This window comes from Paenibacillus cucumis (ex Kampfer et al. 2016) (assembly GCF_019748695.1).
GTDB classification, from domain to species: domain Bacteria; phylum Bacillota; class Bacilli; order Paenibacillales; family Paenibacillaceae; genus Paenibacillus; species Paenibacillus polysaccharolyticus.
Genome location: NZ_JACLIC010000047.1, coordinates 1 through 44339, shown reverse-complemented (window position 1 = coordinate 44339; position 44339 = coordinate 1). Strand labels below are relative to the sequence as shown.

Sequence of the window (44339 nt, the reverse complement as noted above, 5' to 3'; positions counted from 1 at the left end):
TTGACTAAAACGTTCATAGCAACGATCACCAGTAACGTTATTTAACCTGAAAGCAGTATTTGATTATAAAAATGGGCTTTTTTCGTAGAATAAGCACTCTGGTGATCGTTAGATTTTTTACAGCTTGCTTGATAAAAGCCTGGAGTTACTCGCTTAAATTGTTTTACTTGCTTGTGCCTTGAATTTGCTGATGAATAACTTGGCCCTCCCTGTTTATTCCCTTTATGCTCTTTACTTTGTGCTCTTTAAGTTCTTTATGTCTTTACTCACTTTCATCTTTTTCCTTACTCCCCCACCGTTTACATTTCTCCTTCCAGCTTCTTTTGCCCGGTACCAACCGATTTTCTAGGACCTTCATCCTGAAATATGCGATATTCGAACTTTCATCTAATTTTCCAATAAAATAGATTCTAGCAAACTTTGTTTACAAGTCGGAAACATTTGGAGAACCTATGGACATAATCCTCCAGTATACTTGGTTTATAGATTAATATATTCCAAGGGGGAATTCCCATCATGTCATCATTTACTCGCAAATCCATCATATCGACACTTCTGGTTGGCTCAGTGCTTGCGAGCACAGCGTTTACTACACTTCCAATCAACCAAATCTTTAACCCGGTTGCCTCTGCGGCAAGCTCAAGCTTCTCTCAATTTCTGAAAGATAACGCACCAAGCCGTACCATTACGACATCTAGCAAAGGCGTTGCTACCGTGACTAATCTATCCAGCACCGTTGTGCTTGTGAATAAAAAAAGAAACTTACCATCCACTTACGAGCCGAAAGATCTGGTCGTTCCTAACATCCCATTCAGCTTCTCCGGCTCAAGTCCGAAGAAACAGATGCGTAAAGTCGCAGCAACAGCAATGGAGAAATTGTTTGCCGCCGCGAAAAAGGATGGTATCGATATCAAAGCTGTATCCGGCTACCGTTCATATGCTACGCAAAAAGCAATCTTTGACCGTAATGCCAGCATCAAAGGCGAAGCTGTTGCTAACAAAACAAGTGCTCGTCCAGGACAGAGCGAACATCAAACCGGACTCGCCATGGACATTTCCAGCGCTTCGGCAGGTTATGATCTTCAGCAAAGTTTTGGCAACACCAAAGAAGGCAAATGGCTGAAAGCCAATGCCCACAAATACGGTTTTATTATCCGTTATGGCAAAGATCAAGAGAAGTTAACCGGATATTCATATGAGCCTTGGCATGTCCGTTATGTTGGTGTCTACATTGCTGGCGAGATTACTAGCCAAAAATTAACTTTGGAGCAATATTTGGAACGTGCAAAATAAGCTCTCGGTCGGCAAGCAGCTTAGTAACTCAACCTCTTCATTTGCAGATCGATACCTGGAGAACGGGGCACACTCGCCCCTTCTCCATATAAATTACAAGATAGCTATAGTTCCAGGAAAGCATCTGTGCACCAATGTATTCTGAGAAAGTGTTCTTGATTGCAGTCACGTATCCCACACGGTTACAGATCAACTATTCAACATTTTTTAGACTCCAGCAATACGCCGAATCAAAACAGGCAACCGTTTTACACCTTCGGTACCCGCCCAGGAACTTGCCCCTGCCAGTAAATCGTTGTGGCTCAGATAAAAGGCTGTTTTGTATACAATGTAACCCAGTATGATCTCCACCACCACAAACTTTTTAAGGGCAGAGGATTCAAAGACATAAACCTGGAACTCACGATGCCGCCAAGCTGATTTTAATCTGAGGATGAATGATCTCATGACTCACCTCTGCTGTTTTCTACTAGCGTATGGCGAGCATATCTTGTCTTATTCAAAAATAATACTTACATAAAGTAATTAAGTATGTTATATTCACTTTATAAGCAAGCAAACTATACATAAGTGAGGTAAACAACATGAGCGAACTGGACCAATTGATTAAAAACCGAAGATCTGCTGTTATTTTTGAAGAGGGAATTGAAATTTCAGAGTCCGAACTGGAAGAAATGTTTGCTTTGAACAAATTTGCGCCATCCGCGTTTAACCTGCAACACACTCATTATCTTGTATTGACCGATGAAGCTCAGAAAGAGAAAGTATATCAGGCTTCTCAGCAGTATAAAGTGAAAACAGCTTCTGCGGTCATCATCGTGTTAGGGGATGTCAACGCACATCATCATATTCGCACGATCAACGAAGGATTGCTTAACTTGGGCGCAATGACACCGTTTCAATACGAGCAGGAATCACAGAGCGTTATTGAATTCTACGAAACTCGCGGCAGATTTTTCCAACGTGAGGATGCCATCCGTAACGCCAGCTTATCAGCGATGCAATTCATGTTAATCGCTCAGGATCGTGGCTGGGACACTTGTCCGATGATTGGATTTAACGCTGAGGAACTGCAGCAAAGTCTGGGCATTCCGGATCATTATGTACCTGCGATGATGATTACCATTGGCAAAAAATCAGAATCCAAACAGCGTCCGCGCGGGTATCGTAAACCCATTCATGAATATGTTAGCTTTAATAAAATGAATGCCGAATAACTGTTACCCGATCTTTTTCCTAAAATAAAAGTGCTTTAAAAGCCACGACTTCGACTTCGTGGCTTTTTCGTGTGTAAAACTTAATCAATTACTGAATGCCTTATTAATAGCCTTCTTAACATTCCGTTGCTTCAATACGTTTCATATATTAACTCATCCGAGATCTGGAGATCGCTATCGAATTCAGCATAGATATAGAGCTGCCCGGCTGGCGTATCGCCAGCATCAAATCCCAACTTTAAAATGCCATCTGCTTGAAATTCTATATCTGCCAGCGCCAAAGTATTTACATCCTCGTCTGGATGAGCGTTACCAATCATATGAAGCGCCCGTTCTCGCAGGACATGCCATTGTTCCCAAGCAGCTTCGAAAGAAGCGGACAATGCATCCATACCGGCCTTCGTTGAAATTTGTGCCGTAACTCGCAGTTCCCTTCCTTCCTCCTGCAAATTCATATGATATATCGTCGTTTCATTATCATATTGAAATGTACCCATGCCTGGGACTTCATGATCCGGTTCAATGATGAGATTATCACCGTACTGCATGCGCTCCATCTTGGAATTACAGCTTACGTCAAGTGATTTTAACTTATTTTCAGAACAATATAGTTCCACAAGTTCGGTATTATTACGTAAATCCAGTTCACGAATATGATTATTGAAACAACGCACACTTTCCAGACGGTAATTGGAACGGAGATCCAGACTTTTAAGTTGATTGTGATGACAGCGAAGCTCCAGTAAAGCAGGACAGCCAGTGACATCAAGCTCAATAAGATCATTGCTCGAACAATCCAAATAAGTTAGGTGCTCATTACTTACCATATCCAGTGAGAAAAGTGTGTTGTAGCTGCATGCGAGTCTTTGCAATTGCTTTAGATGCCCTACTTTCAGTTCAGAGAGCAAATTCCAGTTACATTCAATCGTTATCAGCTTATGATTCTGCGAAAGTTCCAGTTTACGCAAACAATTAAAGCTACAATCTAATGTGTCAAGCTCTGTATTGGAGTTCAACTTCAGCTCAACAATTTGATTTTCTCTGCATAATAACGTTCTCAACTTCAGATTATGTTCAACATTCAGACTGATCAACGCATTATATGTGCAATCGAGCACCTTGAGTTCCGTGAAATATTCAATGCCTTGAAGATTTTTCATACCTACTCTGGGAAGCTCCAGGGTCTCCACTTCACTCACATCCTGTGCCCGAATATAACCCCGTTGATCACAATAATTCGCTAATATGTATTGCTTGAAAAGTTCATCTGTAAAGGCGTTTGTAATATCCATTCCATCCATATTCATCATCCATTCTCCTCCCTAGTCAATTTCACACGTTCACTATGTAAATGTCGTATCATGCCTATTTTATGAGTTCTTTGGGTGGTTTACAATGCTACCAGACTATCATTTCTGTGCTGAGTCCTCTACTGAATCAATGTTATATCAAATTTGCCGAAAAATATTATGTATTTTTTTTTATAACATGTTAGCATACTTCAAGTAAGCAATATATTCAAAAAGGAGATAATGATTATGGAAAAGAAAAACATGTGTCTAGAACATCTTGCCCCCGTCAGTATTGCTTATGTACGTCAAACTGGACCTTATGGCCCCTCGAACATCCAGACAATGGAAAAGCTGAAACAATGGGCCGCGCAGAAAGAACTACTGAAAGAAGACGCCGTTCTGTATGGTATTCCTCAAGATAATCCTGAATCAACACCTCCGGAGCATTGTAGATACGATGCGTGCATTGTAATTAGGGATGATTTTAAACTTGAAAAAGAACCTCATCTCAACATTAGCTTAGGAAGCTTCCAGGGTGGAAACTACCTCATAATCACGATTCCACATACGGCTGAGGATATTCAGAAAGCTTGGAATGAAATAATCTCGCAATTACAATTGCAGGGCTATCGTATGGATACCAAACCTGTTTTCGAAAGATATCGTCCTCAACTGCTGGCTCAACATTTATGCGAGCTATGTATTCCTCTAACAACAGATTAAGGTAATTTACACTTTACATGTTTTATCCCAGACTTAGTCTTATATGCTCCCTAATGACTGAATATAAACAGAAAAGTGACTTCCATTGAAGTCACTTTTCTACGTTGCATCTGTTATTGATTTGACTACACTAGAATTGCACTTATACTTTCATCGTTAACAGACTATGCATTTCATATTAAAATGCCCAGTTTCCTTTGCGGAATACCGGCTCAATCGTACCGTCCTGTAACTCACCGTCGATGTCCAGTTCCGCAGAACCAATCATGAAATCGACATGTGTCAGGCTTACATTGCATTCATGTTTCAACAGTTCTTCATTCGACATCGATGTGCCGCCCTTCATGTTGAACGGATACGCACTTCCGACAGCCAGATGGCAGGATGCATTCTCATCAATGCCCGTATTATAGAAAATACGATTCAGATTCGAGATTGGCGAATCATGCGGCACAAGCGCCACTTCTCCCAAGTAACGAGCCCCATCGTCTGTCGCAAACAGGTTCTTCAGATGCTCTTCGCCAGAAGCCGCTGTATACGCAACAACCTGACCATCTTTAAATGTAATTCGCATCTGATCTACCAGCTGTCCGTTCAGATTCAGCGGCATCGTACTACTAACATAACCGTTCACACCGCTACGCTTCGGCATCGTAAATACCTCTTCTGTCGGCATATTCGCGACGGTGTAGACCCCTTGTTTGTTTTCACTGCCGCCACCGCCCCAGATGTGGTTGTCTACCAGTTCAATTTTCAGATCCGTACCTGGTGCACGATAGTGCAAACTCTTATAATTTTTCTGATTGAGTAACTCACTCATTTTGTTCAACGTCTCAATATGCTCTTTCCAGTTCTGTACAGCATCTCCGCCGTCCACACGATTCATCTTGAAGATGGTATCCCACATCACGTTGATGCGATCTTCCTCAGGAATGTCGGCAAACACTTTATTGGCCCAAGCTTTGGTTGGCGCTTTGATCAGACACCAGCTGATGTCATGGTTACGTGTATATTTGGAATATCCTTTGCGTGCCTCTGCTGCCGCTTTGGTTGCACGGGATACTTTGGTCGCTTCGATTCCGTTGTACAAGTCTGGGTCAGGAACTTTAATTGTCAGTGTTGCTCCTCCAGCTTCGGCGAAACGTTCCATCATGTCGCCCTTCCACTTCGGATAATAGTCAAAGCTATCATACGAACCATGCTCAAACCGGCTACGTGTAATATTATCGTCCTCGAAATCGACTTGTACATAGTTAGCTCCGGCCGCGTAAGCTTTTTGGGCGATTAGACGTGTAAACTCCAATGTTTCAATCGGTGCTGTTACCAGTAGGTCTTGTCCCTTCTGGATATTCACACCAACCTTGACGACCAGTTCAGCGTATTGTTCCAATGATGTTGCAAAAGATTGTTCAAACGAGCTCATGTTAGGTTCACTCCTGCTTCGGTAAGATTTCAAATTGCTGTATTCTCAAACTTCATCAATCAAAAATGTTATTTCATCTTTAGCCTCTATATCACTCTATACATAGTCCGCAAACTAACCGTTGCGTTTTTCCTGTTCACGGAGTTCAATGCGGCGAATTTTACCTGAGTTGGTCTTGGGTAGATCCGTTACAAATTCAATTTTGCGTGGATATTTGTAAGGTGCTGTCCATTCCTTCACATGTCTTTGCAGTTCATGCGCGAGTTCCGATGAAGCCTGGGAAGGGTCTCGGAGCACAACAAAAGCTTTGACAATGTTGCCCCGAATTTCATCCGGACTTGCAACGACAGCACACTCTTTCACACTCGCATGTTTCATGAGCGCTTCTTCCACCTCAAACGGCCCAATGGTATATCCCGAACTGATGATAATATCATCACTGCGGCCTTCAAACCAGAAGTACCCTTCTTCGTCTTTGCTTGCCCGGTCACCTGTGACAAAATACTCCCCGCGCTGGTTCGCTTCCTTGCGACCCTCGTCCTGATAATAAGCACGGAACAGCGCTGGCATGTCTTGATGCACAGCAATATCTCCAACCTCCCCAGCAGGTAGAGGTTGTCCATCTTCACCGATAATCTCGATCAATCCCGGGGTAATGGACTGACCCATCGAACCTATGCGCACAGGCGCATCCTTCAAACTGCCAATTAACAGCGTGCTTTCCGTCTGTCCGTAACCATCACGGATGGTGAGATCGAAATGGCGCTGGAAGATTTCAATGACTTCCTGATTCAGCGGTTCTCCCGCCGATACAGCGCTACGAAGATGGGATAAATCATAATGTCCGAGATCATCCGTTTTTGCCATCAGGCGGTATTCCGTCGGTGTACAGCAGAGCACGTTAATCTGATGCGCCTGCATCAACTCCAGGTAACGCTTTGGCTGGAATGAGCCGTTGTATACCAAACCTGTTGCCCCTCTTCCGAGTACCGACAGGAACGGGCTCCAGATCCATTTTTGCCATCCAGGTGCTGCTGTTGCCCACACCGTATCCGTCGGCTGAATATCCAGCCATAACGTGGATGCAATCCGCAGATGTGCATAACCCCAACCGTGGCTATGTACAACGCCCTTTGGATTACCCGTCGTGCCCGAAGTATACGCAAGAATGGCCATATCATCACGGTGCGTCTGAACAGCAGCCATTTCATCCGGCTGATTCTGCATCAATTGATGTACGTTAACCCAGCCTTCTCCAGGAATAGTATGGTCTTCGTTAGGTGATGCAACGATACGATGAGCAAGCGCTGGCAGGTCGGAATCCATTTTCTCCACTTCTGATGTAGTCTCAGACCATACAATGACTGCCTTCGCCGATGAATGCCGCAGACGGTATTCCAAATCTTTCGCACGTAACATCTCCGAAGATGGAATCACAGCAATGCCAAGTTTCAGACATGCAATATATATCACATAAGCGATAATCCGGCGTGGTACCATGACCAGCACCCGATCTCCTTTCGCCAAACCAAGTTCACGCAGTCCTCCAGCCAGACGGTTCGCCTGCTTTAATAAATCACCGTACGTAATCTCTTCTACTTCTTTCTGATCGCTGAGCCATCTAAGTGCAATCCGATCTGACGGGTGATTCTCCATCTCGGATGTCAGGTTATAGTTTTCAGGCGCAATCCACTGTTCAAAATTCAAATGGAGCCTCTCCTTTATCATTCAAATATATATAAATTGAACAGGTTTACACAGACACTCCGATGACAGAATAACCTTCCAATCGCTGTTATCCCCAGATTTTTTTGATTCCCTTTTCTAAAGGGAATATCCGGTGATAAAGGCAAGCTTATGCTTACGATGTAGCTTTCTTACAGAAAGCTTTAGCTTCGCTTCTCCAGGTTTTTTCTGTCCTCTCCGTTTATGTGTAAAAAATAGTTCATTTATATAACGTCTTTATATTATACATCAAATCCTAAGACCAGGTACTATGAACAGCAACCTTTTTATCATAAGAACGCGACTTTCTCATTCTATTCGTGATTATTTAAAGGTCACTTTCTTGATCAAATCGATAAAACTCCATGATGCATCTCCCTTTCTTGTTCATCTGATAACCTAATAACGAATCATTCCAGTATAAACCTTATGCTACTCTATACGCCAGTTCTTCCCATCACAACACAAAAAGCACCTCTCCCCTATATAGATAGAGAAAAGGTACTCATTGTAAAACATTACTTATAAAAAGCGGTTTACCAAGGAATATTGCCAATGCCGTCCAAAATCGTATCGATCTCACTCAGGTCTGCGGTTGTTAATTCAGGAGCCTTCAGCGCAGCAACATTTTCTTCAATCTGTGATACTCGGCTGGCTCCGATCAATGCAGACGTTACACGGTTACCACGTAATACCCAGTTGAGTGCAAGTTGTGAAATCGTCTGTCCTCTTCGTTCTGCCACGGCTTGCAGCGCTTCAAATTTCGCGATACGTTCGTCGGTATAGGATTCCTTTTTCAAATTACCTGTATGATTCGCCCGTTCCGCTTTGATTTTGTCCACGTATTTGTTCGTCAACTGACCCCGCCCGAGCGGGCAAAACGCGATAGAACCTACACCCTGCTCGTGCAGCACATCTTGCAGACCATCTTCAATCCAGCGATTCAGCATGGAGTAATTCGGCTGGTGAACAAGACAAGGTGTTCCGAGCCGGCGCAGAATCTTCACTGCTTCCTGCGTCTGTTGTGCATTATAGTTGGACAAGCCCACATATAATGCCTTACCTTGCCTTACGATGTGATCCAGCGCTGTCATCGTTTCTTCCAGTGGCGTGTCTGGATCTGGACGATGATGATAGAAAATGTCTACATAGTCCAGTCCCATTCGGCTCAAGCTCTGGTCGAGACTGGCAATCAAATTTTTACGGGAACCCCACTCGCCGTAAGGGCCGCTCCACATATGGTACCCTGCCTTAGAAGAGATCAGCAGCTCATCCCGGTAAGGACGCAGATGTTTGTGGTAGATCACGCCAAAGTTCTCTTCTGCTGACCCTGGAGGTGGCCCATAGTTATTCGCCAGATCAAAATGATTAATACCGAGATCGAACGCGCGTAAAATCATTTCTTCCTGAATATCCAGTGTGCGATTGCCGCCAAAATTCTGCCATAATCCCAGTGCAATCTGTGGAAGCTTAATTCCCGATTTGCCTGAGCGAGAATAGCTCATATCATCATAACGTTGTTCATTTGCAATATAAGGCATCGTGAATTCACTCTTTTCTGTAAAGTAGGTTAAGCCCAGCCGTTAATACTCTTTTATCTTAGTCATTTTTCTGCATAAACGATATGGTTTATCACTACATTGATATGTAAAAATGATCGTTATAGCTAAACTTATACTTCAATTTAAGTACCAATTACAATTCTATATATGTTAAAATGCAAGAATCAATTGATTCTCACAGGGGTGGACGTAATGATTACGTATATGTTCAAAAACACGCATTTTCAGGAGTTGCAGCTCCTTCATTATGGTACTGAAGCCTGCACACCGGGGCACCACTTTGGTCCAGCAATGAGAGATTACTATAAAATTCACTATGTCCTGAACGGCAAAGGCACGTTTGAAGTTGCAGGGAAGACTTATCAACTACGTAAGGGGCAAGGCTTCCTGATCGTGCCACATTCCGTGGTACATTATAAAGCTGATCAAGATGATCCATGGGAGTATAGCTGGGTTGCATTTCAGGGCACGCATAGTGCTTCCTTTTTACAACAAGCCTCTTTATCGGAACAGCACCCCATTTTTGATCTCGGTGAAGAAGACGATGAGATGCGCTCATGTCTGCACCGGATCGTCCATTCTCGCACGGCTCATAAAGGCTGGGAGATTAGTATGACCGGATGGCTCTATCAGTTTTTTGCCATTCTGATTGATCATTCGCATGACGAGAACGTTCAGCCCACTGCAGAATACGGCAAAGAAACATATGTAACCCAAGTGATTGATTTTATCGAGATGAACTATGCCAACGCCATTACAGTGCAGTCCATCGCCTCCCACATCGGCTTGCAGCGAAGTTATCTGTGTTCACTCTTCAAAGATCAGATCGGAAGCAGCATTCAATCTTATCTCGTCCATTATCGTATGCGCAGAGCAGCCGAGCTGACGCTCGATCTTAGCCTGAGTATCGGGGATATTGCCCGTTCCGTCGGATATACAGACCAACTTCTTTTCTCCAAAATGTTCAAAAAAGTGCTGGGTGAAGCTCCCACCTTCTATCGCAAACACAAAACAGCACCTTCCCCATGAACCCATCTTAGGAAGGTGCTTACCTATTAAAAAAATTATACGATTTACACGTTCTCAGGCATGGCAATGCCGACAACCTGCACTTTAACTTCTTTCACGATTACGCCTGCCATCTGCTCCACCGCTTGCTGTACGTTATGTTGCAGTTCCTGGCAGACCTCGTGCATCTTGCGGCCATATTGCACATTAATGCGCAATTGAATGGACGCTTCATCATTCTGAATATGAACGTCAATTCCTTTTTGCAGACTTTTACCGCTGATGCTCTTGGCGAGACCTTCCGTCAGCCCAACAGACATGGAAGACACTCCTGGAGTGGTTTGCGCGGCCATGCCCACAATTTTGGACACGACATCGTTAGAAATATGAATGGTTCCAAGCTGAATCGCTGGAGGTGCAATATATTCCGCTTCGGTTACAGTTTTTTCAATGATTTCAGACATAAGTTCCTCTCCTTATGATCTTTTTTTGTTGTTCTAAGTATGAATGTTATCCCTTCTATTCTACCACGGTTTACGCACAGTTACATTTCTGCCCTCTAGGCGTGCTCACACAGGATAATAAATAGATATTAACCAAAATCAGGGCCAGTGCAATGCTGAACCGGACAAATGCATTACCTTTAAACAATAGATTTATCGCCGTTCTTCAGCTTTGAATTATTCTTTTCTCTATATATTAATATTTACTATATATCAAATCCCTTCATTCCTGCTAATTCCTCTATCTTAAATCTTTCTTAACTAAAAAAGAAAACCCTGACCTACAGGCCAAGGCTGATAAAATGCAGTGAAATGTATAAGGTGCACTGCTAATTTACACGAGCTTCGAATACATATGACGCAGATAGCGCCAGCGTACTATGGCAAAGAAGATAAGTTGCATCGTGACAAACACCATAAATACGCCAAGGCTATGATCTAGAATCGAAAACTGAACCATCTGATACAGCGCCGTAAATGCAACTGTACTGTGAATCAAAGCCACGAGAAGCGGCAGGAAAAACATCAGCACGAGCTGTCTTGTTACAATTTTGCGTAGCTCCGGGCGGCTAAGCCCCATTTTACCAATCATGCGATACTGTGCCTCATCTCGCTCCAGATCTGCATACAGCCTGAAATAGGTGAAGCTCGCCGCGAAGGTGAAGAACACAATACCGATCAATCCGCTTACGATGAGAATGATGCCATTGGTTTGTTTATTATTTAGCCAGTCTACGACTAGAGAATTGAAATCAACATACCCCTTCTCCGGACGGTCTTTCTCAATCGTATCCAGCAATTCCGAAGCAAAACTGCGTGTCGACATCCAGTCTTTTACCACAAAAAATGTCGTCTGATCAGAGTAAAAATCAACATCCATCTTAATCTCTGCAATGTATGCTTCTCGAATCTTGGAATACAGGTCATCAGAAACAACGTAGACGCCCGCCTCACCCTCCATCGGAATCACGATATCGGTTGCCGGTGGCAACATCTGCATTTGTAAATGCTGCTGTTCACCAACATACAAGTCGGCGGAGTATGGGTAACTGTCCTTTTTCGTATCTAACAGTTTATTGCGTGCAGTAATATTGGGTGCTGTATTAAACGCCAGATCATTGCGATCCAGCACCCGTTCTTCATAACCAAGTGCTTTGGCAAGACGGTTATATGAACTCAGTTTTACGATGTAGTTGTTATTGTTCTCATAGAGAGGCTGGTAACTACCTTTTACATATGGAACTTCGCGATTAACCAGCGTCTCTTCAATTTTTTGGATCTGACGATCAACGACCGCAGAATCCGTAAAGCCTGAATTTGTATACGTAAAAGCATATGGATTCGTCATGGAAGACAGCCTTGGATCACCTATAGTCAGCATGCTGCCAATGCCCGTAAACGCAGAAGCCGAGATAACACTGACCATAAAAAACATCACGGCGTTATCTTTCATGCGATAGGTAAGCTCGGACAGAAAGAGCAGATTGGTCTTGCGGTAAAACAATCCTTCTTTCTTTTTCAATGCCCGAATGACATATACACTCAGCTGAGTGAACAGAAGATACGTACCTGCAATTACGCTGAGCACACTGCCAAACAATAAAGGGAAAATATATGATCCCCACGCGAAGATAAATACACCTGTATACCCTCCACCAATCAGTACAACCGAGAGCAGCGAGAGCAGCGGGGATGCCTTAGGTTCAGGTTTTGGTTTTTCCTCTGACTTCACGAGCTCAATCAACGTTCCCTTACGAATAAGCAATGAGGAAGACAGAGCAATCACCACAAAAAGCACCAGAAACGCTCCGGCTGTCAGCAGAATGCCTTTGAGCGGAAAATAAAATCTCAGACTGTTCTCCACCGCAAGCATGGAACCGCAAATGAGCAAAACTAATTTACCGAAGATCAGTCCAAGTCCTATCCCCGCCACGATGGAAGCTACGCCGATACACATATTTTCCATAAATAAAAGTCGGTTCATCTGCTTACGAGTCATGCCGATGATCAGGAAGATACCAAACTCCTTCTTCCGAGTCTTCAGAAATGAACCGACCGAATACAGCAGAAACAGGAAAGAGAATATGAAAATGATGATTTCAGCAATCATCAGGCCTTGGTTGGCAAGCACCGTCACCGTCTGGGAAGAACCTTTCAAACCATCTTGTAAATCCGGGTGGAACAGCAGCAACGCATAGATAAAAAAGATCATAACCGAGAACGTACTGCTTAGAAAATGAGCCAGATAAATTCGTTTGTTTCGAACAACGTTATTAATGGCGAACTGGCGAAAATTCATGTCCAGAGCCTCCCATCAGGGATAATACGTTTATAATCTTTTGATAGAAGGCCGCGCGGTTATCACCGTAATGAATTTCGTTATATAACTGACCATCCTTAATGAAGACCACTCGGCTACAGTAACTAGCTGCCACAGCATCGTGGGTTACGAGCAACATCGTCGCCTGATCCTCTCGATTGCGCTGTTCAAGAATCTCCATCACATCCTTGGCAGCCTTGGAATCCAGATTACCCGTCGGCTCATCCGCCAGAATCAGCTTGGGAGAATGGATTAACGCTCGAGCGATCGCTGTCCGCTGTGCCTGTCCGCCCGATATTTCATACGTGCGTTTGTTTAAAATGCCTTCAATGCCTAATTTGTTAGCAAGCTCCACAACTCGCGCATTCATCTCCCGAACGGAAATACCGTCTAGTGTTAATGGGAGCACGATATTTTCCTTCACCGTCAGTGTGTTAAGCAGGTTGAAGGATTGAAAGACAAAGCCTAATTCTCTACGCCGGAACAAAGCCAGCTGATCTGCTCCCAGATCAAATGGATTCTGACCCGCAATTCGCAATTCTCCTGATGTCGGATGATCAATGGTTGAAATCATGTTCAGCAATGTTGTTTTGCCACTACCGGACGGCCCCATAATACCCACAAACTCTCCCTCTTGGATACTAAGATCAATCCCTGACAAGGCTTCATAGGATACAATCCCTTTATAAATTTTACTGATCTGTTTGACAGAACATATCTCCATACGTACAACTCCTTTAACGATTAACGTCTAATTTTAACTTCTAAGTACTTATCTTCTTCGCTAACCTTCTGACTACAGTCTACCCGAAACTTCACTCATTCTCCTATGGGTTAACCTTTCACCAACATGACAATATTGTAAGGTTCCGTCCCCCTCAGAAATCGCAAGAAAAAGACGCCTTCCTCCCAGCACGGCAAAAGGCGTCGTTATTTCACATGTAATTCATATTCAACTTCATATATAAAATCAGGTCTAATTATTCATTATCTTGCGTTCAAACCGAAAAGGTAATTCGGACTGTCGTTCCTTCCCCATATACCGATTCAAGCTCAATCTGATGATTCATACGTGTCAGCACTTCTTTTGAGATGTAAAGCCCCATGCCAGTAGATTCCTTAAAATGCCTTCCGTTCTCCCCAGTGAAAAAGGGTCTAAACACCCGGTTTAGGTCTGATTTGGGTATGCCAATCCCATGATCCTGAACTTCCAGTATGACGTTCTGCTCCGCTTCGTAGGCGCGAAGATGCACTTTCTGTCCACTGCCTGCAGCATACTTGATGGCATTGGATAACAGCTGTACTAGCACAAATCGAACCCACTTTGCATCAGATTGCACCACCAGCGAAGCATCAATCTGCATCTCGGGATACACATGGTTACGAATGAAAAATCGTTTCAACTCATGAATCGCTTCTTCACCTACCGCTCGCAGTTCAACCGGTTCCACGCTGAAGTCCTGCTCGAAGGTATCCAGCCTTGCGACATATAGGACCGTTTCCAATCCACGTCGCATCTGATCTGCTTCCTCACGAATACTGCGAAAACGAGCATCATCGTCCTCTTCTTCTTCCACGGTCAGCTCAATGACCGATAACGGTGTTTTCATCTGATGTACCCATTGGTTCATAAACGTAAGATATTCCTGTTGCTTTTGTTCGAGCCGGCTCAGATGTGCGTGATATTGGCCGTACTGGGAATCCAGCAGTTTTTCCAAAGAGGCTGATAACGGCGCCGTTTCATGTAATGCTACCAATTCATTCAGCGAATTCACGGGCTGTGTCATACGGGTGTAAAAGGCTCGATGTGACATGTAACGATACACCAGATAACCGACATACAAAAACAAGCCCAGCCCTACGGCATATAGCGCCGTCTTCCAATGATCGTATCCATCGTACCAAAATACAGCGACCACGGTGAACATCATCGCAAACACCCAGCACGTCAGAGCGATATGTTCTCGAATAAACAACTTCATAACGATGATGTCGCTTTCCAGTTATTAATCAGCCTGTATCCGGAGCCTCTCACCGTTTCCAGCGCATCGGTAATGCCTAGTTCGGCAAGACGTTTCCGTACCCGGGTAATATTAACGCTAAGGGTATTATCATCCACAAACGAGTCATCCCATAACTTCTCCAAAATGGTTTCCCGACTGACCAGCTTTGGACTGCGACGCATCAGCGTTTCCAGTAGAATCGTTTCCTTTTTGGTGAGTTGCACTTTCCGATCGCCGAGTTCAATCTCAAGCCTTTCCAAGTACACCACGAGTCCGTTCAGTTCGACCTTACGTTCTTCATCTCGGGCAGCATAATCTCCATACACCCGGCGCAGCTGACTACGTATTTTAGCCATAACAATCTCATGTTCAAACGGCTTGGTAATATAATCATCAGCCCCGTTCTCCAGCGCCATAACCTGATCCATCTTGCCACTTCTCGCGGAAATAAACAGGATCGGACATGTCGATATCGTTCGGATCTGCCTGCACCAGTAAAACCCGTCATAGCTCGGCAAGTTGATATCCAGTAATACAACATGAGGCTGAAGCTGTTTGAATTGTTCCGTCACATTCTCAAAATCCTCAACGGATACAGCTCGGTCCCCATAACGCTCGATATGTGATTTCAGCAGTCCCGCAATTTTGGGATCATCTTCAATAATCATAATGGTATACATGAAAAGCTCTCTCCTCTAACCTGTTATGATGGCAAATGTCTCTCTATTTATAGCCAAATCATAACACAGGATAGATCAGCGGGCATCGACTTGCTTGCGCCAGCTTCGAATATCTGCGTTTAACTGCTTCACATCTCCAGTAGCCTTTTGGTCGTCAGACAACTTGAAATGCTGTTTCAATGCAAGAATACGATACACACTCTCGTCAATACGAGACTCCTTGATTTTGCCTGACTTCACTGCGCTAATTAAAGTATCAAAAATCGTTCTGGCACTTTCATAACTATGAGCCACCAGCAAAATATCACTTCCGGCCTGAACCGTTGCGATTGCAGCCTTGTTCAATGGGTAGTTTTTCGAGATCGCTCCCATGCTCAGATCATCAGTGATCACTACACCGTCATACTTGAACTTTCCGCGCAGATGATCCCCGATAATCACTTCTGATAGGGATGCCGGGTAATTCGGGTCCAGCTTGGGAAACAAAATATGAGCAACCATTACCGCCTCGGCCTGTTGTTTTACCGCCGCCTGAAATGGAATCCACTCCAGCTCTGCAAGCTGTTTCTCCGATTTGTTCACCACAGGCAAGTCTAGATGAGAATCGACGGAAGTATCACCGTGGCCTGGAAAATGTTTCACCACCGGGATGACCCCTTCACTACGAAGTCCTTTCATCTCGGCGATCCCCATACGTGTAACCAGGTCAGCAGTAGTGCCGAAGGAACGATCTCCAATGACTGGATTTTTGGGATTACTGTTAATATCCAGCACGGGTGCAAAATCAACATTAAAACCGGCAAGCTTGATCTGTCTCGCCAGCAATGCGCCCATCTCCTCAGCAAGCTTCGTATCATTGGTTTTGCCTACTTTTCGATTGGACGGGATCGACTCAACCGCCTCTGGCATGCGACTTACCTTACCGCCCTCTTGATCCACACTCATTAGAATGGGAACCGGGTTTTGCTGATTCGCCTCTTTAATCGATTGCACAAAAGCAGCCGTTCCCTGAAGCGTTGTTACGTTGCTGGCATAAAAAATAATGCCTCCGATCTTCTGGTCAGCAATCATTCGTTTCGCCTGTTCATCCAATGCTGTTCCTTGCACACCAGCAAGAATCATCTGGCCTACTTTTTCCTCCAGCGTTAGTTGCTGAAGCTGTTCCTTTACCGGATCAATCTCTTCCTGTGTTTCATCCTGAGGTTCTTCATGTACTTCATCTTGAGGTGCAGCGGCGTTATTCCCAGATGGTAATTGATTTTGGCCCGATGCTGTTCCATTATTGTTACCTGTTGCAGTTGAAGGCTTTGGAGCTTGTCCGCATGCGGCCAGTACAAGGCTCAGAGTTGCAATCACAGACAGCACCAGCACAAATCTGAAATTCCGCTTCAAACGCAGGTTTCTATTCATGTTCAAGGATGTTCTTCCTCCTTATGTCTTATCGGTTCTGAAAATTTTGGAATTCGTTCAGGCTAACCTTACCATAAGGTAAATGATTTTCAAAATAGGTCTTAGATGTGAAAAGTATTCTTGCTTTTTGTAGCTGAATGTGGCATGAATAGCTGTTTTAACAGTGGGCGGGAGTAAGCATAGTGGATACGTTCTGTGTATATGCGGATTTCCGTTTTCTATTGTGAATTTTTCATATGATGAATTATTTATTTCTGGCGAATGGTAGGTATTAAGTTCGTTGTTTAAGAGAATGATTGTTGGGGAAAAAAATTATTAACAAAAAAGCCGCCTTGCGGCGGCTCTGCTGTTGATTTTAAACACCTTTTTATCCCGTTGTTATGGATGTAATCACATGTTAAGTATTACTATTTTGAATTTTTCATATAATGAAATTCTCAGTGCAACTTGGACAATACTTCACTTGTAAAAGGAATGATATCAGCATTATGTCCCTCTTGCACTTTAAGCGGCCATTCGGGATCACTTAGTAGCACACGTCCAAGTGCAATTAGATCGAATTCCCCATTCTTCATCTTATCATCCAGCAAGTCAAGATGAGCATCTCCTGTTTCTTGCTTTTCACTGCCACGTTCAACAAACTCTGCCTCTAAACCTACTGAACCAACCGAAATCGCAGGTTTGCCTGTTATTTTCTGAGTCCAGCCGGCAAGATTGAGATCAGAACCTTCAAACTCCGGGAGCCAGAAACGGCGTGTGGAACAATGGAAAATATCTACCCCCGCTGCACTGAGCGGTTCCAAAAACTGTTTCAGCTCCTCTGGCGATTCGACCAGTTTTGCCTCGTAACTGCCCATTTTCCATTGCGAGAAGCGAAGTACAATTGGAAAATCAGGCCCCACCGCAGCACGGCATGCTTCGATCACTTCGACTGCAAACTGTGTCCGGCGTACTAAATCTCCGCCATACTTGTCAGATCTACGATTCGTCTGCGCCCAGAAAAATTGATCAATTAAATATCCATGCGCACCATGTAACTCAATTCCATCAAAACCGATACGCTTCGCATCAGCCGCTGCTTCTGCATAGGCTTGTATAAGCTCTTGGATCTCCTCTTCCGTTAATGGTTCGTAAGCCGCTTCACCAGCCATGCTTATTCCGGACGGACTAACCGGGTGAGCCTCTGCATTAGGTAAATCTCCAGAGCGCCGTGCAGTGCCAACATGCCAGAGCTGAGGCATTATTTTCCCGCCGGCATCGTGAACAGCCTTGACCACATTCGCCCATCCTTGCAGCGCTTCTTCTCCATAAAAAAGTGGAATGTTCTCACCACTTACTGAGGATGGATGGTTGATCCCTGTGCCTTCTGTAATAATAAGTCCCACGCCGCCAGCCGCTCTAAGGCGGTAATAGTCAGCCACATCGGGCCCTGGCACACCGCTCGGTGAAAATCCCCGCGTCATCGGTGCCATAACAATTCGATTGGGCAAGGTAAGTTTGTCAGATGTGAACGGTTTAAACAATGATGAAGGTACGTTCATGATTTAGTCTCCTTTGCAATGGGAAGTTTACATTTCGCACTTACCTTGAGATGTGACATGCTTTGGATACATCAAGCAGTGGTCATACGCCTGTGGACTGTCATGAATATTTCTCTTTATCCATTTTATAGATTCTTATTTTTATTTTCAAACAAATTTCTCACACGAAACTGAACCACAAAAAAAAGAACAGCTTCGGAAGAGCCGCTGTCCGTTGACTCGGGTGCTGCAGATTGTTCTGCACGATGAATATCATCAGCACATCGCCGGGTCACCAACAATGTGGATGCAGCATAGTATATAATCCATAATCTTCCTTATATTTTAATTTGAATTCACAGGAATATCCACTCGATTCACTCGTAATATTTTTCCAGATGAGGGCGATAGGACGTCCGGGTCTGTACCCAATCCAAAATAAAAATCACCATCAAGCTCCTCAAATGACTTGGCATAAGTGTCCTGTGTAAAGCGCAAAATTTCATTCCATGTTGTCAGATCATTGGTTTGATAGACCCTGCTCACGTAGACATTGGCCTGCTTGCGAGTATACGTTAACACATAAACTTTATCATCACGCACAAGCAGGTCTGTTGGTAACGCATTCGCATCTGCCAGACTGACACGTCTCGCCTGATTGATATCCGTCATCACACTCAATGACTTAGGCAACAGTTGACTATCATTGAAGACACCACCAGCAATATACACCAGCTTATTGTTAAAATTAATATTTTTACCGATTTTATTGTACGGAACCGTACCTTGTTGATAGGTCAACCCGGGTAACATTTTGTTACCGTAGATAGCTACGTCTCTCTTTTCCAAACGTTCATTAATCTCCAGTATATTCGTTTTGTCATTCCATATTTTATTGGCGGGGTACATCATTCCGGAGGCATACAATTTCCCCTGGATTTCGAATAGCGTATATGCTCTAAAGCCAAATGTGTTGATTGTTGCAAACTGCTGCCAACTTTGCCCATCATTATGTGAGATTAAGACGGTGGGTTTGGTTTCTGTGCCAAGTGCAGCAAACAGCTTGCCTTGATAATATGCGAGATCATAGACATGAACGCCCTTGGGCAGATTGCGATATTTGGTCCACGTCCCTTCGTCCAAGCGGTAGAAGTTGCCAAAGTCCCAGCTTTCACCATCGGAATCATGACCAGGAATATACAGTTTTCCATTTAACACCTTATAGAGATCAATCTGCTCTTCATCCACGTACATTTTTGTTGAGGGTATAATGCTCGGATTACTGTTTGTCACCGCCTGTGTCTGAAACTCGGCATTCGTTGCATCATAGTACACGACAGGAATTGGCCCCGCATTTTGTGCAGGCCCCGTATTGCTGCTATTTCCATGACCCAGATAGATTTTACCGTTGTATTGTTGCATGTCCCATACGTTGTTGGCATAAGGGGATTTGTTAAAAGCCCTCCCCAACAATTCCAGTTTGCTTGTCACATCAACGGATTGAATCGGGGCATTTGACACTTGCACACCCCCACGCTCTGTAGCCACAGGTCTTATGGCCGGAGTGTTCGTCTTGGGTTTGGCGTTTCCCATCAGCATCCAGCCTGCTCCGGCGACAAGAGCCAGCCCAATTGCTGCCCAGGTTACTTTCCTTTGCATATCCGCATCCTCCTTCAACATAATCACTTTTCATACGTCCAAAAAAGATACAAATTGTATCTTTTTATAGTATGTAAAAGGTGCGTACACTGCAACAAATTTCGCCCTTTTCAGCAAAAAAAGTAGACGCTCGTATCCGTGGATAAGAGGTCTACTATAAGGTTTCAAGAACTATTCTGCTTTAACCAAAATTTTCACCTGATTTTTTTCTTTAAGCAACGCTTCAAAACCGTGTTCTACAACCTCATCCAGCACAATTCGTTTGGTCACCAGCTTGTCGGCCGGGAAAAATCCTTTCTCCATCAAACGGATGACCGCCGGGAACACATCGCGATAACCGATGATTCCGTTTACTGTGCGCTCTTTCATCACAATGGAGTTCGGTTGCATTGGCGCTTCTTGTTCAAAAATGCTTACAATCATCAGTTCGCCACCAATACGCGTTGAGTCAATCGCTTGTTGCAGCACACGAGGTACACCTGTTACTTCGTAGGCTACATCGACTCCCCCTTGCGTACGCTGGTGAATCTCTTCAACCACTTGAACCTCGGTCGGATCAATCACAATTGCACCCAGTTCTTTCGCTTTTGCTTTACGCTCCGGCGACAGTTCCACAACATAAATATCCGATGCTCCGGATGCCTTGAGCGCTTCAATCACCAGCAGTCCAATCGGCCCTGCACCAAATACCGCTGCCGTATCCCCGACGTTCAGTTTACTCTGGCGTACAGCGTGCAGAGCTACTGCAGAAGGTTCAACCAGAGCACCTTGCTCATAGGAGATGGAATCAGGAATGGCATGAACCATCTTCTCATCTGCTGTTACATACTCGGAGAATCCCCCTCCGCCCCCGGCCAGACCTAGAAATCCCATCTTGTCACATAAATTGTATCTGCCCTGTTTACAAGCTTCGCAATGACCGCATGCATAAATGGGCTCTACAACCACACGATCACCTGCCTGAAAACGAGTCACCCCTTCGCCCACTTCAACCACTTGTCCAGAAAACTCATGTCCCATAACCACAGGTGCTTTTTCCCCTGTTAGCGGATGCGGAGCCTGAACTGGTATAAAAATCGGTCCAGCTGTGTATTCATGTAGATCGCTACCACAGATCCCGCACCATTCCACTTTTATTTTCACTTTACCCTGTTCAATCTGAGGTTCAGAAATATGTTCCAGACGAAGATCTTTGACACCATGCCAACGCAATGCTTTCATTTCATTCATCTCCCAAATGATTAATTCATATAATATCGGAAACGTTTCCGTAAATTAAATATGTCACATTAGAGATAACCTGTCAAACCTCTTTCTCCATAAATATGTCGATCTCGTGAGTAAATTCGTCGATTAATCTGTAATTTTATGCTGATAAAGAAAATAAACGCGATGATCAGTCTAAGATTTCGTTTGTTTTTAATCATGAATTAGAAAATTAAACATAAAGATGCATAAATTTACATCCATTTCTGTTTGTTTACGGGATACTATAATGTTGCAATGGTATAATCAAGTTATATGCATACTTTGCAATACATACATAAGCCTAAAATACGGAATCGTTTCCGATGAAGTGAGGTCAATGATAAAGTGAGTAAAGAGCAGAAAATCACGATTAAGGATGTCGCTGAACGCGCTGGTGTAGGGATTGCTACCGTATCGCGGGCTATTAACAATTCGGATGGAATCAGCAGTGCAACACGAGAAAAGGTTATGCGTGCCATAGAAGATTTAGGATTTGTGCCCAACACTTCTGCACAGAGTCTCAAAATCAGGCAAACGTATCAGATTGCACTTGTTGTTCCGGATATCCGCAACGCCATCATTCCCGAAATCTCCTGGTCCGTTGAGCAGACCGCGAAGCAGCACGGGTACCATGTTGTGCAGATTAACACAGCTGGCAATGCCAGAACAGAACTTGAAACAATACGTAATGTGAAGAAATTACACGTTGATGGTCTCATTTTCATGCCACTTGCCTATCCAAAAACACTGCCCGGGCTCATTGACAAAGCCCCTCTTCCCATCTCGATTATTAACTACGGAAAAAAATTGGAGCCTGGCATTCAAGCAGACATCGTCTCCTTGTCGCAACCTGAGGGAAAACTGGTTATGGAGCATCTGTTTAAGATTGGAAGAACCCGGATTGCTTATGCCGGAGCCCCCAAAGATATTATCGAGGAGCGTTATCGTGCTTACGAGCAGGCTGTCGGACATGTGGATATTTCCCTCGTTTACTTCGGTGAGGACTTCTCACTTGCTACGGGAGCAAGTGCAGCGGATTACTTCTACGGTTTGACCCATATGCCGGATGCAGTCTATGCAATCAATGATATGGTTGCCATCGGACTTGTGAACCGCTTTAAAGAGCTCGGCGTACGGGTACCCGAGGATGTTGCTGTGGTGGGCGTGGATAACAATCAATGGACAACCGTGTCGTCGCCTCAGATCAGTTCCGTCTCCATCATGGGTGAGGAGGTCGCTCGGCTCGCAACGGAGTTATTGCTTAAACGGATTCGTGAGATGAGTACTTCAGAGTACGAACATATCCAGTTCGAACCGCGGTTGATTGTCCGCGAGTCCAGTGTAGCTATGATTCGCTCGTCAAACCCGATAAACAATACCCATTCCTAAAAATGAGGATAAACGGATTTGTACACAATTATCGCCGTATCCATTCAAAAAACGAGCTTCTTATTTTAAAATAAGAGGCTCGTTTCTATGATCGCTGTTATTCAATACAGATAGCGTCGCCTCAATGCTTTGCTCGATGAACGAACGATCCGGTGCCGCCTTCATTAGCACAGTTAACCCAATCATCGAAACAACTAAACTTTGTGCCACAAGTCCGGCGTTTAACTCCTCTGGTAACTCTCCATTCTGTTGACCTTTTTCGAGTGTTTCTCTGAAAATAACCGCCAGATACATCTGATGCTCACGTGTTAACACTGCAAATTTGGGATCATGGGGAGCCAGTTCAACCATGGTGTTGATACAAAAACAACCGTGACTGGCATTAACTTTCTTCTTCCCAGATGTAATCCAGTCAAAAACAGCGCGAAAAGCTTCTCTGACGGACTCCCCATGCCCTAGCATAGATCTGATCTGCGCGGCATGTGAATTGGTGTATCTACGAAGCACATGTTCAAACAGCTCCATTTTATCTCCAAAGGCTGCATACAAACTGGGACGCTGAATCCCCATTGCCGTTGTTAAATCCGTTAGTGAGGTTGCCTCGAACCCTTTAAGCCAAAATACATGCATAGCAGCATCCAGTGCTTCTTCTGTGTTAAACTCTCGTTTTCTAACCACAATACCCCTCCATTATTTATCGAACAGTATAGTTATATACTAACGCAGTGATTCGAAATGTCAAAATGTATTTAAATCATCAATCCTCCATCCCCCACAATAAACATAGCATCTCAATCAATTAATAACCATTTCCTCTTTTTCTAATCAGGAGCCCTATTGACATTCAGAAAGATAAAATATATGGTTAATCCCATCAATAATATACCAACCAGTACAAAATAGAAAACAAGAAAGGAATGCGTCATAAATGCAACATTCTATTCAAAAAGTAAACAAGGAATCTTCTACAAAACAGAGCATGACAGGAGCATTAGCATGGGTATTTGCTGTGTGTAGCGGTCTATCCGTAGCGAATATTTACTATGCGCAACCCTTATTGGATTCCATCGCACTCGAATTTCATCTATCCACTGCAACCATTGGTCTCGTGATTACCATTACTCAGATTTGTTACGCGCTTGGCCTCTTACTGCTTGTTCCACTGGGAGACCTCGTCAACCGCCGAAAACTGATCCTGATCCAGATGATTTTATCCGCATCCGCTCTAATCGTTGTAGGAACTTCTGCTTCATCATCCATTTTATTCGCAGCTATTGCAATGGTTGGGTTATTAGCCGTTATCACACAAACCTTTGTTGCTTATGCGGCTCATTTGTCAGCCGATTCCCAGCGAGGGAGCATCGTAGGCCGGGTAACCAGCGGAATTGTCATCGGCATCTTGCTTGCGCGATCTGTGGCCGGCTTGATGAATGACTGGTTGGGCTGGAGATCTGTATATTTATTTTCAGCCAGTCTCACTCTGATTAGTGTATTTGTGCTGGGGCGTATGCTCCCTCAAGGATCGTTCAAACAATCCAAGCTTGGCTACTTGCAACTGCTTGCTTCCACCCTGCGACTATATAAAGAGTTACATGTACTTCGAATCCGCGGGATACTAGCCATGTTCATTTTTATGGCCTTCAGCATATTGTGGACTGCCATTGTGTTACCACTCAGTGCACCCCCAATATCGTTATCCCACGCTGCTATAGGCGCTTTTGGCTTGGCAGGCCTTGCTGGAGCACTTGCTGCCGCCAAAGCAGGCAAACTGGCCGATCATGGTTCTGGACAGAAAACAACCGGCATTTCTCTCATCATTTTAGTGTTGTCCTGGATTCCTACCAGCCTGTTACATACTTCATTATGGTTTCTGGTTGTGGGTGTGATCCTGCTTGATCTTGCCGTGCAAGCTGTACATGTGACCAATCAAAGTCTGATTTATCAAGTCCGTCCGGAAGCTCAGAGCCGATTAACTGCATCGTATATGATCTTCTATTCCATCGGCAGCGCAGTTGGTTCCATTATTTCTACACAAGTGTACGCCTGGTCAGGCTGGAGGGGAGTATGTTTGTTAGGTGCGGGCGTCAGTATCACGGCTTTGCTGGTATGGATCGTGGATCGTCTTTCGGAACGGTTCGTTTCAGCGAGGCGTGATTGATAGCAATGGTTGAGATTGTTTCATTAAAAAAACGAGCTTCTCATCCAATGATAAGAAGCTCGTTTTGCCTGTTTTCTTTTTTACCGCTTAAATCAGCAATTCGTTAATGGAAAGAGTGCGCTCTTTGGACAGATCACGATACTGTTCGGATTCCACTTTAATCAGCGGTTTGAAAATATCGGACGCATTGTTCATGACAATAACACCTTTCTCACCATTGCTGAGAAGTACTTGTTTACCGATAAAGTTAGGCAGCAAATGCTGCATTAACGCTTGAACCGCCTTTTCATTCAATTTACCAAATCCCATGCCATAGATATCTCTGAGATTGTTAATCAGGTTCGGATTGCTCGCTCCATGTTTACCGATCCGCATACCAATGTAGATATCAGCTACAGACACAATCTGAGTATACGGATGAATCTCACCTTTTCCAAGTTGCATTGGATACCCTGATCCATCTTCACGCTCATGATGCTGTAAAGCGACCAGAGCCGTAGCTTCATCTGTCATAGAGTTCTTAATGATTTCATGTCCATAGATCGTATGACGCTGCAATTCGAGTTGCTCTTCTGCCGTCAACGGTTCTGTTTTGTTTCGAATTCGAAGTGAAACCTTACACTTGCCGATATCGTGCAAGTACCCGCCCCGGCTGATTTTGTAACATTCTTCCTGAGAATATCCTAGCCAGCTCGCAATATAGAAGGATAATAGACCTACCTGTATGGAATGGGTGTAGTTGTTAACGTCATCGCGTTCCAGCATCATCAGGAGATGTACAACGTCCTTTTGCTCATCAAGTCCATCCACCATAGGTTGCAGGGCATCATCTACCATCGTTGCATTAAACTTGCCTACCGTCAGCGCTTCCAGAAATGCATTCTGATAATTATGTACAGTCTGAAGGAATTGAGACTTCATCTCTTCTTCAGGAGGTTGTTCACCAGTGCTCGTCCCGCTAGAACTGCTGTTACTTCTGGATTCTGATGCGTGTTTCATCGAAGCTGCGAAAAACTCTGCTTCGGTAATTCCTTCTTCACGCAATTCAATGTCTACGTAATCTACCCGATGTTGCATAAGCAAGGTAATATCCTCGCTTCGAATGACAGTCCCCTTTCCGAGAATGTGCAGTCCTGCGTCACTAAACGTATCCGCTGTCAGACGGTCCCCGTCTTGCAGGTTCATAATATGGATTCTCAATCGGAACTCCCCCTGAACAAATGATTATAGTTAACAACCCCGAATGATCGGGGCCGAGACATACTTATACATCTTATATCGTTTGAATCCAACATTTTCAACATAGTCCAAACGACCTTAATCATATGGACAAAAATGAACGTCTAAGACTTTATCCTCATAGGCAATAAGGTATTATCCCGGTTTTAATTTCGTGTATGCGAGATTTAATAACTTTTTCACGTGTTTCCAAGCGAATGAAACGAAACCAACGTAATGAAAAAGGAGCCCTAACACATGGTTTGGACTCCTGATTCATGAGCAATTCATTACAATGCGACTTAAAGTTTAATGGATTCCAGACTTGCATCTTTTACGAAAAAACGTTCAATGCTCTTCTCCACCGATGCATCAGGAATAAGCGGCGGCGCCTGATGTGGTTTCACCCGCGCATCAATAATCAGCTGGTCACAGCCCCAGTGCTTGTGATTATAACTGCTGTTCACTCCGTACATGTCATGTGAAGGGTTGCTGCGCGTAAACGTAGCCCATAAGAAGTTACTGAGGTTTGCACTCGTGAACGAGCTGTCATCACACACGATAATCAACGGGCATGAATCCAGTCCCCCACGCTCTTGCAGCAGATCTGTGAACTCTCTCATCTCCCGCGCAGTATCTTCATACGTAGTGAAGGCAGATGTCTGGATGGAAACCATGCCCGGCATGATCAGTTGCGGATTGTCGTAACCGCGAATGTTCTTCAACGATTCCGGCACTTCTTTGCACAATTCACGAATCTTGTCGCCGTATGCCGCCATAACCACCTTGCTACCACTGTTGAGCCCCGTACCTGAGTAGTCGAGTGTATCAATCGTAGTATGCGTATGAAAATGAATATCCCTTTGCAGATCCATCCGTTCCAAAATATAAGTCAAAAATTCAACTTCTTTATGCGTATCCAGTGATTGCTGATCCTCCGCCGTAATAAACAGATACTTCGCCAAGCTGAGTTGGCCTGTTCCTAAAATTCGATTGGCAATCGTCAACAATTCGGTTGGTTGCTTCACATCGGTATAAGGCGTATAACGCTCACTGCCGATGGCGAATAACAAAGGATGCACCCCTGCAGCATCCACAGCATGCACTTCTTTCACACCCGGAATTTCCTGTTTGATGGCATCTCCCGTAATTTCATGAATAAGATCGCCAAATGCCGTATCTTCTTGCGGCGGACGCCCTACAACCGTAAATGGCCAGATCGCGTTTGGTTTAGCATATACTTTATGAACACGCATAAGCGGGAATTCGTGAGTCAGGCTATAGTAACCCAAATGGTCCCCAAAAGGACCTTCCGGCTTGGTCTCGCCAGGATAAATCTCCCCCGTAATGACAAAATCCGCGTCATTGCTAATGCAGTACCCATCCTTGTAGCTATATCTGAAGCGGCGTCCGGCAAGCAGGCCCGCAAAGGTCATCTCACTTAATCCTTCTGGCAGCGGCATGACTGCTGATAACGTATGAGCTGGTGGGCCGCCGATGAAAATGCTAACTTTCAGCGGTTCGCCTTTTTTCACCGCTTTGGCTTGATGGATTCCGATTCCACGGTGAATTTGATAATGTAATCCAATCTCTTTATTCATCTCGTAGTCGTTACCACTCAGCTGCACACGATACATGCCCAGATTGGAATTCATAATGCCCGGTTTGTCCGGGTCTTCCGAATACACTTGAGGCAATGTGACAAACGCTCCTCCATCCATCGGCCAGTGTTTGATGAGCGGCAGATCGGAAATCTGAATCTCCTGCGCCGATACCGGAAGGCTGATGGATTTTTGCTTCGGCAATGCCTGCCAAGCGGCAAGTCCTGTGCGAACATGCTTAAATGGTGTCTTGAGAGCCTTCATAGGGTCATCCCGCACATCCATAACGCGCTGTACACCTTCCAGTGTCTCGCGGAACATGAACTTACTGCGTTCAACGGTGCCGAACAGATTCGACACGGCTTTGAACTTGGAACCTTTTACATTTTCAAATAACAGCGCCGGGCCCTTAGCCTCATGCACCTTCATGTGAATCGCAGCCATCTCCAGATTCGGATCAACCTCTTCCTTAACCCTGATCAGATGACCATGCTGCTCCAGATCGTTAATACAATCTTCCATATTGCGATATTTCATCGGATGGCTCCATTCTGTGTATAATAAAATCGCTAGATTATGTTCATATATTCACATAGACGCACGACAAGGCTCACAGTAAAGGATCTAAAAATGTGCCAATATACTTTTTCTATTAAAAGTGTGCTGAGGCGTCCCTTCTATTTTATCAAATGATCCGCCGCTAAACAAAGCTTTCGTTTGAAATAAAAAACACCTGTCTTTCATTCAACGATAACGTTAAACGAGAGGCAGGTGTTCTATTGTTGTTAGGATTACATTTTAATGAACAATCATTTGAAAATAAATTAGATCAATCCGGCTTTTGCCAGCAAACGTTTCACAATAGCTGCTGTCTGAGCACGGCTAATGTCTGCATCTGCCATCAATTTCCCGTCAGCCCCTTGAACCAGACCTTGCTTAATTGCTGAAGCTGCAGGCTCTGCAGCCCATGCTTGGACTTTGTTACCGTCACTATACGCACCAAGCAGATTCGCCGTCTCGGAAGCATCCGCTTTAGTCAAGTCTACCAATTTCATGGCACGCGCAACGATGGTCATCGCTTCAGCACGGGATATTTCCTCGTTCGGACGGAAACTGTTATCCGTGTAACCGGAGATCAATCCGTAGGAAATGGCGGTTTGCACTTCATTCTCATACCAGCTATCTGCTTTCACGTCTGTAAATGTTGTCGTTACAGCACTTTCAGGAGAATGCAGACCAAGACCTCTGAGTAATACGGCTGTGAACTCTGCGCGCGTAATGCTACGATCCGGTGCAAAGGTATTATCTCCTGCACCTTCCACAACTAGACGCGAAGCCAGATCCTCAACATCCGTGCGACTCCAGTGATTGGAGATATCTGAGAACGTTGCCGGGTGGTAAATCAAAGCATACGTACTGTTTGTCAAGCTGTTAATCACCGCAGCATCATTTGTTGTTCCTTTGATTACTTTGGTTGGCACATGTAGCATTGTACCGTCCGCTTGAAGCACAACACCTGTGGTGATTTTGGAGCCGTCGGTGTCTTTAGGCAAAGTGATCGTGCGCTCTACATAAGCATTGAAGCGATTCACATCCACCTGCTGACCTTTGTAAACAGCTTTCACTTCAAAATCAACCGGAGCCGCGATCACCGTTGTATTATTCATTTTGCTTGCTGCCGCTGCAATCGCTGCTTTCTTTGCATCATTACTTGGTGTAATCGCAATCTGGAACTTAACATCTTCCAAAGGTGCTGAACCGCCAAGCTGTTTAACCACCTGATCTATCTTGATTTGACTGGCTGGAAGGGTATACGTTCCTGTATCCGTTTGAATAACAACTTGTGCATTACTGCCTTCCATCGTCTTCACGAGTCTGCCGTTCAGTTCACCGACAACCGAATTAGTACCCGTGCCTGTAACCGGAAGTAACAGTGTACGAAGTCCGTTCCCCACCTGATTGATCACTTTGTTGTTATCCACTTGAATCGTTGTAGTCACTTTATTATCAATCGTGGATGTTGATGCCGTTGCAGACTGCTCCTGCTTCTGTCCATTCACGTAAATGTCTACACCTTTAGTTGCCACTGGAGTGGAAGATGTGGTTGGCACAGATGGTGCAGGAGATGGTGCCGCTCCCCCTCCACCTGATGAACCCGTTGAAGGCGTACTGGAGTTACCGCCTGAGCTAGCTGCTGTAATGGTAATGGTTCCTCCAGACAATTGGGCATTAGCACCATAGTCTACATTTTCGAAATGGAAGTGTTCTGAGTCATCCTGATTCACTTTGAGCTGTTTTTGTCCTGGAGTAGCAGTGGATTTAGCTTTAAATTCGATATCGAACATCTGGTCACCTGTATCGATCCAATGCTCAACTTCACTAAGATCCATCCAGATAATCCGCACCCATCCTTCCTCGTTATTAATAACGTACTGGAAATCGGATGGAGTATTTAATTCTGGGGATGAAGTGATTGTATTGATCGTTCTTGGAGTGATTCGTACAATCTCCAACGCTGTTGTATCATAATCAACTTGCATATTATAAGCTTTGATCGGAAGTTCCGTCGCTTTCATAACAACAGGCACATGAACGGTTTGACCTGCCTGTACACTGACATTCGCCAATTCCACTTGTGATGATTGAGAAGGTGTAGCTCCTGCGGAGCCCGGCAAAACAAGTGACGAAAATAATGTCAACATAATCAGACCTGACATTGTTTTTCTCATTTTAATACGTTTCTTTTTCAGTTGAAGCATGGTATAACCTCCATGTCTGAATCAATAATGGGTAGATATCATTTTTGAGCAAGCTAGAATTTTAAATTATTGTGGTATCCGTGTTGTAAATGTCCATTGAACACCATTTTGTTCTACGACAGTCCCTTGCATATAAGCATTATCATCCGGATCCGCAGCTATGAAGGCATCATTCGGGATTTCAATGGAATAATTAGCTCCATATCTCAAACCGTTGTTTCTGATATATACTTTATTGCCCATTATATAGAAATTACCTCCATCACTAATCATGTAGGAAGCCTCCACCTCGTCAGCTGTCAGATTCTTAATGACAATACTGGAATTGCTGTAATTATTTACTCTAACATTTTGACGATACGTAATGACTAAAGGTTCATCGATTCTAACTTCCGTAGAACCATTCGATGGCGAAAGACTTACGATATCCTCCTGTTTTACCGCAACAGTTGACTCACTACGAAGGACTACCGGTTTTCCTTGAGGACGATCAGATGAATAAGATTCAGGTGTAATCTGTAAAAAGAGATATTTCTCTTGCTCGGCATCAGTAATCTTATATACTGCATCAGTAGCTCCTATGATTTCTGTTTTACCTTCTCCACTTGCTTCGGAGCCCCGATACCATTGATAGTGCATCGTTCTAAGTCTATCGCCGTCAGGGTCAAAGAATTCGGTGTTACTTGTTAACGTAGCGCCCACTTTCAAATCCCCATTTAACTTGCCATTCAACACATATGGAGCGTCATCGACTTGCTTGAAAGTTAATACATAGCTATTATCTTTAGCTCCAAGAGATTGGTTAGCGTAACCACTTAGCAAAGCATTCATATCTGCCAATTCAGGTTCACCGTTTCGATCTACATCTGCTTGGTTCATCTCTACAAAAGAGAAGCCACGACGGGTTACCATGTTACGAAGGTAATTGTATAGTTGAACTGCATCCGCAGAATCAACTTTGTCGTCACCGTTTAGATCTCCTTTTTTGCTGATGTAGAGCTCTATATTGTCTCTGATCATTTCCCCTTCTGGGGATAGTGCATTTTTAGCCTGCAATTGAATGTTGATCTTGCCGCTACGATAAGGAACAACAATAAGTTTATTGTCGTTAGTTACATAAGTGCGAGCTACATTCGTATTCTCTGAAATCGCACCGAGTTGAATGAACTTCTCAGAAGGAAAATGAGTACTCAAATCAATAATGATCGTATTATTATCAACTCCGATTGGGGTAGAAGGCATAATAGGCAGTGCATCCACTTGCTCGGACGAATGGCTTAGCCAATAAATATCATCATTAAGTACTGGGCGTGAAATGTTAATGTTGGTCGGCTCAAGTGCTCCCGCCAGAGCGTGAGGAAGTGAACCGGCTACAGGCAAGGCAATACCAAGACTAAGTGCGGCCAACATGCTTTTTTTCATGATCGGCTTTAATTTATTGTGTTTATTTTTCCCCTTCAATTCATGTTCCTCCTCGTGTTTATCTGATTTTTAATATAGATACATAGCAAGTATAACGACCTATTCTGAACGGATTCTGAACAGGTCAATAGAACTATTACCAGTTAATATTCGACAAAAAACGCCATGGGATAAGCTCCCATAGCGTTTTAATCATCAAAAAATTTCCATTTTCGATTGAATTTTCGAAAAAAATATTTTTAAATATCCGCAAGTTTCTATTTTGAGTTTATCATAAACGCGAATAACCCCACTTGTATATACTGATAAATGATTTATTTTCCAGTATATTACATGTTATAATTTGTATCAGCATACCAAATTACAGTGCCCACAGTTATTTTTATTTTTGATATTTCAATGACTATGAACATGTAAACAGAATTGTTCTTAGGATAGATCATTTACGTTACTCACTCATAGAAAGGCGGTCATATTATCAAGAAATTAATTGCCTTAATTGTTGGTGTCGTTAGTCTTTTTATCGTGATGCTAATATTTTATAAATTACCTTATGACATTGAGCAAAAATACATAGCTAGTACATTAGATGGAGAAACAATCGAGATTCAAATAACTACGAAAGGTTTTCGGGATTTTTTCAGACCTACTACCTTTAAAGGAAAAATGCTTATTGACGACAAAGTATATGATGTTTTTGAACCTGAAAGGCCGGATCGTTTCATAGCTAAAATGAAGAAAAAAATGAATGGTGATCGATATTTCCCCATTATTGCAAATGAAAACCGAACTGATCTCGACGATTATTATACGATTCAGTGGGCTGACGATAAATTCAATACATTATATTTCATTCATGCAAAAAATAACTCCCGGTATGTCGCACCAGCACAAAACGCTGTGGAAGCCCATAAAATATGGGGAGAAATACAGCACTTTTTAAGATGAAATTAGAGATTGCCTTTTGAATTAATCGATTAAATGAAAACATAATATTTTTAAACACCTTCCACAATTCGCTTCGCGCGAGTGTTTACTTCGCGATATAACTCATCCTCATCTATGGTAAGCAACTTTCTGTCCTGCATCAGGATCTGCCCATCTACAATGGTGGTGTGCACATCCGCCCCATTCACGCTGTAGGCCAACAGCGACTCTACATTATGAATGGGCTGCAGGTGAGGTTTGGCAAGGTCAATCAGAATGAGATCCGCTTTGTATCCAGGTGCAAGCATCCCCACTTCATTTTGCAATGATAACAATTTTGCACTCCCACGGGTTGCCATATCAAGTACTTGACGTGCTGGAAGCCGGGTTGGATCACCGTAGTCCAGCTTTTGCAGCCAGCATGCAGCCTTGATTTCTTCGAACATATCCAGTGTTGTTGCGCTCCCTGCTCCATCTGTCCCGATTCCTACCGTGATTCCCTCGAATATCATCGCCTCTACTGGAGCAATGCCACAACCGAGTTTCAGGTTGCTCACCGGATTATGGGCGACACCGCCGCGCATGCCCTTCAGCCTGCTGATGTCTTGAGGGTTCAGATGTACTCCGTGAGCCAGTAGCACATGCGCCCGCTCGAACATACCTGATTCCTCCAAATATTCCGTGGGTGTCATCTCATAGCGGCTACGAATCTTCTCTACTTCTTCCTTCGTTTCCGCCAGATGAATGTGCAGTGGAATCTCGTCCTGAACAGCCATTGCAACGACTTCACGTAACGGTTCCATCGGACAAGTATAAGGAGAATGCGGTCCATACATCGTTGTGATTCGACCATTTGCTTTCCCTGACCAGCGTTGCACCAGATCGATCGCTTCCTGCAGCCTGCGTCCTCCATCATCCTCCATAAAAACCATACCACGAGTCAGCGATGCACGTATGCCTGTTTCCGTGACTGCTTCAGCGATCTCATTCATATGAATGTACATATCGGCAAAAGCCGTTGTTCCTGAACGAATCATCTCTGCAATGCCCAATTTAGCTCCCCAATAAATATCTTCAGGTGTCATTCGTGCTTCGGCAGGCAACATCTTGCGCTCCAGCCAGTCCATCAACTTCAGATCGTCGGAAAAACCTCGAAGCAGACTCATTGGCGAATGCTGGTGGGCATTCACAAGACCGGGCATCGCCAGTTTATTTCGACCATCAATCACCTCATCCTCAGGTTGAGGCATGATATGACTCGCGATCTGCACAATCTGATTTCCTTCAATCCGTATATCCCCCGTGAAAGGTGCTTCGGCTTCTTGCATCGTTAGAATAGTTACTTGTTGAATCAAAATACTCATGAGATACACTCCTCTGGATTGGATATAATTACTACCCATCCATCGTAAGGCTTTACGTGGCGGCAAGGTCAATCATTTGATTCGAGCAATCGCCACTTGGTGGAATGTCTGGATAAACGGCCTAGGATCTATCTCTACCATATAGGGATATACTCCTGTGCTCGTATGCAGATAGAAAAAACCACCTGCATCCCCCATCCGGCGAAAAGACATATCAAATACTTCCGTAATCCTGAACTCCCTGTACTTGGTCACGATTCGATCCGAATAAAGGGTCATGGTACGGGCATTCCTCTCAATCTCCTGCGAAAGGCCAGTCATCTCTCGTTGTACTCTGTAATAAGGCAGTATGGCAATATAGTCCATGTTCTCCCTCCAATCGTGCTTGATCCGTAGTTTTATCATAGCAGATTGGCGCTTTCAGACAAAACAACCTTTAAGTTGTTTTAAGCCATGAGTCCAACGCGTCGCGTCACTTGGATACGGTTCAGATTATGTGATTTTGGTTACCACATTTAACGAGTATTTAAGTTCCTCTTCAATGTCCTTTATGGAGAAACATTGTTCCACATGATACACGCCTGGCTGTTGACCGTTCATATAGACCCTTTTCGCTACAGCTGCAGCTACCTCTGCTGTGAGAACAGCCTCCTTCTCGCCAACAACGAGCTGCTCTATTCCCACCCGCTCTCCATTTTTCCATCCTGTCGCATCTATCTTCACAGCAAACATCGGCTTACCACCTGGAATCGCAGCAAATGCTTTTACTACCAGATCACGAACCCAAGCAAAACGCAGCAGCTTCACTAATCCTGCTTGTCTGGATATCGACAATGCTCTGGTAATCCAACGGGAATCCAAGCACAGTCGGGTTGAAACGGTAGGGATGTGCAACGTTTGGGCTACAGCCTGTTGGTCTGAAAACGGAAATCGATATGCGATCCGTCTTCCCAGTTGCTCGCCGAAATCAATCCATTTTCCATCGCTCAAACTCTGAACTTTGGTAAACTTTCCATGCTTCTTGACCTCATAAGCCGTATTCATCTGGTCTACCGTCCATTCGATTGCCGCCTTGCCGTGCTTCTCCCCGAGACCAAGCATCACCGTGATGTTCGCCTCCTGCACTTGATCCAAATGCATCGACGCTTCACGAACAAGCAGATTGGTTATGCCGGGCGACAAACCAACGCTAAGAATAGCGGTTGATCCAGAAACTTTCATCACTGAATGCAATCCTTCCACTTGTTTTAAGAAATCACCCTTGGCAGAAATATCGATGTAATCGGCTCCGGCTTTGGCACAACTTTCAACGAACCGGGTGTCATTTTGATCTACACACATGACGACAAGTTTAACGTGTCGCAACATGGCAGGGTCCACCGTTTTCATAATATTCAGTTGCAGTGGTTTAACTGCTCCACCCGTCTGGCGACTGAATTGTTCGGCACGTTCCAAGCGTGTACCCGCAGCCCACACTTTGCCGGGAAATGCTTGCGCAAGCTGAGTACAGACCATCTGCCCCACTTGGCCATAACCACCAACAACCCAGATCTGATCCTTCATGATGTTGTCTTGTTGTATATTAGTCTCGGATTGCATAATACCCCTCCACCCAGAATGCTGCAAAATAACGGGTTATCCTTGAAAAACCGCACTCCGCAAGCAATCTCACTAAAATTTCAGCAGATACGGGATCGGATGTCTGACCGAGCGATGCGGCGAACCGTTCCCATTCCTCCGTAAGCACTCCCGCCTGCATCATATGTTCCCGCCACGCCTGCATCATGACTGGATAAGCGGGAGAATCCAGATCTGCATTAACAGACGCAAGGATTAGAGGTGCGCCGGGTTTGAGCCTACTGGCGAGATGCATCAGGAAAGACTTTTTTGCTTCCAGTCCCTGAATAAAATGCAGCATCAGCATACTCGTGGCACCATCGTACAATCCATCCTCAGGTAATTGTTCAATGGTCTCGGAAAAAAGCTTGATCCGATGCGAGATGCGAGCTTCATCTGCTCTTTTTTTCGCTAAATCCAACATCGGCTGAGAGGTATCCATACCTGTCAACAACCAGTCAGGATGTTCTGTACCCAGTAAAGTAATCTCCTTGCCTCCTCCAGCTCCGGTAACTAATATTTCAATATCGTTGTTATCTGCTATTGTTGCTGTGATAAGTTTATCCATCAGATCATGCATATAGGCATATCCCGGAATTTTGAGAGCAATCGATTGTTCATAACGAACGATGTCCGCGCTATCCCAACTCATGGGTGAAGGATTATCCGAGCATGTATGATCCGTTCCTTTATTTCGTTTTTCATCCCGTGTACCATTTATATGATCTTTCATCGCAGTTACACTCCTCTGAATTTGAAGTTAGACTTGACTCTGCATTCGTCTAATTTCATTATAAAAGTATACATACAGACGACCATCCCATAAGTATGGGATATTAACGTACTCGGGAAGGAGCTTATCCAATTGACCAGCCTAATTACTGCACAGAATGTACACCGGATTACTTCCCTTGAAAAAGGAAACTGGACCTCTCACACCTATCGGGAAGCTGTTCTCAAACAAATTCATACGGTTATCACATATGATGCTTATTGCTTCACCACCGTAGATCCTTCCACCCTTCTTTCTACAGGCGCGGTGACGGAAGATGGCATTGAAGCCATTCATGATCGATTATTTATTAATGAATACATGGAAGAGGATATCCATAAATATAGCGACTTGATTAAGTCCGGTCAGTATGCTGCTATTTTGCATGCTTCCATCCAATCACGGCCTGGAGCAAGTTCACGTTACACGAATATTTTACAGCCTGCCGGATTCGGGGATGAGCTTCGAACGGTATTTGTGAATAACGATGCCTGCTGGGGCTATCTCACGTTGTACCGCAAACAGAACAAGCTTACATTCTCTGAAGAAGAGCGGGAGCTCATGCAACACTGGGCATCCTCAATTGCATTTATGCTACGGACAACGCATCTATTATTGATGGAAGAGCTTCAAGGTGGCAGTCCGCGGGAGCCAGGCATTGTTATTTTACGCGCTCCGCTCGAACCTGTAATGCAAAATCCGGCCGCACAATACTGGTTATCCCAATTACGCCGATTGGAGCAGATTGAATCCGATGTGCTTCCGAGACCCGTTCGTGCCGTGAGTTCTCATCTACTGCAATCCATTCAAAAGAATGCCTCGTCAGCTTCACCAACATCGGACGGTTCACTGTCTAAAGTATGTGTCCAGTTGGCGGACGGTCGTTACGTTATGCTTCAGGCTAGTATGATGCAGTCTTTCGAATCGGCAGAACATGCAGAGAAATGGGATCAGATCGCCGTTTGGCTGGAGCAGGCTATGCCTCAGGACATACTCCCCCTGCTGTCCGAGAGTTATGCCTTATCCGCTCGGGAGCGTGAATTGCTCGCCTATGTGCTACGCAGCTTTTCCTCGAAGGAAATTGCAAAGGCTATGCATATTTCAGCCTACACCGTTCAAGATCATCTGAAGTCCATCTTCGCCAAAACAAAGGTTTCCTCCCGTCGGGAGTTAATCTGGCATTTTGTTTCCCGTTTTCAATTATCCGGAGATCTGGATATACCTAGAATATAAGTTAAGCAAATCAAAGAAGCGTGTCCCTATGGACGCGCTTCTTTGATTGCATTATTTAATATTTTTATAACTCAACTACGATTTGGCAGGTTTAGCAGAACGTTTGGAATTACCCGCATTTTGTGTATTCTTTGCACTATTGGTATTCTTTGCGCTCTTCGTGCTTTTAGCACCTTTGATGTGATCAGGCTTCTGCGTGCTTAATTCCGTCACTTCGGCTACCTGCGGATGCTCGACTGGGTACAATTTGCGGAACAGCAACGTCTGTAGCACTAAGAACGAACCCCCAACCGTCCAGTACAGTGGCATAGCTGCTGGTGCGGAAAACGAGAAAAACGCCATCATTAGCGGGGAGATATACCCCATTATCGCAAACTGTTTGCGCTGTTCAGGAGCCATATTTGCCTGTGATACCTTCGCCTGAATAAGATAAATAACAGCTACAACTACAGCCAGTACATAGTCAGGTGCGCCAAGCTTGAACCACAAAAACGAATGGGACGACAGCTCTGGCGTTAGCCGAATTGCCGTGTAAATCCCCGATAAAATCGGGAGTTGAATTAACAATGGCAAACAGCCGATATTCAGCGGGTTGAATTTATGCTTTTTGTATAACGCCATTGTCTCTTCAGACAACTTCTGCCGGTTAGCCGTATCGTTCTTGCCCTCGTACTTTTTCTTAATGGCATCCAGTTCAGGTTTCATCGCATTCATAATCACCCGTGTTCCCTGCTGGGACTTGGCTTGACGCATCATGAGCGGTAATAATGCGAGCCGAATGACAAGTGTAATGACGATAATCGCAACACCATAACTTCCACTAAATATACTGGCGATATGCTGAATCAGATACGACAGCGGAAATACGATGTAATGATTAAAGAACCCTGGAGTGGAAGAATTAATCTCTGATACATTATTACTGCATCCGGCAAGCAGCATAACTGCGAATAAAATCACAATCAGGCCATAGATCCGTCCCTTGCCAGATGTGAGTGTGAACCTCTTGTTTGTATGTTGTTCCATATATATCCTCCTTGTTGATTGGTTGATTCCAGTCTCAACAAGGAAATACAGTCTGGTTCATCTTCATCCGGTGCTTCTTTTCGTCTGACCATGCGGCTCCAGTTTTCCGGCCTGCACTGTAAGTTCAAGCCAAGTGCCGGAAAGACAGGTTCAATTCCGTCTCCAGCTCCACCTTCCATCCAGTACTCCGTCATACCACAGTGTAGATGGGCAATATAGGCGTAACTGACGGTAAAAATCAGACCAATGGAGAATATATACGGCAATAGCTCATGTAATTCAAACAAGAGATTCACCCCCTTCATACGTTTATTTTTACATTATAGCACTTACATATCACGTTTGCATAAATGAACTGCTGGCAAATCCAAACTCCGCTCTATTCCGTTCTTAATTTGGACAATTCTACCCGGGCTACAAGATAACAAAGATGGGATGAAGAGATTATATCAATCATAGGAAAAACCTCCATTCATCTATCTACGTTTTATTCTAAATGATAAAATAAGAACACAAACAGAAATCTTGACCGATATAACTTCTTATTTTAGATTGCTAAGGAACGTCATACACCTTGTCATCAAGGAGGAACCCCGATGAAGCTACATCAGCAATACTTGCTACTCCACAGCCAGCTCGGCGAAACATCAGAACACACCATAACTCTAGCAGATCTCGCTGTGATCCTTGACTGTACCCATCGCAACACATTAACGATTGTGAAAAAAATGGCTTCTTTGGGCTGGATCCATTGGCATGCCCGGCGGGGACGAGGACGGCGTTCGACACTCTCTCTGTTGGCTCCGGCAGATCAAATTGCTGCAGAGTACATGATGCAAGCAATGAATCGCCTGGAGTTACAAGAGGCTGCGGATCAAGTTCGGGACTTCTCCAGTTCAATCTCTATGCAACATGTTCTCAATCAGTGGTTGCTTGGTTATTCAGGGCACCACACGGAAGCTGGAACGAATAATGAACCCATTGATACGTTTCGTTTACCTATTCGTCAGCAACTTCATGCGCTCGATCCGTTATATATTAATCTGCTTGCCGAGTCTTTTGTAACAAGCCACGTATACGATGGACTTGTACAACGAGATGAACGAGGAAAGATTCTGCCCTGTCTAGCGCATACATGGGATGTATCCGATGATAGACGGACATGGATTTTCCATTTGCGGAAAGGGGTTTATTTTCACAACGGCAGTCCCTTTACAGCACCCGATGTCGTCTATTCGTTCGAGCGGCTGTTATCTACAGAGCGCCGTACATTGTACCGTGAAATTATGAACCAGATCCATTCAGTTGAAGCGTTAAACCCCTTAACTGTGCGCTTCTGTTTAAAACAACCGCAGGAATTGTTTTTATCTTTTCTGACGACAAGCCGGGCCGTCATTGTTACTCGAAACCCAGATACAGATCAGATAAACATGCCTACCGAGAAGATACAATCCATGCTGAAACCTGTTGGAACGGGGCCTTTTAAAGTCACCGCATGGGATAACCACCTGTGCAGACTTGAAGCATATACAACTTATTTTCAGGGTAGATCTCTTATTGACCGGGTGGATATTCTGCAAATTCCGTGGGGTACTCCACTGGAGGGACTTGATCCAAATCAGGTGCCCGGACCAACTGAACATGTGGAATCTCCCTTCTTCCACCTTGTTCATAATCCGGCTAAAAATGCGGGTACATCTTGGACACAGACAAGCTCTGGTGTGACCGTGACCAAGTTGCTTACGTGTAACACACAAAAAACCGGACCGTTAAACGATCCGGCTATACGAGCCTATTTGCAACAGTCTATTGATCTGGCACAACAGAAGGGGACACAAAATCGGCCTCAACATCATGAATATAAATATGAGAATAGTCCCACTTCGCAGGAGAGCCCTCCTTATGCTGAGCCCATTGCCTTGCACCTTGCTACCATTTCGCAATATCGGCCCGATGCTGAGCGGCTTGCACTGGTTTTGGAAAAATCCGGTTTTCATTGCACCATACACACAGGCAACATGGAACAATTCAAAGGCGATTGGCGGCTTGAATCCGATCTGATTCTCTTCTCCCTGATTCAAGATCGTGACGTGGAGCTTCGCAGATATGATCTGTTCTCCACATTATCCGAGCATCTGGAATCCCCGTCTCAGGAGTGGGTTCAGCATAGATTACAATCCGTTGCTACATCTCCACATACCAGCGAGCGTGAGCAGGCACTATTCGATATCGAAGAAATTCTAATTCGTGAACACCTAATGTTCATTTTGTCCCAAAAACCTGTAGAAACCGCTTATCTTCCTTCCGTTCGCGGAATGTCATTCAACAGTCAGGGCTGGGTTAATCTGCGGCACATCTGGTTTCCCTCTGATAAGTTGTAACCTTGGCATAGTCCATCATCTTTCTGATAACGTCATACTCTTTCCCGTGTGGGTTCGGGTGTAGTTACGGCTCAAGGAAACCGTATCCTTTCGACGATAAACACCAAGAAGCAAACCGATCATAGCGTATTCAAGTATCACATGAGATCCATATCCGATAAGGGGAAATTCAATACTCATGATTGGGACCATTCCCGTAATGATCGCAACTGAATAACTCAGTTGAAGTGCAAGTGTAACCGTTACAGACAGTACAATCATCGAACCAAACTTGTCTTGTATACGCGGCAGTATTTTAAATAATGTATTTACAAACCACACTATGCCAACAATAAACAGCGCACAGGCAGACCACCCAAACACGTCTATAAGCATAACCCCTGGATAACTCAGATAAAGATATTTTAAAGTTGATCCTATCGGGATATTCGTACCATTCCCCCACCATCCTGCTGTTTTGACGATATCAATAATAGCGTTATTCATAAATTCCATACCCTTAGAATCTTGATCCAGATTAAATACCACAGACAACCTTTCGAATCGACTATATTGATCGGTTACAAGTAATAGAACGGCTGCAGCCGCTCCGCAAAAACACGCAGTAATCAGCGTATACAGCCACTTTCTTGTAATCCATCCGAACAGTAGCAAAGATATGCATCCAAATAACGATAATCGGACCCAATCCGAGATTTGATAGATGAGTACCATAGGCAAAGCTACTAACGCAACATAGGTAAAGATCATTTGCACGTTCAGACCCGAACGAAAATGGGAAATGACAATCCCGCCGATCGCGAGTGGCAATATCCAAAGGGCGGACGTGGTAACATCGATTGAGAAGCCAAATGGCAATATAAGCATTCTATTCAAGCTACCATACGAGTCTGCTATCACCGGGGTAATCCATAAGAGAACATTCATTAGAATGTATACCCACCAAGCAGATTTAATCCATTTCCTATAGTCGAAAAAGAGGCAGAACAACATGGCTAACATCCCCATACTTGTATACAGTAGATGGACGGATGAGTATTCATTTCCCAAGTCTAATAGACTATTCGTATATATCCAGGTCAAAACCATGCCAATAAGAGCCATCCCCACGACTCCCGCCAATAATCCCCAGTGCATTCGGTGACGATGAATTCTGTGCATTCTTTTGCCTAGATCAGCCGGATCACCCATTTGTTCAATAGCGTATGTGGCAGCTGCCTCCGTTGTAAATCCTTCCTGCTCCTTGTCATAGGTCATCTCTTCGAGATGATTCCCGAGTTCCTCACGAAGATCGTTATGTACTTCCCTCGCCCTGACCTGACCACAGATTTGATCCAGATAACTCTGAATCTGTTCCTTTTTTTCTTTCTGCTTCCCCTGCTCTTTCACTTGCTTCAGATTCATCAGGCTAAACCTCCTTCACCGATCACGCGATCTACAGCACGACGAAATAGAGACCATTCCGCTTTTTTCTGTTGTAATGCCTGTATGCCTTGCTCTCGTATGGAGTAATATTTCCGTTTTCTGCCCTCCACTTCTGCCCAGTAAGCCTCCACCCATCCTTCGATTTCCATCGCGTGTAGAATCGGATACAACGTTCCTTCTTTGAGACTAAACACGCCCTCTGATTGACGATGCAGTTCCTTAATCAGCTCATAGCCATACATGGGTTGTGCATGAAGTAAAGTTAAAATTAATGTTTCAGTACTTCCTTTAATCATTTGTTTATTTATCTGCAAACAAAACGCTCCCTCCTAAGTACTGGTCTAATACATCGGAAATCTATGCATAGTTAATCTAGGTGTCATGATACCTTATAATTCCTTCTATGTCCAGCACCCCATTTATCTTTTTATGTTAAACTACCTCTATCCAGCCTTAAATTGTATATAGAAATTTTTTCGATCTTTACAGATTTAGATAGACCGATACTACGAATTAAAGGAGACATTCTCTCATGCGCAAAAGTAAACTTATTTTCTTTCTCGGCGGAGCCGGAAGTGGCAAAACTACACTCGCCAAAGCGCTCTCGCGTAAATATAAAGCTGCATTTTTGGACATGGACATCCTGCTTCGTCCCGCAGCTGAGGCCATAATGACGTTACAAGGACTTGATCCATCAGATCGGGATTCACCAGAATACAAACGGCTGTGCCGTGATCTGGGTTATCGAATCACGATGGACGCCGCTTTGGATAACGTACAACTTGGTGTAGACACTCTCGTGGTTGGGCCTTTTACCAAAGAGACCGGGACACCGGATTGGATTGAGCAGGAACTCGCACGCATTGGCCGTTCCCTCGATAACACAGACGTTCGAGTTGCTTATGTTTATTTGCAGAACGAAGCGTTATACCGTCAACGAATCACAGCGAGACAATCTCCATTAGATGAATGGAAACTAGCTAATTGGGATGCGTTCCGTTCTTCTCTTGATCGAAAACGAGTGGCCTGGCCGCTTCCAGCGGAATACATTGCATACATCGACAATTCTAGTGATGATCCTGCTATTGCTTTTGCTGAATTGGAACGACGGATGTATGAGTGATATGAGTGAAAGGAAAAGGTATGTGGGGTGAACTGGAACGGGTTCAGGTTCGGGTTCGGGTTCGGGTATTGTAGGATGCAATTTTGAGCGCGCGGGTGTAGGTATGAAGGCAATCAAACTCTAACGATCCTGAGAGAGCTTATTTGGACCTTTTTGGCGGTTTTAAAATTCTAACGATCTCAGATGACGCTATTTTCCAAAAAAAGGCCTAAATACACGCAAAAAGTTACTGAAACAACGAAATAAGCTCTCTGGTGATCGTTAGAATTTTATATCAGTCTAGATGGAGGAAATAAGCTTCCTGCTCGGTTCAACCCCTTAATATTGGACACTAGCTA

General features: G+C 44.3%; 37 protein-coding genes. 10 read left to right on the top strand and 27 right to left on the bottom strand.

The features are described 5' to 3' along the window. Positions 1–516: 516 nt before the first annotated feature. Positions 517–1293 (top strand): M15 family metallopeptidase, encoded by a 777-nt coding sequence (locus tag H7T88_RS26010; protein WP_221791195.1) that lies wholly within the window; start codon positions 517–519, stop codon positions 1291–1293. Positions 1294–1500: 207 nt separating this feature from the next. On the opposite strand, the gene H7T88_RS26005 is transcribed toward H7T88_RS26010, so the two are convergent. Further along, a complete protein-coding gene (locus H7T88_RS26005) occupies positions 1501–1740 on the bottom strand; it encodes a hypothetical protein (RefSeq protein ID WP_154889456.1) in 240 nt (79 codons plus the stop codon). Between the two features lie 137 nt (positions 1741–1877). Here H7T88_RS26005 and H7T88_RS26000 point away from each other — a divergent pair, with 137 nt between their 5' ends. Then, a complete protein-coding gene (locus H7T88_RS26000; RefSeq protein ID WP_221791192.1) occupies positions 1878–2510 on the top strand; it encodes a nitroreductase family protein in 633 nt (210 codons plus the stop codon). Between the two features lie 131 nt (positions 2511–2641). Here H7T88_RS26000 and H7T88_RS25995 read toward each other — a convergent pair whose 3' ends face one another. Next, a complete protein-coding gene (locus tag H7T88_RS25995) occupies positions 2642–3820 on the bottom strand; it encodes a leucine-rich repeat domain-containing protein (protein ID WP_260511152.1) in 1179 nt (392 codons plus the stop codon). 228 nt (positions 3821–4048) lie between these two features. Here H7T88_RS25995 and H7T88_RS25990 point away from each other — a divergent pair, with 228 nt between their 5' ends. Beyond that, positions 4049–4525: an AraC family transcriptional regulator gene (locus tag H7T88_RS25990; RefSeq protein ID WP_260511151.1), complete on the top strand. Its 477-nt coding sequence runs from the start codon at positions 4049–4051 to the stop codon at positions 4523–4525. A gap of 178 nt (positions 4526–4703) precedes the next feature. On the opposite strand, the gene H7T88_RS25985 is transcribed toward H7T88_RS25990, so the two are convergent. The 3 genes from H7T88_RS25985 to H7T88_RS25975 form a co-directional block, all read right to left on the bottom strand. Continuing rightward, the gene (locus tag H7T88_RS25985; RefSeq protein ID WP_221791190.1) at positions 4704–5948 is read right to left on the bottom strand and encodes an aminopeptidase; all 1245 of its coding nucleotides are present in this window, start codon (positions 5946–5948) and stop codon (positions 4704–4706) included. A gap of 114 nt (positions 5949–6062) precedes the next feature. Continuing rightward, complete coding sequence (gene mbcS / locus H7T88_RS25980) at positions 6063–7676, bottom strand: acyl-CoA synthetase MbcS (protein WP_221791188.1); 1614 nt, start codon at positions 7674–7676, stop codon at positions 6063–6065. Positions 7677–8209: 533 nt separating this feature from the next. Next, positions 8210–9214, bottom strand: a complete 1005-nt coding sequence (locus H7T88_RS25975; RefSeq protein ID WP_221791186.1) for an aldo/keto reductase — start codon at positions 9212–9214, stop codon at positions 8210–8212. Between the two features lie 213 nt (positions 9215–9427). Here H7T88_RS25975 and H7T88_RS25970 point away from each other — a divergent pair, with 213 nt between their 5' ends. After that, positions 9428–10264, top strand: a complete 837-nt coding sequence (locus H7T88_RS25970) for an AraC family transcriptional regulator (protein WP_221791184.1) — start codon at positions 9428–9430, stop codon at positions 10262–10264. A gap of 44 nt (positions 10265–10308) precedes the next feature. Here the strand turns inward: H7T88_RS25970 and H7T88_RS25965 are convergent, their stop codons facing one another. The 9 genes from H7T88_RS25965 to H7T88_RS25925 all read right to left on the bottom strand — a co-directional run bounded on the left by H7T88_RS25965 (position 10309) and on the right by H7T88_RS25925 (position 21559). Then, positions 10309–10707 carry an Asp23/Gls24 family envelope stress response protein gene (locus tag H7T88_RS25965; protein WP_090923986.1) on the bottom strand — a complete coding sequence of 133 codons (399 nt, stop codon included), beginning with the start codon at positions 10705–10707 and terminating at the stop codon, positions 10309–10311. A 373-nt stretch (positions 10708–11080) separates the two neighbouring features. Further along, on the bottom strand, positions 11081–13045 hold the full coding sequence (locus H7T88_RS25960; RefSeq protein WP_221791182.1) for an FtsX-like permease family protein: 1965 nt from the start codon (positions 13043–13045) through the stop codon (positions 11081–11083). Further along, a complete protein-coding gene (locus tag H7T88_RS25955; RefSeq protein WP_090923984.1) occupies positions 13020–13790 on the bottom strand; it encodes an ABC transporter ATP-binding protein in 771 nt (256 codons plus the stop codon). The genes H7T88_RS25960 and H7T88_RS25955 overlap by 26 nt, the downstream gene beginning before the upstream one ends. Positions 13791–14064: 274 nt before the next feature. After that, complete coding sequence (locus tag H7T88_RS25950; RefSeq protein WP_221791180.1) at positions 14065–15048, bottom strand: sensor histidine kinase; 984 nt, start codon at positions 15046–15048, stop codon at positions 14065–14067. Then, entirely contained in the window at positions 15045–15749 is a 705-nt protein-coding gene (locus tag H7T88_RS25945) for a response regulator transcription factor (protein ID WP_221791178.1), read from the bottom strand. The genes H7T88_RS25950 and H7T88_RS25945 overlap by 4 nt, the downstream gene beginning before the upstream one ends. Before the next feature lie 75 nt (positions 15750–15824). Then, positions 15825–17159, bottom strand: a complete 1335-nt coding sequence (gene nagZ, locus H7T88_RS25940; RefSeq protein ID WP_260511154.1) for a beta-N-acetylhexosaminidase — start codon at positions 17157–17159, stop codon at positions 15825–15827. 437 nt (positions 17160–17596) lie between these two features. Further along, positions 17597–18700, bottom strand: coding sequence for an NADH:flavin oxidoreductase (locus H7T88_RS25935; protein ID WP_221791176.1), 1104 nt, complete (start codon positions 18698–18700; stop codon positions 17597–17599). Between the two features lie 324 nt (positions 18701–19024). Continuing rightward, positions 19025–20338 (bottom strand): Kelch repeat-containing protein, encoded by a 1314-nt coding sequence (locus H7T88_RS25930; protein ID WP_221791173.1) that lies wholly within the window; start codon positions 20336–20338, stop codon positions 19025–19027. A 171-nt stretch (positions 20339–20509) separates the two neighbouring features. Beyond that, entirely contained in the window at positions 20510–21559 is a 1050-nt protein-coding gene (locus H7T88_RS25925) for a 2,3-butanediol dehydrogenase (protein ID WP_221791171.1), read from the bottom strand. A gap of 372 nt (positions 21560–21931) precedes the next feature. Between H7T88_RS25925 and H7T88_RS25920 the strand changes: the two genes are divergently transcribed. Next, complete coding sequence (locus tag H7T88_RS25920) at positions 21932–22975, top strand: LacI family DNA-binding transcriptional regulator (protein WP_221791169.1); 1044 nt, start codon at positions 21932–21934, stop codon at positions 22973–22975. A 60-nt stretch (positions 22976–23035) separates the two neighbouring features. Here the strand turns inward: H7T88_RS25920 and H7T88_RS25915 are convergent, their stop codons facing one another. Next, positions 23036–23653, bottom strand: a complete 618-nt coding sequence (locus tag H7T88_RS25915) for a TetR/AcrR family transcriptional regulator (protein WP_221791167.1) — start codon at positions 23651–23653, stop codon at positions 23036–23038. 250 nt (positions 23654–23903) lie between these two features. Here H7T88_RS25915 and H7T88_RS25910 point away from each other — a divergent pair, with 250 nt between their 5' ends. After that, a complete protein-coding gene (locus H7T88_RS25910; RefSeq protein ID WP_221791165.1) occupies positions 23904–25133 on the top strand; it encodes an MFS transporter in 1230 nt (409 codons plus the stop codon). Positions 25134–25220: 87 nt separating this feature from the next. Here the strand turns inward: H7T88_RS25910 and H7T88_RS25905 are convergent, their stop codons facing one another. The 4 genes from H7T88_RS25905 to H7T88_RS25890 all read right to left on the bottom strand — a co-directional run bounded on the left by H7T88_RS25905 (position 25221) and on the right by H7T88_RS25890 (position 32172). Beyond that, positions 25221–26333 (bottom strand): HD-GYP domain-containing protein, encoded by a 1113-nt coding sequence (locus H7T88_RS25905; RefSeq protein WP_221791163.1) that lies wholly within the window; start codon positions 26331–26333, stop codon positions 25221–25223. A gap of 320 nt (positions 26334–26653) precedes the next feature. Beyond that, entirely contained in the window at positions 26654–28489 is a 1836-nt protein-coding gene (locus H7T88_RS25900; RefSeq protein WP_221791161.1) for a UbiD family decarboxylase, read from the bottom strand. A gap of 287 nt (positions 28490–28776) precedes the next feature. Then, a complete protein-coding gene (locus H7T88_RS25895; protein WP_221791159.1) occupies positions 28777–30711 on the bottom strand; it encodes an S-layer homology domain-containing protein in 1935 nt (644 codons plus the stop codon). A gap of 66 nt (positions 30712–30777) precedes the next feature. Continuing rightward, complete coding sequence (locus H7T88_RS25890) at positions 30778–32172, bottom strand: Ig-like domain-containing protein (RefSeq protein ID WP_221791156.1); 1395 nt, start codon at positions 32170–32172, stop codon at positions 30778–30780. A 486-nt stretch (positions 32173–32658) separates the two neighbouring features. On the opposite strand from H7T88_RS25890, the gene H7T88_RS25885 reads away from it, so the two are divergent. After that, positions 32659–33081 (top strand): hypothetical protein, encoded by a 423-nt coding sequence (locus H7T88_RS25885; RefSeq protein ID WP_221791154.1) that lies wholly within the window; start codon positions 32659–32661, stop codon positions 33079–33081. A gap of 50 nt (positions 33082–33131) precedes the next feature. Here the strand turns inward: H7T88_RS25885 and H7T88_RS25880 are convergent, their stop codons facing one another. The 4 genes from H7T88_RS25880 to H7T88_RS25865 all read right to left on the bottom strand — a co-directional run bounded on the left by H7T88_RS25880 (position 33132) and on the right by H7T88_RS25865 (position 36774). After that, entirely contained in the window at positions 33132–34424 is a 1293-nt protein-coding gene (locus H7T88_RS25880) for an amidohydrolase (protein ID WP_221791152.1), read from the bottom strand. 72 nt (positions 34425–34496) lie between these two features. Beyond that, positions 34497–34790, bottom strand: a complete 294-nt coding sequence (locus tag H7T88_RS25875; protein ID WP_090923969.1) for a hypothetical protein — start codon at positions 34788–34790, stop codon at positions 34497–34499. Positions 34791–34916: 126 nt separating this feature from the next. Further along, positions 34917–36023 carry a saccharopine dehydrogenase family protein gene (locus H7T88_RS25870; protein ID WP_221791150.1) on the bottom strand — a complete coding sequence of 369 codons (1107 nt, stop codon included), beginning with the start codon at positions 36021–36023 and terminating at the stop codon, positions 34917–34919. Continuing rightward, complete coding sequence (locus H7T88_RS25865) at positions 36007–36774, bottom strand: class I SAM-dependent methyltransferase (protein ID WP_221791148.1); 768 nt, start codon at positions 36772–36774, stop codon at positions 36007–36009. The genes H7T88_RS25870 and H7T88_RS25865 overlap by 17 nt, the downstream gene beginning before the upstream one ends. A gap of 132 nt (positions 36775–36906) precedes the next feature. On the opposite strand from H7T88_RS25865, the gene H7T88_RS25860 reads away from it, so the two are divergent. Further along, positions 36907–38046: a LuxR C-terminal-related transcriptional regulator gene (locus H7T88_RS25860; RefSeq protein WP_221791146.1), complete on the top strand. Its 1140-nt coding sequence runs from the start codon at positions 36907–36909 to the stop codon at positions 38044–38046. Positions 38047–38121: 75 nt separating this feature from the next. Here the strand turns inward: H7T88_RS25860 and H7T88_RS25855 are convergent, their stop codons facing one another. Continuing rightward, on the bottom strand, positions 38122–39072 hold the full coding sequence (locus H7T88_RS25855; RefSeq protein ID WP_253494927.1) for a membrane protein insertase YidC: 951 nt from the start codon (positions 39070–39072) through the stop codon (positions 38122–38124). Next, a complete protein-coding gene (locus H7T88_RS25850) occupies positions 39009–39359 on the bottom strand; it encodes a hypothetical protein (RefSeq protein ID WP_090923965.1) in 351 nt (116 codons plus the stop codon). The genes H7T88_RS25855 and H7T88_RS25850 overlap by 64 nt, the downstream gene beginning before the upstream one ends. Positions 39360–39668: 309 nt before the next feature. Between H7T88_RS25850 and H7T88_RS25845 the strand changes: the two genes are divergently transcribed. Further along, a complete protein-coding gene (locus H7T88_RS25845; protein WP_221791144.1) occupies positions 39669–41453 on the top strand; it encodes an ABC transporter substrate-binding protein in 1785 nt (594 codons plus the stop codon). Between the two features lie 15 nt (positions 41454–41468). Here H7T88_RS25845 and H7T88_RS25840 read toward each other — a convergent pair whose 3' ends face one another. Then, positions 41469–42857, bottom strand: a complete 1389-nt coding sequence (locus H7T88_RS25840; protein WP_221791142.1) for an FtsW/RodA/SpoVE family cell cycle protein — start codon at positions 42855–42857, stop codon at positions 41469–41471. After that, positions 42857–43192 carry a PadR family transcriptional regulator gene (locus tag H7T88_RS25835; RefSeq protein WP_167375822.1) on the bottom strand — a complete coding sequence of 112 codons (336 nt, stop codon included), beginning with the start codon at positions 43190–43192 and terminating at the stop codon, positions 42857–42859. The genes H7T88_RS25840 and H7T88_RS25835 overlap by 1 nt, the downstream gene beginning before the upstream one ends. Positions 43193–43410: 218 nt before the next feature. On the opposite strand from H7T88_RS25835, the gene H7T88_RS25830 reads away from it, so the two are divergent. After that, on the top strand, positions 43411–44001 hold the full coding sequence (locus tag H7T88_RS25830; protein WP_221791140.1) for a P-loop nucleotide/nucleoside kinase family protein: 591 nt from the start codon (positions 43411–43413) through the stop codon (positions 43999–44001). Positions 44002–44339: the final 338 nt, after the last annotated feature.

Coding starts and splice junctions, on each gene's coding strand:
- H7T88_RS25950 (WP_221791180.1), bottom strand. CDS start 15,048: ATGAAGTTGTTTATTCGAGAACATATCGCTCTGACGTGCTGGGTGTTT.
- H7T88_RS25870 (WP_221791150.1), bottom strand. CDS start 36,023: ATGCAATCCGAGACTAATATACAACAAGACAACATCATGAAGGATCAG.
- H7T88_RS25945 (WP_221791178.1), bottom strand. CDS start 15,749: ATGTATACCATTATGATTATTGAAGATGATCCCAAAATTGCGGGACTG.
- H7T88_RS25840 (WP_221791142.1), bottom strand. CDS start 42,857: ATGAATCTGAAGCAAGTGAAAGAGCAGGGGAAGCAGAAAGAAAAAAAG.
- H7T88_RS25830 (WP_221791140.1), top strand. CDS start 43,411: ATGCGCAAAAGTAAACTTATTTTCTTTCTCGGCGGAGCCGGAAGTGGC.
- H7T88_RS25880 (WP_221791152.1), bottom strand. CDS start 34,424: ATGAGTATTTTGATTCAACAAGTAACTATTCTAACGATGCAAGAAGCC.
- nagZ (WP_260511154.1), bottom strand. CDS start 17,159: ATGAATAGAAACCTGCGTTTGAAGCGGAATTTCAGATTTGTGCTGGTG.
- H7T88_RS26010 (WP_221791195.1), top strand. CDS start 517: ATGTCATCATTTACTCGCAAATCCATCATATCGACACTTCTGGTTGGC.
- H7T88_RS25960 (WP_221791182.1), bottom strand. CDS start 13,045: ATGAATTTTCGCCAGTTCGCCATTAATAACGTTGTTCGAAACAAACGA.
- H7T88_RS25895 (WP_221791159.1), bottom strand. CDS start 30,711: ATGCTTCAACTGAAAAAGAAACGTATTAAAATGAGAAAAACAATGTCA.
- H7T88_RS25990 (WP_260511151.1), top strand. CDS start 4,049: ATGGAAAAGAAAAACATGTGTCTAGAACATCTTGCCCCCGTCAGTATT.
- mbcS (WP_221791188.1), bottom strand. CDS start 7,676: ATGATAAAGGAGAGGCTCCATTTGAATTTTGAACAGTGGATTGCGCCT.
- H7T88_RS25935 (WP_221791176.1), bottom strand. CDS start 18,700: ATGAACGTACCTTCATCATTGTTTAAACCGTTCACATCTGACAAACTT.
- H7T88_RS25910 (WP_221791165.1), top strand. CDS start 23,904: ATGCAACATTCTATTCAAAAAGTAAACAAGGAATCTTCTACAAAACAG.
- H7T88_RS25970 (WP_221791184.1), top strand. CDS start 9,428: ATGATTACGTATATGTTCAAAAACACGCATTTTCAGGAGTTGCAGCTC.
- H7T88_RS25865 (WP_221791148.1), bottom strand. CDS start 36,774: ATGAAAGATCATATAAATGGTACACGGGATGAAAAACGAAATAAAGGA.
- H7T88_RS25925 (WP_221791171.1), bottom strand. CDS start 21,559: ATGAAAGCATTGCGTTGGCATGGTGTCAAAGATCTTCGTCTGGAACAT.
- H7T88_RS25955 (WP_090923984.1), bottom strand. CDS start 13,790: ATGGAGATATGTTCTGTCAAACAGATCAGTAAAATTTATAAAGGGATT.
- H7T88_RS25900 (WP_221791161.1), bottom strand. CDS start 28,489: ATGAAATATCGCAATATGGAAGATTGTATTAACGATCTGGAGCAGCAT.
- H7T88_RS25965 (WP_090923986.1), bottom strand. CDS start 10,707: ATGTCTGAAATCATTGAAAAAACTGTAACCGAAGCGGAATATATTGCA.
- H7T88_RS25855 (WP_253494927.1), bottom strand. CDS start 39,072: ATGGAACAACATACAAACAAGAGGTTCACACTCACATCTGGCAAGGGA.
- H7T88_RS25930 (WP_221791173.1), bottom strand. CDS start 20,338: ATGCAAAGGAAAGTAACCTGGGCAGCAATTGGGCTGGCTCTTGTCGCC.
- H7T88_RS25985 (WP_221791190.1), bottom strand. CDS start 5,948: ATGAGCTCGTTTGAACAATCTTTTGCAACATCATTGGAACAATACGCT.
- H7T88_RS26005 (WP_154889456.1), bottom strand. CDS start 1,740: ATGAGATCATTCATCCTCAGATTAAAATCAGCTTGGCGGCATCGTGAG.
- H7T88_RS25975 (WP_221791186.1), bottom strand. CDS start 9,214: ATGCCTTATATTGCAAATGAACAACGTTATGATGATATGAGCTATTCT.
- H7T88_RS25875 (WP_090923969.1), bottom strand. CDS start 34,790: ATGGACTATATTGCCATACTGCCTTATTACAGAGTACAACGAGAGATG.
- H7T88_RS25845 (WP_221791144.1), top strand. CDS start 39,669: ATGAAGCTACATCAGCAATACTTGCTACTCCACAGCCAGCTCGGCGAA.
- H7T88_RS25995 (WP_260511152.1), bottom strand. CDS start 3,820: ATGATGAATATGGATGGAATGGATATTACAAACGCCTTTACAGATGAA.
- H7T88_RS26000 (WP_221791192.1), top strand. CDS start 1,878: ATGAGCGAACTGGACCAATTGATTAAAAACCGAAGATCTGCTGTTATT.